At 38.2% G+C, this 57,671-nt stretch carries 46 protein-coding genes, 1 tRNA gene and 1 pseudogene (2 of these 48 running past the window's edge); 35 read left to right on the top strand and 13 right to left on the bottom strand.

Annotated elements, in window-relative coordinates; translation table 11 throughout:
- Positions 1-952 carry the end of a DNA translocase FtsK gene (locus tag J7R12_RS04160; protein WP_126602691.1) on the top strand. It extends 1,571 nt beyond the left edge of the window, so 952 of the gene's 2,523 nt are visible here — the last part of the coding sequence; its start codon lies off the left edge, out of view; the stop codon is at positions 950-952.
- Between the two features lie 214 nt (positions 953-1,166).
- Positions 1,167-3,440 (top strand): PAS domain-containing sensor histidine kinase, encoded by a 2,274-nt coding sequence (locus J7R12_RS04155; RefSeq protein ID WP_126602693.1) that lies wholly within the window; start codon positions 1,167-1,169, stop codon positions 3,438-3,440.
- A gap of 18 nt (positions 3,441-3,458) precedes the next feature.
- On the opposite strand, the gene mscL is transcribed toward J7R12_RS04155, so the two are convergent.
- A complete protein-coding gene (mscL, locus tag J7R12_RS04150; RefSeq protein WP_126602695.1) occupies positions 3,459-3,872 on the bottom strand; it encodes a large conductance mechanosensitive channel protein MscL in 414 nt (137 codons plus the stop codon).
- A gap of 548 nt (positions 3,873-4,420) precedes the next feature.
- On the opposite strand from mscL, the gene J7R12_RS04145 reads away from it, so the two are divergent.
- From J7R12_RS04145 to edd, 9 genes are all read left to right on the top strand, one after another.
- Entirely contained in the window at positions 4,421-5,509 is a 1,089-nt protein-coding gene (locus J7R12_RS04145; protein ID WP_126602697.1) for a quinone-dependent dihydroorotate dehydrogenase, read from the top strand.
- Between the two features lie 136 nt (positions 5,510-5,645).
- Positions 5,646-5,722: transfer RNA gene (locus J7R12_RS04140), tRNA-His, on the top strand.
- A 158-nt stretch (positions 5,723-5,880) separates the two neighbouring features.
- On the top strand, positions 5,881-6,279 hold the full coding sequence (locus J7R12_RS04135) for a hypothetical protein (protein ID WP_126602698.1): 399 nt from the start codon (positions 5,881-5,883) through the stop codon (positions 6,277-6,279).
- A 100-nt stretch (positions 6,280-6,379) separates the two neighbouring features.
- Positions 6,380-6,784 (top strand): hypothetical protein, encoded by a 405-nt coding sequence (locus J7R12_RS04130; protein ID WP_234924831.1) that lies wholly within the window; start codon positions 6,380-6,382, stop codon positions 6,782-6,784.
- Positions 6,785-7,646: 862 nt separating this feature from the next.
- Entirely contained in the window at positions 7,647-9,074 is a 1,428-nt protein-coding gene (locus J7R12_RS04125) for a glutamine synthetase family protein (protein WP_126602700.1), read from the top strand.
- 11 nt (positions 9,075-9,085) lie between these two features.
- Positions 9,086-10,369 carry an NAD(P)/FAD-dependent oxidoreductase gene (locus tag J7R12_RS04120; RefSeq protein ID WP_126602701.1) on the top strand — a complete coding sequence of 428 codons (1,284 nt, stop codon included), beginning with the start codon at positions 9,086-9,088 and terminating at the stop codon, positions 10,367-10,369.
- 119 nt (positions 10,370-10,488) lie between these two features.
- Positions 10,489-11,964 (top strand): glucose-6-phosphate dehydrogenase, encoded by a 1,476-nt coding sequence (zwf, locus tag J7R12_RS04115; protein WP_126602702.1) that lies wholly within the window; start codon positions 10,489-10,491, stop codon positions 11,962-11,964.
- A gap of 10 nt (positions 11,965-11,974) precedes the next feature.
- Entirely contained in the window at positions 11,975-12,712 is a 738-nt protein-coding gene (gene pgl / locus J7R12_RS04110) for a 6-phosphogluconolactonase (protein ID WP_126602703.1), read from the top strand.
- A 67-nt stretch (positions 12,713-12,779) separates the two neighbouring features.
- Positions 12,780-14,603, top strand: coding sequence for a phosphogluconate dehydratase (edd, locus tag J7R12_RS04105; protein ID WP_126602704.1), 1,824 nt, complete (start codon positions 12,780-12,782; stop codon positions 14,601-14,603).
- Between the two features lie 49 nt (positions 14,604-14,652).
- Here edd and folD read toward each other — a convergent pair whose 3' ends face one another.
- Complete coding sequence (gene folD, locus J7R12_RS04100; protein ID WP_126602706.1) at positions 14,653-15,552, bottom strand: bifunctional methylenetetrahydrofolate dehydrogenase/methenyltetrahydrofolate cyclohydrolase FolD; 900 nt, start codon at positions 15,550-15,552, stop codon at positions 14,653-14,655.
- Positions 15,553-15,874: 322 nt separating this feature from the next.
- On the opposite strand from folD, the pseudogene J7R12_RS04095 reads away from it, so the two are divergent.
- A pseudogene (locus J7R12_RS04095) lies at positions 15,875-17,757 on the top strand (AsmA family protein).
- A 98-nt stretch (positions 17,758-17,855) separates the two neighbouring features.
- Here J7R12_RS04095 and J7R12_RS04090 read toward each other — a convergent pair.
- Positions 17,856-17,999, bottom strand: a complete 144-nt coding sequence (locus J7R12_RS04090) for a hypothetical protein (RefSeq protein WP_164713722.1) — start codon at positions 17,997-17,999, stop codon at positions 17,856-17,858.
- 233 nt (positions 18,000-18,232) lie between these two features.
- Here J7R12_RS04090 and J7R12_RS04085 point away from each other — a divergent pair, with 233 nt between their 5' ends.
- The 3 genes from J7R12_RS04085 to J7R12_RS04075 all read left to right on the top strand — a co-directional run bounded on the left by J7R12_RS04085 (position 18,233) and on the right by J7R12_RS04075 (position 22,489).
- Positions 18,233-18,976: a 16S rRNA (uracil(1498)-N(3))-methyltransferase gene (locus tag J7R12_RS04085; protein ID WP_126602709.1), complete on the top strand. Its 744-nt coding sequence runs from the start codon at positions 18,233-18,235 to the stop codon at positions 18,974-18,976.
- A gap of 68 nt (positions 18,977-19,044) precedes the next feature.
- Positions 19,045-20,418 carry a glutamate--cysteine ligase gene (locus J7R12_RS04080; protein ID WP_126602711.1) on the top strand — a complete coding sequence of 458 codons (1,374 nt, stop codon included), beginning with the start codon at positions 19,045-19,047 and terminating at the stop codon, positions 20,416-20,418.
- Between the two features lie 715 nt (positions 20,419-21,133).
- Positions 21,134-22,489 (top strand): L-cystine transporter, encoded by a 1,356-nt coding sequence (locus tag J7R12_RS04075; protein WP_126602713.1) that lies wholly within the window; start codon positions 21,134-21,136, stop codon positions 22,487-22,489.
- Positions 22,490-22,504: 15 nt separating this feature from the next.
- Here the strand turns inward: J7R12_RS04075 and J7R12_RS04070 are convergent, their stop codons facing one another.
- Positions 22,505-23,389: a methyltransferase domain-containing protein gene (locus J7R12_RS04070; RefSeq protein ID WP_126602715.1), complete on the bottom strand. Its 885-nt coding sequence runs from the start codon at positions 23,387-23,389 to the stop codon at positions 22,505-22,507.
- A gap of 188 nt (positions 23,390-23,577) precedes the next feature.
- Between J7R12_RS04070 and J7R12_RS04065 the strand changes: the two genes are divergently transcribed.
- Positions 23,578-24,363 (top strand): ComF family protein, encoded by a 786-nt coding sequence (locus J7R12_RS04065; protein ID WP_126604016.1) that lies wholly within the window; start codon positions 23,578-23,580, stop codon positions 24,361-24,363.
- A gap of 46 nt (positions 24,364-24,409) precedes the next feature.
- Positions 24,410-24,664, top strand: a complete 255-nt coding sequence (gene grxC, locus J7R12_RS04060) for a glutaredoxin 3 (protein WP_126602717.1) — start codon at positions 24,410-24,412, stop codon at positions 24,662-24,664.
- A 20-nt stretch (positions 24,665-24,684) separates the two neighbouring features.
- On the opposite strand, the gene ubiG is transcribed toward grxC, so the two are convergent.
- Positions 24,685-25,428, bottom strand: coding sequence for a bifunctional 2-polyprenyl-6-hydroxyphenol methylase/3-demethylubiquinol 3-O-methyltransferase UbiG (gene ubiG / locus J7R12_RS04055; protein ID WP_126602719.1), 744 nt, complete (start codon positions 25,426-25,428; stop codon positions 24,685-24,687).
- 194 nt (positions 25,429-25,622) lie between these two features.
- Between ubiG and J7R12_RS04050 the strand changes: the two genes are divergently transcribed.
- A complete protein-coding gene (locus tag J7R12_RS04050) occupies positions 25,623-26,879 on the top strand; it encodes an aspartate kinase (RefSeq protein ID WP_126602721.1) in 1,257 nt (418 codons plus the stop codon).
- Between the two features lie 910 nt (positions 26,880-27,789).
- On the opposite strand, the gene nhaA is transcribed toward J7R12_RS04050, so the two are convergent.
- Positions 27,790-29,151, bottom strand: a complete 1,362-nt coding sequence (gene nhaA / locus J7R12_RS04045) for a Na+/H+ antiporter NhaA (protein WP_126602723.1) — start codon at positions 29,149-29,151, stop codon at positions 27,790-27,792.
- Between the two features lie 152 nt (positions 29,152-29,303).
- On the bottom strand, positions 29,304-30,995 hold the full coding sequence (locus J7R12_RS08945; RefSeq protein ID WP_234924830.1) for a hypothetical protein: 1,692 nt from the start codon (positions 30,993-30,995) through the stop codon (positions 29,304-29,306).
- A gap of 334 nt (positions 30,996-31,329) precedes the next feature.
- Here J7R12_RS08945 and J7R12_RS04030 point away from each other — a divergent pair, with 334 nt between their 5' ends.
- The 8 genes from J7R12_RS04030 to J7R12_RS03995 all read left to right on the top strand — a co-directional run bounded on the left by J7R12_RS04030 (position 31,330) and on the right by J7R12_RS03995 (position 39,424).
- Positions 31,330-33,102, top strand: a complete 1,773-nt coding sequence (locus tag J7R12_RS04030; protein ID WP_126602729.1) for an SLC13 family permease — start codon at positions 31,330-31,332, stop codon at positions 33,100-33,102.
- 616 nt (positions 33,103-33,718) lie between these two features.
- A complete protein-coding gene (locus J7R12_RS04025) occupies positions 33,719-34,390 on the top strand; it encodes a DUF2659 family protein (protein WP_126602731.1) in 672 nt (223 codons plus the stop codon).
- 4 nt (positions 34,391-34,394) lie between these two features.
- Positions 34,395-35,819 carry a ribosome biogenesis GTPase Der gene (der, locus tag J7R12_RS04020; protein WP_126602733.1) on the top strand — a complete coding sequence of 475 codons (1,425 nt, stop codon included), beginning with the start codon at positions 34,395-34,397 and terminating at the stop codon, positions 35,817-35,819.
- Between the two features lie 922 nt (positions 35,820-36,741).
- Positions 36,742-37,173, top strand: a complete 432-nt coding sequence (locus tag J7R12_RS04015; RefSeq protein WP_126602735.1) for an AtpZ/AtpI family protein — start codon at positions 36,742-36,744, stop codon at positions 37,171-37,173.
- Between the two features lie 7 nt (positions 37,174-37,180).
- Positions 37,181-37,939 carry a F0F1 ATP synthase subunit A gene (locus tag J7R12_RS04010; RefSeq protein ID WP_126602737.1) on the top strand — a complete coding sequence of 253 codons (759 nt, stop codon included), beginning with the start codon at positions 37,181-37,183 and terminating at the stop codon, positions 37,937-37,939.
- 54 nt (positions 37,940-37,993) lie between these two features.
- A complete protein-coding gene (locus J7R12_RS04005; RefSeq protein ID WP_004860748.1) occupies positions 37,994-38,224 on the top strand; it encodes a F0F1 ATP synthase subunit C in 231 nt (76 codons plus the stop codon).
- Between the two features lie 127 nt (positions 38,225-38,351).
- Positions 38,352-38,918 carry a F0F1 ATP synthase subunit B gene (locus J7R12_RS04000; RefSeq protein WP_126602739.1) on the top strand — a complete coding sequence of 189 codons (567 nt, stop codon included), beginning with the start codon at positions 38,352-38,354 and terminating at the stop codon, positions 38,916-38,918.
- An 11-nt stretch (positions 38,919-38,929) separates the two neighbouring features.
- Positions 38,930-39,424, top strand: coding sequence for a F0F1 ATP synthase subunit B (locus tag J7R12_RS03995; protein ID WP_126602741.1), 495 nt, complete (start codon positions 38,930-38,932; stop codon positions 39,422-39,424).
- A gap of 625 nt (positions 39,425-40,049) precedes the next feature.
- Here the strand turns inward: J7R12_RS03995 and glyS are convergent.
- The 4 genes from glyS to J7R12_RS03975 all read right to left on the bottom strand — a co-directional run bounded on the left by glyS (position 40,050) and on the right by J7R12_RS03975 (position 46,123).
- Positions 40,050-42,272, bottom strand: a complete 2,223-nt coding sequence (glyS, locus tag J7R12_RS03990) for a glycine--tRNA ligase subunit beta (RefSeq protein ID WP_126602742.1) — start codon at positions 42,270-42,272, stop codon at positions 40,050-40,052.
- Complete coding sequence (locus J7R12_RS03985) at positions 42,265-43,215, bottom strand: glycine--tRNA ligase subunit alpha (RefSeq protein ID WP_126602744.1); 951 nt, start codon at positions 43,213-43,215, stop codon at positions 42,265-42,267. Before J7R12_RS03985 ends, glyS begins: the two co-directional genes overlap by 8 nt.
- 102 nt (positions 43,216-43,317) lie before the next feature.
- Positions 43,318-45,012, bottom strand: a complete 1,695-nt coding sequence (locus J7R12_RS03980; RefSeq protein ID WP_126602746.1) for a tetratricopeptide repeat protein — start codon at positions 45,010-45,012, stop codon at positions 43,318-43,320.
- A 94-nt stretch (positions 45,013-45,106) separates the two neighbouring features.
- Entirely contained in the window at positions 45,107-46,123 is a 1,017-nt protein-coding gene (locus tag J7R12_RS03975) for a polyprenyl synthetase family protein (protein ID WP_126602748.1), read from the bottom strand.
- Positions 46,124-46,381: 258 nt separating this feature from the next.
- Here J7R12_RS03975 and J7R12_RS03970 point away from each other — a divergent pair, with 258 nt between their 5' ends.
- The 7 genes from J7R12_RS03970 (at position 46,382) to J7R12_RS03940 (ending at position 53,349) form a co-directional block, all read left to right on the top strand.
- On the top strand, positions 46,382-47,173 hold the full coding sequence (locus J7R12_RS03970) for a tRNA1(Val) (adenine(37)-N6)-methyltransferase (protein WP_126602750.1): 792 nt from the start codon (positions 46,382-46,384) through the stop codon (positions 47,171-47,173).
- 193 nt (positions 47,174-47,366) lie between these two features.
- On the top strand, positions 47,367-48,218 hold the full coding sequence (locus tag J7R12_RS03965) for a S49 family peptidase (protein ID WP_126602752.1): 852 nt from the start codon (positions 47,367-47,369) through the stop codon (positions 48,216-48,218).
- Positions 48,219-48,459: 241 nt separating this feature from the next.
- Complete coding sequence (locus J7R12_RS03960) at positions 48,460-49,368, top strand: 4-(cytidine 5'-diphospho)-2-C-methyl-D-erythritol kinase (protein ID WP_126602755.1); 909 nt, start codon at positions 48,460-48,462, stop codon at positions 49,366-49,368.
- A gap of 290 nt (positions 49,369-49,658) precedes the next feature.
- Positions 49,659-50,300, top strand: coding sequence for a ribonuclease HII (locus tag J7R12_RS03955; RefSeq protein WP_126602757.1), 642 nt, complete (start codon positions 49,659-49,661; stop codon positions 50,298-50,300).
- Positions 50,297-51,259, top strand: coding sequence for an L-threonylcarbamoyladenylate synthase (locus J7R12_RS03950; RefSeq protein ID WP_126602759.1), 963 nt, complete (start codon positions 50,297-50,299; stop codon positions 51,257-51,259). Before J7R12_RS03955 ends, J7R12_RS03950 begins: the two co-directional genes overlap by 4 nt.
- A gap of 2 nt (positions 51,260-51,261) precedes the next feature.
- Positions 51,262-52,671 carry an FAD-binding oxidoreductase gene (locus J7R12_RS03945; protein ID WP_126602761.1) on the top strand — a complete coding sequence of 470 codons (1,410 nt, stop codon included), beginning with the start codon at positions 51,262-51,264 and terminating at the stop codon, positions 52,669-52,671.
- A 150-nt stretch (positions 52,672-52,821) separates the two neighbouring features.
- Positions 52,822-53,349, top strand: a complete 528-nt coding sequence (locus J7R12_RS03940; protein ID WP_126602763.1) for a DUF6101 family protein — start codon at positions 52,822-52,824, stop codon at positions 53,347-53,349.
- A 606-nt stretch (positions 53,350-53,955) separates the two neighbouring features.
- Here J7R12_RS03940 and purD read toward each other — a convergent pair.
- Positions 53,956-55,230, bottom strand: coding sequence for a phosphoribosylamine--glycine ligase (gene purD / locus J7R12_RS03935; protein ID WP_126602765.1), 1,275 nt, complete (start codon positions 55,228-55,230; stop codon positions 53,956-53,958).
- A gap of 91 nt (positions 55,231-55,321) precedes the next feature.
- Here purD and ubiA point away from each other — a divergent pair, with 91 nt between their 5' ends.
- Complete coding sequence (gene ubiA / locus J7R12_RS03930; RefSeq protein ID WP_126602767.1) at positions 55,322-56,326, top strand: 4-hydroxybenzoate octaprenyltransferase; 1,005 nt, start codon at positions 55,322-55,324, stop codon at positions 56,324-56,326.
- A gap of 284 nt (positions 56,327-56,610) precedes the next feature.
- Here ubiA and pdxH read toward each other — a convergent pair whose 3' ends face one another.
- A complete protein-coding gene (gene pdxH, locus J7R12_RS03925; RefSeq protein WP_126602769.1) occupies positions 56,611-57,234 on the bottom strand; it encodes a pyridoxamine 5'-phosphate oxidase in 624 nt (207 codons plus the stop codon).
- A 317-nt stretch (positions 57,235-57,551) separates the two neighbouring features.
- Between pdxH and J7R12_RS03920 the strand changes: the two genes are divergently transcribed.
- Positions 57,552-57,671: the 5' portion of a DnaJ C-terminal domain-containing protein gene (locus tag J7R12_RS03920; protein WP_126602771.1), read on the top strand. Its footprint extends 783 nt past the window's final position; 120 of the gene's 903 nt are visible here — the first part of the coding sequence; its start codon is at positions 57,552-57,554; its stop codon lies off the right edge, out of view.

Raw genomic sequence — 57,671 nt, 5'->3', positions numbered from 1 at the left:
AGAACTCTCTGTTTATGATGGTATTCCTCATCTTTTAACGCCTGTTGTGACGGATCCGCAAAAAGCTGTCACAGCTTTAAAATGGGCGGTTCGTGAAATGGAAGAGCGTTACCGAAAAATGGCTAAGTTAGGTGTGCGTAATATTGATGGTTTTAATGCCCGTGTTGCCCTTGCAGCACAAAAAGGCGAAACGATTATGTGTACTGTACAATCGGGTTTTGATAAGGAAAGTGGGGAAATACTGTATCATGAAGAAGCTATGGATTTAACGCAGCTTCCTTATATTGTTGTGATTGTTGATGAGATGGCTGATCTCATGATGGTAGCAGGGAAAGAAATTGAAAATGCCATTCAGCGCTTGGCACAAATGGCGCGTGCAGCGGGAATCCATCTTATTATGGCCACACAACGTCCTTCTGTTGATGTCATCACTGGTACGATTAAAGCAAATTTTCCGACTCGTATTTCTTTTCAGGTTACATCGAAAATAGATAGCCGTACAATTTTGGGAGAACAAGGAGCTGAAACACTATTGGGGCAAGGAGATATGCTTCATATGGCAGGTGGTGGACGTATTGTACGCGTTCATGGGCCTTTTGTTTCTGACGAAGAAGTTGAATCCGTTGTGGCACATCTTAAAATGCAAGGAAAGCCTGATTATTTAGCAACGGTAACGGATAGTGAAGACGAGAACAAAGAAGATGAGTTGGCCGCTTCAGTTTCTGGAGTTTCAAAGGAAGAAAAACTTAATGAAGATGGTGAAGAACTTTATATGCAAGCTGTAAAGATTGTTATGCGTGATAAAAAATGTTCAACATCTTATATTCAACGCAGGCTTGCAATCGGTTATAATAAGGCAGCTTCTCTCGTTGAGCTCATGGAAGAAAGAGGCGTTGTTGGAGCTGCTAATCATGTAGGGAAACGTGAAATTTTACTCAATGAGTACACGTAGTAAGCAAGACAATTTTGAGAATATATGGCTTTAAAAATGCCTCACGATCGTTATTTTAATGGTTAATGCTTGCTTTATGTTATGAGAGCGGGGGGGCTGTATTTGTTTTTAAACTGTGGAATATTGAAAATATTGAATGGGGAGAGCCAAAATAGAAGCGATATTTTGTATTAAGGTTATTGGTAGGTAGCATAAATACAAAGAAGGGTTGGAGATGTCTTTTACATTTTTAGATTATCTGGAATGTGAAGAAATTAAACAAGCCTTCATGCGAGGACAGAGAGCTTTTGTTCTTTCCTCTGATTGCAACAATCTTCTTTGGTCCAATGGAGCCGCGGCGTATTTTTTTGGTTTTTCTTCTATAGTGGATATGATGAAAGACCGGTCTTTTTTAGACAAAGTGGAGCATCATAAAATATTGAAGAGTGCTCAATGTGCACGTTCTGTTGCATTAGATGGTTTAAAGCATACTGCTGAATTTTCTGTAGTCTCTGTTGATATTATTGGTTTAGGCGAGGCATTTTTATTAGAAGCTTCTCTGGAAGAGGAAGAGATTTCTCTTATCGCTGGCTTGGATGATGCAACAATATCCGTCGCAATAATTGATGAACATGCAACAATATTAGAGGCTTCCTCTCATTTTTCTTTTGTTGATGAAACAATCCAAATTCTACTACAGACAATTGATCATGAAAAGCCAGTCAAAACCATTTTATCCATAGCGGGTGTTTATACACAAGTTGGTATTATTCGTTTAGAAATAAGACCAGCAAGTTTTTTGGTTTTATGCATGCCATTAAAAGCGGAAGAGTTGAAGAGTAAACAGGAGCTTTTTCATTTTAGGGCGGAACTTTTACCACAACGGTTTACTTGGAGAATGGATAAAAATGGACGATTTTGTGATGTTTCAAAAGAGTTAGCTGAAATTGTTGGACCTCTATCGTCTTCTATTTTAAGGTCTGATTTTTGTGAACTTACCAAGAGATTTAGTGATGAGCGGTATCAACTCTTAAGCGGCTTTATTGAAGCGGCTGTACCTTGGAGTAAATGGACTGTTCAATGGCCTATTGATAATTATCCAGATTGGCTTGATGTTGAATTATCTGCTGTGCCAATTTTTGATAACAAACAACGGCTTGAGGGATTTTATGGCTTTGGTATTTTGAAAAAGCAAGAAAAGGGACAAGAGAAAAAGGATGAGAATCTGGAGAAAAAACCACCAAGTCTTTCAGAGATAGAGCGTTCAGCATTTCGTGAAATTGCACAACGGTTGCGTGGAGAATTGGATTCATCGGTAGGATGTGATCATTTGGTTAAGGAGACAGCTGTTTTGTTGCCAAGCACACAGACATTCCCAGAAAATATTATAGAACAAACTCTCATAAAAGAACCAGCAGTTGTTTTATCATTATTGGATACAGCAACGGATGGCATTTTTTGGTTGGATGGACAGGGGGATATTCGAGCGGCAAGCAGTGCTGCTTTGACATTAACTGGCTATGAAATCAACGAATTACTGGCACAGCCATTATCATCATTATTGACTTTGCAAAGTCGATTTTTATTTGAAAAATATTTTAAGTTGATCCGTGTGAAAGAAAAAAATCAGGTTTTTCATTGCGGTAAGAGAGCAAAACTCGTGACGAAAAGTCATAAAAATATAACGGTTTCTATGACGATTGTACCTTTGGCACGACAAGATAATTATGCTGTTATATTGCATAATATGACAGGGGTAATTCTACCAGTAGATAAAAAAGTAAAAGAGAATCAAATGGTTGGAGTGATTCATGAAATACGAACACCTTTAAATGCTCTCATTGGTTTTGCAGAAATTATGAAAGATGGCCGTTTTGGTCTGATAGACAATGAGCGGTATCGTGGATACTTACGCGATATTATCTCATCTGGAAAACATATATTATCGCTGGTTAATCAATTACTAGAATGCTCGAAAGTAAATTATTCTAGCTCAAATAACAAGATTAATATGTCCGCGGAAGCGTTTGATGTGATATCTTGTTTACGTGCCAGTATGGCTTTTCTTGAAACACAGGCTAATCATAATGGCATTATGATGCGTATTGCTGCTCCATCTCATGTGCCATTTATTCGTGTGTCGCAACAGATATTTCGGCAAATTATATGGAATCTTCTTTCCAATGCCATCCGTTTTACACCATCAGGCGGACAAATTATTGTTCACGTTTCTTATGGAAAAAAAGAGCGCGTAAAGATTTCAGTAAGTGATAACGGTGTTGGGATGAGTGATGAAGAGATTATACAAGCACTGCAACCCTATGGACAGGTAGAGCGCAAAGATGGACGTTCTGGCGACAGCGCTTTTGTTGGAACAGGTTTAGGTCTCCCGATGTGTAAGGCAATGGTAGAAGAAAGTGGTGGTCAATTTTTGTTATTTTCAAAACCGAATCATGGAACAACTGTGGAAATGTTTTTTCCAGTGTCCCATGAGTCAAATGTTCCATGAGTCAAATCACGCATAAGTTTATTTTTTCTTGGCTAAAAGATCTCTAATTTCTGACAGAAGTTGTTCTTCTAGAGACATTTTTTTTAAACTTTCCTCTTCTTCTTGTTTTCGACGGAGCTTATTCATAGCTTTAACAAATAGAAAAAGGACCCAAGCAATAATGAGGAAATTAATAAGTAAAGTTATAAAGTTGCCGTAGCTAATGGTTGCTCCCACTGCTTTAGCGGCACTCAATGTAGCTTGTTTCTCACCAGCAAGCTGAAGAAACATATTAGAAAAGTCAATTCCACCGGTAATAAGCCCAATAATTGGCATAAAAATATCGTTGACAATTGAATTGACCAAACCACCAAAAGCCCCTCCTATAATCACACCGATGGCGAGATCAATCATATTACCTTTTAAAGCAAATTCTTTGAATTCTTTAAGCATTGCGTCTTCCCCTTTATGTATGCGACAGATGCTCATTTTAATTATCGCTTTTGATCAAAAAGAAAAGGGCAGTTTTTATTTTCTTGGTAGGTATTATATTATAATACGAAAATTCTTTTTTGAAAATATTATGAGATATTTAAAAATTAACAAAGGTCATTGTTTGACTTCATATAAAAGAATATCGCATAGAGTGCAGAATGATAAAACGCTTTTTTAAAGCTGTATTGACTCTCCTTTTAAGCTAGAAATGAAAAATTGTGGTTGAGTTATAATATCGTTTCAAGCTTTTTATAATAAAATTTAAGAAAAGTGCTTCACTGCACAATATGAACAATTGTAAAAAAAAGAACATTTTTTTAAAGCAGAAGAATCTTTTTTGATCAATATTCATAAAGAGTATGAGCGATAATGTTATAAACTCTTTTGCCAGTGGGATTTGCATTCTTGTTTGAATAGCATGCCATCTCTTATGAAAGGTTATGTATGTCAAAAAGAAAGTTTGTGCGAGATGTAAGGGGGCGTTTTTATGTTGTGGAGAAAAATAAATGAATTTTTTTCGTTGTATTGGTCGTTCTGCTTTATTTATGTTGGATCCAGAACATGCACACCGTTTAGCCATTATTGGTCTGAAAAGTGGATTGAACAGGTATAAAAAGATCGTTGATAAGCGTTTAGGTGTGACTGTTGCGGGGCTTGAGTTTGAAAATTTTGTTGGTCTTGCTGCGGGTTTTGATAAAAATGCAGAAGTTGTTGATGCTGTTTTTCAATTAGGATTTGGTTTTACTGAAATTGGTACAGTAACGCCGAAGCCTCAGGAAGGAAACCCTAAACCACGGCTTTTTCGCTTAAAAGAAGATGAAGCGATTATTAATAGAATGGGATTCAATAATGATGGGCATCACGTTGTTTACAGCAGACTTTGTGCATGTAAACACCTTGGTATTGTAGGAATCAATATTGGTGCCAATAAGGATACAGTTGATAAGATTAACGATTATACTGCTGGTATTGCTCATTTTTATGATGTTTCGGATTATTTTACGATTAATATTTCTTCACCTAATACGCCGGGGTTACGCGCTTTACAAGCGCGTGACAGTTTGCATCTTTTGATGAATGCAATTTCGCAGGCGCGCAATGAGCAAAAGAAAAAACATGGATTTTCCGTTCCCATTTTTTTAAAAATTGCCCCTGATTTATCAGAAAAAGAATTGGATGATATTGCTGAAGAAATGAAGTCTTCTGATTTTGATGGGCTCATTGTTTCTAATACCACTCTTTCACGCCAAGGAGTTAACAATAGTTTTCTCAGTAGTGAGGAAGGGGGGCTTTCTGGACATCCACTCTTTGAGCGCTCTACCATTGTGCTTGCAAAAATGCGTCAAAAATTAGGTAAGGAGATAGCAATTATTGGCGTTGGTGGTGTAAGGGATGCACAAACGGCTTTGGAAAAAGTTAAAGCTGGTGCAGATTTGATTCAATTATATAGTGGGATGGTTTATGAGGGACCAGACCTTGCTGTCACTATTCTGAAAGAGATTTTGCAGTGTATGCAGCAAGATGGGGTTGAGAGCATAAAAGCTTATCGTGATCATAGTGTTGAGTATTGGGCAAAGCGTGCGCTTCCTTTATAAAAAACTCTTTTTTTTGATAAAAAATGCGGGATTTTTTTAAAGGGGCTTGCAAACTCTTTTGATCTTCCTTATGTCACACAGAAAGAGAATGAGTATTTACGAAATAGTAAACACTTGTGATGCATTAAGTTTTTATGCGGTTGTAGCTCAGTTGGTTAGAGCGCTGGTTTGTGGCACCAGAGGTCGTAGGTTCAAATCCCACCAACCGTACCATGTTTAACATAATAGTCTCTTTTATTCCGTGGAGTATTTACTCTTGGGTTATCAATGGAAACGTTTTAACTCTGGTCGAACGCTCTCTCATCTTAACTGTGACTTTATTGTCCATTATTGCTGTGAATATTAAAATTGTCCGACAGGGGGAACCAGTGATGATTACTAACATTCTGACAGTTATTGTCCTGTTTGTTAATTATTTCGCTGGATGGTCTACATTTTTACTGAACTACCCCACAGTTTTTTGCTATCTGTCACTTGCTCTGGTTTCATTGATTAGCTTGCTGGTAAAGAAACCCTTTACCATTTTTTATGCCAGTGCTGGTGTTTCTGAAGAAAAACGCAAACATATCCTATTTTATCTCATCAATAAATATATTACATGGATTTGGGTAATCATCTTTTTTGCCAATGGTCTTCTAGTGGCTTTTTTTGCATGGACCCCCCAGCTTTTGTGGGGCACTATGGGTTTAATTTGTGTTGGTATTCTTTTTTCTAAATATTTTCCTAACATCATACAATATTTTTATCGTGTCAAACATCATGGAGCATAATATGTCATTGTTTAACATTCTGACTGGAACTCCTTTATGGGCCTAGATTTTGCTTATTTTTCTCATCGCGAGGGGAATAATCGCATTGAAAGATAGGGAAATGAAGGTTAACCGCCTTTTTCTATTGCCGTTAGTCTTTCTTTTTTTGGGCGCAAGCGATGTGATTAAAGAGCTGGCGTTCCCGCGCTGGGGAGCAATCTCAATGTTGGCAGGGCTGATGATCGGCGTTGGCGTTGGCTGGTTGCTCTGGCGTGCCACTCCGCGTTTAAAAATCAAAGAGGGAACGGATTTAATTATTCTGCCTAGTACGCGGTTGACGCTGACATTTATTCTTATCGCTTTTGTCATCAAATTCACATTGATTGTTTTTCTCAAGATTGAACCTGATTTGAAATATGCATTTGATTTTAACCTTCTTTTTGGTCTTTTAAGTGGGTTCACTGGTGGTGTGTTGTGGGGCGGCACATTAAATTTATATACAACATTTCGAAAGAATTCAAATTAATCCCTATACCATTAGCTGTGGGTGCTTCCCATTAGAACTATCTCAATAGAAGCTTATACCTAACAACAACGCTGCATACAAATGCAGCGTTGCCTCGTAGTTTCAGATTTTTTTATCCCAGCGCGTGAATACGTGACGGAAGTGATATATCTGACTATGCCCCCTTTGGGGGCAGAGCGAGCCTAAAGGTTTAGAATGCTATGAGTTTAAGCTAGCTGGACTTTGAGAAGATGGTTTATCGCTAATGATAAATCATTTTGTTTTACGATTCAAAAAGAGGATAGTGATGGTCTCATTGGCGTAGGTGGGCAAGAAAACTCTTAGCTTAGCAATGCGTCAACAATTTGTAGAACTATGTTGTGGAATCCATACGCAAAGCGGTTGCTATGATGGCATGATGCTTTTGTCAAGCATTATGATATGGTAGGAACCAGTGTTTAAGGGGGCAACTGCGGTCACTGTACGATCCAGTAGCATTACGTCTGAGTATTTAGGAGCGGCAGACTCCGTAAAGGCTATGCGTACAATATGTGAAGCACGCTTGTGGGAATCAGTGTGCCATTATTGCGTTGTGCACGCAACCCTCTAGCTAGTACTTCATTGGTAAGGCTGTTTTTTGAAGCTGGTTGTAATTATCTGTGTGTTTTTAAAGAGAACGTTAGCACCGATGTATCGCGTGCAGTATCATTTTTTTCTCTATTTGATAGTGTAAGCAGCTTATAATGATGGTAAGGTCTCTTTTACCTTGATGGAAGTTATGGCATTCTTTAAAAATTACATTGATAAAGTTTTTTCGTGACGTTCATAGATGGGGTGATACCATAAGGGCGGGATGTGGTTATTTTTTTTGAGTTAGGGTGTCATGGCTGTGAAAAATGGTAAACAAATAAAAAATAAGGGTTCTAAACCTGTTTCTGGCTTTCTCAAAAATTTACGTGGTGTAAACAATTGGGAGCAAGTTTCTCAGTGGCTTGCTTTCCGTAATGTAGAAGATATTGAGTGTATTACGCCTGATCAAGCAGGTGTACCGCGTGGCAAGATGATGCTTTCTAAAAAATTTACATCAGAAACATCCTTGGCATTGCCTTCAGCCGTTTTTGTGGCAACAATTTCAGGCGATTATCCTGAAGATGGACATGGTTTTGAATATCCCAAAACAGATGGAGATTTACGCCTTGAGCCTGATCTTTCTACGTTAAGCATTGTGCCATGGGAAGATGCGCCTACCGCACAAGTGATTTGTGATCTTGTGTATCAAAACGGGCAGATTGTGGATTATACACCACGCAATGTTTTGCGAACAGTGATTGATTTTTACACAGAAATGGGTCTAAAGCCGGTTGTTTCACCAGAAATCGAGTTTTATTTAGTAGAGAAAAATCCTGATCCTGATTATCCTTTAGTACCTCCAGTTGGTCGTTCTGGACGTTCAATTGGTGGGGGACAGGGCTATTCGATTGCCGGTGTAAATGAATTTGATGAGTTCATTGATGATATTTATCATTTTTCAGAAGCACAAGGGTTGGAAATTGATACGCTCATTCATGAGGAGGGGGCCGGCCAGTTTGAAATCAATTTACGCCATGGTGATCCAATTGAATTAGCTGATCAAGTGTTTATGTTTAAACGCACAATTCGTGAAGCGGCACTTAAGCATAATATGTATGCGACTTTTATGGCCAAGCCCATTCAAGGACAGCCGGGTTCTGCTATGCATATTCACCAATCGATTGTTGATCAGAAGACGGGTATGAACATTTTTACACGAGAAGATGGTGAGGAAAGTGTCTTTTTTCGCCATTTTATTGGTGGATTACAAAGACATATGGCGGGGGGGCTGGTCATGCTGGCTCCTTATGTAAATTCTTATCGACGTCTCATGCCTGATATTTCAGCACCTGTTAATTTGCGATGGGGATATGATAATCGTACCACGGCTTTTCGTGTACCTCGCTCTGCTCCACAAGGACGGCGTGTTGAGAATAGACTCCCTTCGTCAGATGCTAATCCCTATTTAGCTCTTGCAGCTTCTTTGGCTTGCGGTCTCATTGGATTACAGCAAAAGCTTGAACCCGATGAGCCAACAACAAATAATGTCAATACTGATAATATTGAATTACCACGTGGACTCATTGAAGCAGTCAACTTATTCGAACAAGATACAGCGATACGTGCAATTCTAGGAGATGTATTTGTCAGTACTTATGCTGCAATCAAACGACAAGAGTTTGAAACTTTTATGGAAGTGATTAGTCCGTGGGAGCGCGAGTATCTCTTGCTTAATGTTTGAGGTTTATCACGATGATGAATGACAATCCGATTTCTCCGGGAATTTCTTGGTATGAAGATAGTTTAGAAGAACGCCCTTCTTATCCGTTTTTGGATGAACACATACAGTGCGATGTGGTTATTATCGGCGGTGGATTTACAGGGCTTTCAGCAGCGTATCATTTAGCTAAGGCTGGAGTCCATGTTGTTTTGTTTGAAGCTTCACGGTTTGGTGATGGTGCTTCAGGGCGTAATGGTGGGCAATTAGGTACGGGGCAAAGACAATGGGTAGAAACACTGGAAAAAAAATATGGTTTTGAGCGAAGTAAAGTCCTGTTTGATCTCGCTGAAGAAGCCAAAAGAGATATTCTATCTTGGTGTGCGATGTCCGATTGTCAGTGTGACTTTATGGAAGGACATCTTTCCGTTACCCATAAAAAACGTAAACTCACATCTTATCAACGGCATGTAGAAACGATGCAGCGTTATGGCTATCATGGTCTTACTTTTATGGATAAGGATGAAATAGCTAAGCGACTTGGCTCTTCTTTTTATCATGGTGGTATTTATGATGCGAATACGGGTCATATAAATCCTCTAAAGCTTGTTGTTGAGTTAGCAAAAAACGCAAAAAACGCTGGCGCTAAGCTTTATGAGAAGACACAAGTAACTGCAGTAAAACGCGATGGTAGCCATTATAGCGTGCTAACAGAACGGAGCAAAATAAAGGCTGAGCATGTTTTATTGGCGACCAATGGTTATAAACTTGGACTTCAACATTTTATTGAAAAAAATATTTTTTCTATCCGCTCCTATATTGGAGCAACGGAACCATTATCAAAAGACAGTTCGATTCTTCAGGGAGGAGAATCGGTAGATGATTCCCGTTTTATGGTACGCTATTTTCGTAAAAGCATTGATAATCGCCTATTATTTGGTGGAGTAGAAAGTTATGATAATCAGTATCCTGTAAATTTAGATGAACGTATACGACGGCAGATTATTGAAATTTATCCTCATCTACACTCTATAAAGCTGACACATCATTGGGGAGGAACGGTTGCAATCACAGTTGAACGTATGCCTTATGTTCGCCAACTTCTTTCGGGTATAACTTATTGTGGCGGTTATTCAGGACATGGGGTTATACTTGCTCCTTTTATAGGGAAATTATATTCTGAGTGGCTTACAGGGAAACATGAGCGTTTTGCGTTTTTTCAGGATTTAAAGATTTCGTCTTTTCCAGGTGGGAAAGTTCTGCGTTATCCGCTCGTGTTTTTGGCAATGCGCTGGTTTTCTTTAATGGATCATTTGTAACTGGATATTGTTTAAAACGAAGAAAATTAATGGCTTGTTTAAGATCTGTCTGCTTTAATGATTGGAGCTTCTATAAAGTGTTTAAGCTTTTATAATTAAATAGGAAGAGAGACAAGTTCATGGTGAGTCAAATTATTCCAGTCTCTTCCTTTGATTGTATTGTTTTTGGTGGCAATGGCGATTTAACGTCACGCAAACTTATTCCAGCTCTCTATCATTGCCAGTGTGTTGGACAATTGAGTGAGCCAACACGTATTATTGGGGTTTCACGCTCTTCACTGAGTAGTGAAGAATATCAAAATTTTGTTCGTGCTTCTCTAGAAAAACATGTTCATTCAAAAGATCTCAACCAAATTGAACTGAACCGTTTTCTTTCGCGTTTAACCTACATTTCTGTTGATATTACATCAGATCGGGGATGGCAGGATCTTGCTCGAGTTTTGTCAAAAAATCCAGCTGATATTCGGGCTTTTTATTTAGCGATTGGTTCGCACCTTTTTGATGATATCGCGATGAGATTAGGACAAAATGGCTTGGTAACGCCGCAAACACGGATTATTATTGAAAAACCTATTGGCCGTGATGTAAGAACAGCAATTGCACTCAATGATATATTTGCAAGAGTGTTTGAGGAAGATCAAATCTTTCGCATTGATCATTATCTTGGCAAGGAAACAGTTCAAAACTTAATGGCATTGCGGTTTGTCAATACACTCTATGAGCCGTTATGGAATTCCAATTATATTGATCATGTTCAGATAACGGTTGCTGAATCTTTAGGATTGGAAGGGCGTGCAGAATATTATGAAAGTGCGGGTGCACTACGCGATATGGTACAAAACCATATGCTGCAATTGCTCTGTTTGGTTGCTATGGAAATACCATTTACCAATAGAGCAAATGCTGTGCGTGATGAAAAACTGAAAGTCTTACATTCTTTAACACCTCTTGATGTACATAATGTGGAGCAATACACTGTACGTGGGCAGTATCTTTCTGGTATCTTGAATGGTGTTTCTGTAGGCTCTTATCTTGATGATTTAGGGAAAAAAGTCAGTAAGAGCGAAACATTTGTCGCACTTAAGGTTAAGATTAACAATTGGCGTTGGGCAAATACACCTTTTTATTTACGAACCGGTAAACGTATGTCTACACGGATGTCTGAAATTGTTGTCGTTTTTAAACCTATTCCTCATAATATTTTTACTACGAATTTGGATGAAATTTTTTCTAATCGGCTCGTTATTCGTCTCCAGCCTAATGAAGGGGTAAAACAATGGTTGATGATTAAGGATCCAGGTCCTGGTGGTATGCGATTTCGTCATATTCCATTGGACATGAGTTTTGCATCTGCGTTTTCTGAACGTAATCCTGATGCTTATGAACGCCTCTTGATGGATGTTATTCGTGGAGATCAAACACTATTTATGCGTCGAGATGAAGTTGAGGCTGCTTGGTGTTGGATTGATCCTATTCTTGAGGGGTGGCAAGCAATAAAGCAGCCTGTTCATGGATATAATGCTGGTTCGTGGGGGCCATCTGCTTCGACACTTTTGATGGAACGTGATGGGCGTATATGGAACAACTTAGTTTAGAGCAATAAGTGTGTATGGAATGAATATTGACCGTTTAAATTTTGAAACACCGACGACCCTAGCTTTAGCATTAGCTGATCGTGTTGCAGCAGAGCTTAGTGTGGCTGTCCTTGAGCGTAAGCGTGCGATTTTGGCAGTTTCTGGTGGTAAAACACCAGAATTGTTTTTTCATTATTTGTCAAAGGCTGATATTGATTGGCAAAATATTGTCATCACTTTGGTTGATGAACGCTTTGTACCTACTCAGCATGAGCGTTCAAATGAACATAAGGTGCGGCGTCATTTGTTACAAAATTTTGCAGCTAAAGCACATTTTGTAGGACTTTATCATAAAGCAATCACTGTTGAGCTTGCTGCTTTTTCGGCTGCTAGTCGTATCAACACTTTGCCTAAACCATTTGATGTTATTGTTCTAGGAATGGGGGAGGATGGACATACTGCTTCTTTTTTTCCTGATGCTAATCGTTTGAAACAAGCACTTGATCTTCAAACGCAAGCACTTGTTTTACCACTTCATACAAAGAGTGCTCTTGAATCAAGGCTTACGCTTACTTTGCCAGTTATTATACAATCTCGTTGTATTATTCTCCATTTTGAAGGTTTTCAGAAACGCGATTGTTTTGAAGAGGTTTGTCAGGATGGGGATGAAATAGAAATGCCTGTTCGTGCGGTTTTACGCAATGCCCATCATCTTGTTCAGGTTTATTGGTCACCGAATGAAAATGAAATAAGTGAAGTGAAAATGTGATACAGATGTAGAGGATACGCAATCTCTCGTTCATAATGGAAAGCGTAAATAAGGGGGGCATAAAACTATGGCACTTTCTAAGACAATTGCTACGGTTACACGAAAGATTTATGAGCGTTCTCTACCAACACGAGAAATTTATTTAGATCGCATTGCGAAAGCGCAGGAAAATCGCCCCAAGAGAAGTTTTTTAGGATGTGCCAATCAGGCTCACGGGTTTGCAGCCTGTGGTCAAATAGACAAAGAGCGGCTAAAGCGTAATATTGTTAGAAATATTGGTATTATTACCGCGTATAATGATATCCTTTCATCACATCAACCTTTTTCGTCTTTTCCTCACCTCATTAAAGAGGCTGCCCGTATGGTTGGCGGTGTTGCACAAGTGGCAGGCGGTGTACCTGCGATGTGTGATGGTGTAACACAAGGAAATGCGGGAATGGAGCTTTCTCTTTTTTCGCGTGAAGTGATTGCAATGGCGACAGCTATAGGCTTATCACACGAACTGTTTGATGCTGCATTGTATCTTGGGGTTTGTGACAAAATTGTACCTGGTTTAGTAATTGGGGCGCTCACATTTGGTCACTTGCCAGGAATTTTTGTTCCAGCTGGGCCCATGACAAGTGGGCAAGGCAATGATGAAAAAGCCAAGATACGCCAGCTTTACGCAGAAAATAAGATAGATCGCCAAACATTGCTGGAATCAGAAGCACGTTCTTACCATGGACCAGGAACATGTACATTTTATGGGACTGCTAACTCAAATCAAGTAATACTGGAGATGATGGGGCTACATATGCCGGGAAGTTCTTTCATCAATGCGAATACTCCGTTGCGTGATGCTTTAACAAAGGAAGCCACTCAGCGTGTACTTGAAATGACAGCTCTTGGCGATGATTATAGTCCCCTTGGTATGATAATTGATGAACGGTCTTTCGTGAATGCTATTGTAGGATTAAATGCGACAGGAGGATCGACCAACCATGCGATTCATTTGATTGCTATGGCTGCTTCTTGCGGTATTCAATTGACATGGCATGATATTGCAGAAATTTCATCAGTTGTTCCTCTTTTAGCACGGATTTATCCTAATGGTTTAGCTGATATTAATCATTTTCATGCCGCTGGTGGTATGGGATTTGTTATTCGCGAGCTCATTGAGGCAGGGCTTGTGTATGAAGATGTCTGTACAGTTTTTGGTAAAGGCCTCAATGCTTATGCAATTGAAGTAAAGCTTTCCGCTGATGGTAGCGTGATGCGTGTACCTGCTCTCAAGGAAAGTGGTGATCAGAAGGTATTAGTAGGGTGGAAAAAACCCTTTCAACCTGATGGTGGTATTCGTGTTTTATCAGGAGATTTAGGGACAGCTATTATTAAAATTTCCTCTGTTAAATCTGAACATTGGCGAATTGAAGCACCAGTTCTTGTCTTTAATGATCAAGAGGGGTTGCAAAAGGCTTTTAAATCTGGAGCATTGAATGACAAAGACTTTATCGCTGTCATTCGTTATCAAGGGCCAAAAGCCAATGGCATGCCAGAACTTCATAAATTAACGACAATTTTAGGTCTTTTACAAGATCGTGGTCAAAAGGTAGCGTTGATAACGGACGGTCGTATGTCAGGTGCATCAGGGAAAATTCCTGCCGCAATCCATGTGACACCAGAAGCTTTGGAGAGTGGTCCCCTTGCGCGTTTGCAAGATGGTGATATCGTTCGTCTTGATGCGCATGTGGGAGAATTGGCTCTTTTGGAAGATTTGTCAAAATTTAATGCACGAACGATCATACTTCCTGATCTTTCAAAGAATGAATATGGTGTTGGACGTGAACTTTTTCGTGTTTTTCGCCAATCCGTTAATCGTGCAGATCAAGGAGCATCTGTTTTGATAGCATGAGTAAAGGAATATTCATTGCAATAAATATGAAAAATATGCGTAAAATTTCTTAGAATTTGGGTACAGGTAGATTGTGTGCTCGAGCAGCTGCTTTGAGCGTATTAACCATGAGCATGGCAATTGTCATAGGTCCAACTCCTCCTGGAACAGGGGTAATTGCAGCAGCTTTTCCTTTTATTTCTTCAAAATCGACATCACCAACAAGACGTGTCTTTTCTACACCTTTTTCTGGAGCTGCAATGCGGTTAATGCCAACATCAATAATAATGGCACCATTTTTAACCCAGTCTTTTTTAATCATTTTTGGGCGACCTATAGCTGCTACTAAAATATCCGCGCTACGACATACATCATCAAGGTCACGGGTACGACTATGGGCAATTGTTACGGTAGCATTTGCTGCTGTTAAAAGAGCAGCCATAGGTTTTCCTACAATATTAGAGCGTCCAATAACAACGGCATCAAGACCGGATAAATCTCGTCCGCATTGTTGTTCAATCATCATCATAGCGCCTGCTGGTGTACAAGGAATGATAGCGTCCTCAAGGTTATTGGTTGCGAGTTTTCCTACATTGATATAATGGAAGCCATCAACATCTTTTTGGAAAGCAATGGCTTGTGTTATGCGGTTTGTATTAATATGGGCAGGCAGGGGAAGTTGCACTAAAATGCCATGGATTTTAGGGTCAGAATTTAATGCGGCAATGCATTGAAGAAGTTCGTGTTCTTGTGTTTCTTTGGAAATCATATGTTTAATCGAAAGAAAACCACATTCTTCGGCTTTTTTGCTCTTCGATGAGACATAAACCTGACTTGCAGGGTCATCTCCGACAATAATGACAGCAATACCAGGTTGTATATTATAGTGATTGCGGAGTTTTGTTGTTTCAGCCTTAACTTTTACAATAATCTCTTCAGCAAGCTTTTTCCCGTCGATAATATTATTCATTGAGAGAGATCCTTTCAATAGGGCTGTTTATTTTTTTGTAAAGCATTTGTTGACAATACAATAGCGTTTTATAGCAATATTCCTATGAAAACAGTAAGAATGGTACGATAATATTATGTATTTTATAATTTTTGACAGCTTTTCAAATAATCACTTTGTAAAGAAGCAGCAACATTGCTGTTCTCATAAACTTTGGATAAGAACAAGAATAATGAAGTTGTTAAATGAGATAAGATGAAATTTAGGATTATAGGAAGTTTTTTAATGATCATTTAAGTTTGCTTTTAATCTTGTTATAGGAGTGAGAGTGTAGAAGAAGGTTGTGTGCATCAGAATAATAAAATTTTTGAACGGAATTTTTATTACAATTATTTTTTTGTTTGGAATTGGTCTTTTTGTTTTACCTTATCTTGTTTCTACTGATACGATTCATATTCATGTTAGCACAAGATTTGAGTGCGTGGACAGGTTATAATGTGCAATTGCGTGATCCACCACAATTGAATCTTTTTCCTTCCCCTAAAGCACTTCTTTTTGGTGTTATTTTAACATCAAAGATGAATCATGTTGTGCCGTTGATGGAAGCTAAAATCAATTGAAGTCGGTCTTTCTTTGATAGATCTTCTTTCCGGACATGTTTCTTTTCAGAAACACGAATTGTGCGCCCTCAGTTTGTTATGGAAAAGCCCGTTAAAACAGCCGCAGATTTTTTTGATAGGTTTTCACGATCACAAGGTGCATTAGGATTAGCAATACGCAGTGCTCGTGAAATATTGAAGCATAATCCTGACCATCCAGATATAGAGTGTCTTTTAAAGCAACTGTTTGGGCGGATTGTGGTCGAAAATGGTGTTCTTGTGTATCATGATCGTATTTCCAGAGTAGCAGAAAAAATAATGGGTCTAAATGCGACCTTAGATTGGCCTGAATCGACACAGGAAGTAAAATTTCGTGCCGATGCTCGTTGGCGCGGAGAGTTGACAAAATTATCAATTGATGCCGATCAAGCGTTGCTGCTTTTAGCAGGAGGGAAAAGCCAGATTAAGGCAAGTCTCAATTCTGTGCGTGGTGGTGTAACCTTTATAGGGCAGGCACGATTATCTGAATATTATCGTTTTGATGGAAAGGTATCGATGCGTTCTCCTGGTTGGGATCAGACATTGTCTTGGATTGGAGGTAATCAGTTTTGGGGGCATAGATTAAAAGCACCTATTGTATGGGAGTCTGGTTTTTTAGCACAGCCAATGCATATCCAAATGAATAATGTTATATTTACGATGGGTACAGCAAATGCGCGTGGAGCTTTAGAAGTCGATTTTCAGGACTATGTACCAATTGTAATGGGGTCTTTAGCATTTGATAACCTAGATTTTAATGTTTTGGAATCAATGTTTCCTTCGGTTAAAAAACAGGATTCATATCCTTGATAGGGAAATTTTTGATCGTATTGGGGTGGATATACGGCTTTCTTCGTCACAGGCAAAAGTAGGGAAATTCGCACTTACGAATTTAGCTGCTGCGATACAAATAAAAAATGGGCTTGGTATTTTTGATCTTGGACATGCAAATGTTTTTGGTGGTTCATTTCAAAGCAATATTGAAGTTATACCAGCTGAGAAGAAAATGCGTATTAAAGGACGCGTTTCAGGGACTTCTGTTGATATACAAACTGCTACAAAGGCTCTGGGAATGACTCCATTTGTACAGAGCAAAGCAAACTTTACTATGACGGCAGAAACGCTTGGTAGTTCTTGGTCAGAAATCTTTTCGAAGATACAGGGTAAATTAACATTAAATATGTCTTCTGGTCGATTATTAGGATATGATTTGAATGATTTACAGATGAGACTTTCAAAAAATGAGCAATTTCTCTTAATTGGGAACGAAGCCCTTTCAACAGCTTTTGATCTCTGGGATATTCAAACAAGTTTTTCAGACGGTACAATGAAGGGAACAGAATCACTGATGGGGACGGCAGATTGGAGCTTATCCATTTGGGGGACAATTTCATTTGCTGTTATGCAAGATCTCCAAAACGAGTTTAGATTGCTAGCACGGTTGCGAAAAACACATAGCTCAGAAACACTCTGCCAAGATGTCCAATGCCTTGCTAACAGTCTCGTATGTCCTTTTACTTTTTCTCTTAATTCTAAAGAACAAGAACGCGGAATTTTTTTGGTCAAAAAAGGCGTCTATGCAAATTGATCGCTATTTTTCATATTGGGATTGGTGAACATTTTAGAAAAACTGTTAGTCTTATGTCATTATAAAATTTTAGAGATAAGCTGGCTGGAGCTTAGAGCTTATTGAATCTCTGAAGAAATACCATAGCCATCTTCAGTGACGGTAAACTTTCCATCTGCTCCTACAGAGCCTATTCCTACAGTGATAACAACAAAAGCCAGAAGGCTAATAATAGTGATAATTGTGGCTTTTTTAGCAGACATATTTTTCCTCAAACCATGTTGACCTATGACTGAATGCAATGGTGAATAATGTATTTTTATAAAATTTCAGATAAGCAGAATCACTTAGTGACCCATTTGTTCCCACTATTATCTCATAAAGCGAAAAAACTCTATAATTCTTAAATATATTACAGTTCTATAGATATAATTCTCTCTTTTTGTTATATGTTTTTTATCTGCTCGATGATTATAGTTAATTTTGGCACAATTCTATGCGCGTAAATTATAAACTTAAAAGGTTATTTATCCGACAACCACTTGCTTTGAATGAAGTAATCAAGATAGAGGGGGCGCAAGCTTTTTATCTTATACATGTTTTGCGGATGCAAGAAGGCGCTGAAATTTTACTTTTTAATGGACAGGATGGTGAATGGCTTGCTAAATTCATTGACATTAAGAAAAAATTTGTTGTGCTTCAGCTTATTCATCAAGAAAGATTACAAACGACGCATTCGAATCTCATTTACTGCTTTGCTCCACTGAAAAACGCGCGTTTAGATTATATGGTGCAGAAAGCTGTTGAAATGGGGGTATCGATTTTGCAGCCTGTTATAACGCATCACACACAGGTTACGCGTATCAATATGGCGCGTATGAAAGCGAATGTTATTGAAGCTTCCGAGCAGTGTGGTATTTTATCTGTACCTGAATGTGTATCTGCTGTCTCGTTAGCGGAGCTCTTGGCACATTGGGATGAGGTACGACCTTTGTTCTTTTGTGATGAAGCGCACAAACCGCATAATCCATTACATCTTTTAAAAAAGTATGACATGACAACATCTGGTGTTCTCATTGGTCCAGAAGGTGGATTTAGTGAGGAAGAGCGGAACTTATTAAAAAAACATCCATTTGTGATTCCTATATCTTTGGGGCCGCGTGTTTTACGTGCTGACACTGCAGCTGTTGCTGCTTTGGCTCTTCTTAATGTTACCGTGGGGGATTGGTCAATTAGTTGAGAAGTTCGTAGAATCATTCTAAATGATTCATTTAAAATAATGGAACTGATGATAGGATATAATAAGTTATGGCGCTTGATATAACGGATGAAAGTGAAATTTATAACTTAGATTCCTTGGTTAGCTATTTCCAAGGGGGGTGTAAAGCAGAGCATGATTGGCGTATTGGTACGGAACATGAAAAATTTCCGTTTTATATAGATGGTTTTCGGCCTGTTCCCTATGAAGGTTCTAAAGGGATTCGCGCACTTCTAGAGGGAATGCAAGAAGCTTTAGGATGGCAGCCTGTTGTGGATGAGGGAAATATTATTGGGCTGATAGGATCAGTTGGTCAAGGCGCCATTTCTTTAGAACCTGGGGGACAATTTGAATTATCTGGTGCACCACTGAAAACCATTGGTCACACTTATTGCGAGGTGACGGAGCATTTAGCTCTTCTCAAAAAAATTTCAGGACCATTGGGAATTGGTTTTCTTGGTATGGGGGCTAGTCCAAAGTGGACTTTAGCTGAAACGCCGCGAATGCCTAAGTCACGTTATCAGATTATGACAAATTATATGCCAAAAGTTGGTCATAGTGGACTTGATATGATGTATCGCACATCAACGGTTCAAGTGAATCTTGATTTTTCATCTGAAATTGATATGCGGCGAAAAATGCAAGTATCAATGAAACTACAGTCTATTGCGACAGCCTTATTTGCTAGTTCACCTTTTACAGAGGGAAAACCTAACGGCTTTTTGTCTTGGCGCTCTGAAATTTGGCGTGATACTGATAATCAGAGGTCTGGAGTCCTTCCTTTTGTATTTTCTGAGCGTTTTGGTTTTGCGGATTATGTGGAATGGGCACTTGATGTTCCCATGTATTTTGTCGTGCGCGACGGTCGTTATTATGATTGTACACATATAACTTTTCGTCAGTTTATGAAGGGAGCATTAAGAGGGGAAGTTACGAATTCAATCCCCAATATGGGAGATTGGATTAATCATCTCTCAACTTTGTTTCCCGAAGTGCGCTTAAAACGATTTTTAGAAATGAGAGGTGCTGATTGCGGTTCTTGGAAGCATATCTGTGCGTTGTCGGCTTTTTGGGTTGGACTTCTTTATGACAGTGAAGCATTGAATGAAGCAGAGGCTTTGACAAAAGATTGGTGTTTTGAAGAAGTTCTGGATATGCGCAGACGTGTTCCTAAAGAAGGATTAAGAACACCTTTTCGTCAGACCATAATTTTAGAAATAGCTCGTCAGACTGTTGCTATTTCACGCAAGGGTTTAAAAAATCGCAGACAGTATGATGCGGATGGTTTAGATGAGACAAATTTTTTGGTTCCTTTAGAAGAGGTGATTGCAATGGGCCAAACAAATGCCGATAGGTTTTTGTCTCTTTATCATTCTATTTGGAATGAGACTGTGGAACCTATATTTTTAGAATGCGCCTATTAATTTTTTTAACAAAAACTCTCTTTTATTATATTGAATAATATATACAGTACATAACGTCTTGTGTTTCAAGATGATGTCATGAATTCAAAAATTTTTGCGTTTATATTTTTTGTTATTGAAAAGAGCTATTTTATAACAACAGAGAATTCATCATAGAGATTTCAATAACAGAAAACAGAATTCTACCAAGAATTGGAAAAAGAGAGGCTATTTCAAATGAGATAGGACGTATTAAAAGAGATCATAATCAAAGCAGTTAAGGGGATATTGGTAATAAAATTAGCAAAACCTCCTTGGTATTGTCTTTTAGAAAAACAAGTCATGAGATTGTTTAGCAGTCTATTTATGATTGATAGAAAAGATTTTATTGCTTTAAAGAGAGAGAATGGTGAAATATCATTCAAATGATAAGGTCTATTGAAAATACTCTTTTAGTGTTAAAGTGTAAAAGAGAGCCGTCGTTATTTTATTTCCGATAACAAATATTTTATTTGCAAAGAGAATTTTATAAAAATGGATAAGTAAGTTTATTTGATTTTTTATCTCCTTTAAAGAGTTATTAATAGAAAAAAAATTCTCTTCTAACCTATAAATTAAAAAAATAATGATTTTGTAAAAGCGTTGCAAGCTTTATATTCCATTTTCGAATATCAGGCATTGATTTTGAGCTATACAGATTATTCAATATCAAGCATAACAATAGTGGACATAAACAATGGCATTTAATTTTTTCATCAATTTATTTCTATTTGTTATTTTTTTGTTATGGCTTACTCAAATTAATAGGATGAAATGGAGCCTTTCACTCCGTGTTATGCTGGGACTTGTCTTTGGCATGATTTTTGGCAGTGTTTTACAGATTGTTTATGGAGAAGGCGAAGCCACTTTATTGAAATCCGTTGAATGGTTTAACATTGTTGGTAATGGCTATATCTTATTACTACAAATGATTGTTATGCCATTGGTTTTTGTCTCTATCGTCTCAGCGGTTGCTCATTTACATTCTGTTTATGCTGTTGGTAAAATGAGCACAATGACCATTTCAATATTGCTTTTTACAACTGCTCTTTCAGCACTTGTCGGTATTTTTGTGGTTAATTTCTTTGGATTAACAGCGAATGGTTTGGTACATGAAGGGCAAAAAGTTTCAGCTCTTCTCGATGATCGTATTGCCCAACTTGGAGATATGAATGTTCCAAAGATGATTTTATCCTTGATTCCTAAAAATCCATTTGCTGAATTAAGTGGAGCCAAGCGTACCTCAATTATCAGTGTTGTTATTTTTGCATCCTTTTTAGGAGCTGCAGGTCTTCTTTTAAAGAAAGATGATCCAGAAAAGGGAGAAAAAGCGCTTTTATTCATTCAAGTGGCACAAGCTTGGATTTCGCGGTTAGTCCGTATTGTAATTGCTTTGACACCTTATGGTATTTTTGCCCTTATGACGAAGGTTGGAGCAACCTCACATATTGCAGATATTTTAGATTTATTTGTTTTTATCATCGCTTCCTATGTTGGAATTCTCCTTATGTTTGGAATTCATGCTGTGTTGCTTAGTATATCAGGAATTAATCCTTTTCGTTTTTTCAAAAAGGTTTTGCCTGTTTTGACATTTGCTTTTAGTAGTCGTTCCAGTGCGGCAAGTATTCCTTTGAATATTGAGGCTCAAACGCAATGGATTGGTGTACCGCAGTCAATTGCGAGTTTTGCAGCCTCTTTTGGGGCAACAATTGGACAAAATGGTTGTGCAGGCCTTTATCCAGCGATGCTTGCGACTATGATAGCACCTTCTGTGGGTATTAACCCCCTTGATCCTATTTGGATTGCTACTCTTGTTGGTGTTGTAACACTGAGTTCTATTGGTGTTGCTGGTGTTGGTGGTGGAGCTATTTTTGCTGCATTGATCGTGTTGCCAGTTATGGGGCTTCCTGTTTCTTTGGTTGCTGTTCTTATGTCTATCGAACCCTTAATTGATATGGGGCGTACAGCTCTCAATGTCAGTGATTCAATGTTGGCAGGAACTATAACCAGTCAAATGTTACGGACAACGGATAGAAGCATTTTTGAAAAATAATTTTCCATATTGAGGCTATGGTTTTTGGGGGTGTTTTACTAAAGCATCTGCAAGAGATATTTGTGCCGAGCCAGGTTGGAGAGGTTTTTGCTGATTTGGGTGAGGTGACCAACCAGAGAGCCAGATGAAAGAAAAATGCGCGCGAATGCGTCCATCAGAATCACTAAATCGTTGTGCATAGATTTCAGCTGCGCGGAGAAAGAAGCGCTTGGATACAGGGCGTCGTGAGCGATTGATAAGCGCATTTTGCATTCCCATAGCTTTAAGATCATCTATAAGGTCAAACATTGTATTGTAACGTATTGTGATATTTTCAATGTCTGCTACAGGGAGAGCAAAACCAACACGTTGTAAAAGAGTTCCTACATCACGAATATCAGCAAAAGGATAAATTCTAGGGCTTGCACCACCATAGATTTCCATTTCAGCTTGTAATAAGCATTCACGTAATTCTACAAGTGTACCCGCTCCCGCCATAACAGCCAGAAATAAACCATCTGGTTTAAGGGTGTTTTTTATCTGACGAAGAACACCAGGGGTATCATTGGTCAATTGTAATGAAAGAAGTGAAACGATAAGGTCACAATAATTTTGAGGAAAGTCGAGAAATTCTCGAGGGCGTAAATGAAATTTTTTATCATGGCTTTGATAAAGAATGTCCGTTTCAACGCGTTCTATGGAATGGACTTTTCCCGATTGCAAGAGAGCTTGCGCTGCAAGATCTGTATGACTGTGTAAATCAAGAGCTAATGTAAAGAGACGATCAACGGTACTGAGACGTTTACAAAGATCCTCAGCTATGTAGGACAATAAAAAGTCACACCCTTTTTTTGCTTTTTTAAAAGCGCGTTTGCGGAATTGTTCAATCCGGTCATGATCAAAAATTAAAGGATATGGCATATAGGTAAGGTCTTTCGATCTATGATTAAAAGTCTATTTTGCAAAGGTTCATTTTTGTGCAAGCCCTGTCAAGCTTATGATGTAAAAGAACAACAAATTTATAAAAAGTAAGGGTTTTTAAAGGAATTAAAATTAAAAAATATAAAAGATTTTTTTGTGCAGGGAAGCTGTAAAAGCTTCAATTAATGATGTTATGCTTTCAAGGAATAGCTTTAAATAGCGGAAATATATTAAGCAAGTTTATTGAGCGTTTTCTAACAATTTTGTATCCGCCGATTTGTTTTGGATGTAAGCAAAGCGTTTCTGCTTATGGTACGATTTGCTCTGTGTGTTGGAAAGATCTTCAATTTATTACAAAACCTTATTGTCCTGTTATGGGGATCCCTTTTGTTTGTGATATGGGGGATGGTTTTCTCAGTGGTGAAGCTCTTCAAAATTCTCTTCCTTTTTCGCGTGTTCGCTCGGCTATTGTTCATAAGGGGGTGGCGCAAACTTTGGTAACGCGATTGAAATATGGTGATCATATAGAACTCGCATCTTTTATGGCGAATTGGATGGCGTTTGCTGGGCGTGAGATTATTAATGATTGTGATGTTATTATTTCCGTTCCTTTGCATTTCCGTCGTTTTTTGAAGCGGCGTTATAATCAATCTGCTGAGCTTGCTCGTTATATTGCACGCACACAGAAAAAAATTTTTAAGCCCGGCTGGCTTGTGCGTTGTCGACATACTTGTCCACAAGTTAGTTTATCTGCTAGGGAACGAAAATTAAATGTACTGAATGCTTTTGAGGTGCCGCGTAAAGTTAAAAAATATCTAAAGGGGCGTTCTATTTTGTTGATTGATGATGTTTTCACAACCGGTGCGACAGTTACAGCTGCGGCTGCGACATTAAAACGTGCAGGTGCGCGACAGGTTGATGTGTTAACATTTTCGCGTGTGCTAAAAGAGGCTTCTATGTTTCCGAGCTCTTGAGAGAAACTTAAAGTTGATACTATTTTGAAATGATTGGAGAATAACTATGAAAGAGATAATACTTTATACACGTCCTAACTGTCCTTACTGTACGAAAGCACGTGATTTGCTTGATAAAAAAGGAGTAAAATATACAGATATTGATGCATCAACTTCTCTTCGCCAAGAAATGGTGCAGCGAGCAAATGGGCGTAATACATTTCCACAGATTTTCATAGGTGATTATCATGTTGGTGGTTGTGATGATCTTTACGCTTTAGAAAATGAAGGGAAGCTCAATTCTTTGTTGCAAGACGTATAATTATTGTAGATTATATTCGCTTAAGACTTTTTTGCGAGAAGCATATAGTTGACGCCCATATCTTTTGAGCGATTCCAGCTGTCGTTTAATGGATTATAAGTAATACCGACTTGATCAATGACAGTCAGAGCGTTTTTTGATAAAAGCTTTTTAAGTTCCTGAGGTTTTAAAAACTTTTTATAGTCATGGGTTCCTTTTGGAAGCCAGCGTAAAATATATTCAGCACCTACAATAGCGAATCCCCATGCTTTCCATGTACGGTTGAGTGTTGAGACAAACATCAATCCTTGTGGTTTGAGGAGTTTTGCTGTGGCTCCCATGAAGAAGTTAACATCAGCCACATGCTCAACAACTTCCATATTGAGGATGATATCAAATTGCTCTTCTTCATTGGCCAGTGCTTCTGCAGTCGTTGTGCGGTAATCAATAGAAAGGCCATTTTGGGCGGCATGGGTTTTTGCGACTTCAATATTCGTTTGTGCAGCATCAGCTCCTACAACCGTAGCGCCAAGACGTGCCATTGGTTCACATAACAAACCACCTCCACAGCCAATATCAAGAATTTTTAAATTTTCGAAGGGTGTCAGTGAGACAGGATCGCGATTAAATTCTAAACAGATTTTTTCTCTAATGTAAGCAAGACGTGTTGGATTAAACTGATGAAGTGGGCGAAATTTTCCTTGCGGGTCCCACCATTCAGAAGCAATATGTGAGAAGTGATCAATTTCATTCTGATCAATTGTGGTACGTGTTTCATCTATCATATCGCTTCCCTTGTATTTTAAATTCTCAAGTCAGATAGGTTTTATCTAAAGTCAAGAGAAAATAATATAAATATAACTAAACTTGCACAAATGGTAGATATTCTATATGTGAAAAAATGGTTTGTTGATATGGGAGTAAGTTCTTATTCTCATTGTCACTTGAGATAAGAAATGTAAAGGTAAGAGTGTTATTGATGGCGCGCATTGTCATGAAATTTGGCGGAACATCTGTGGCAGACATTGAATGTATTCAGAATGTTGCACGGCATGTTAAAAGAGAGGTGGATGCAGGCAATGAGGTTGCGGTTATAGTATCCGCGATGGCTGGAAAAACCAATGAGCTTATTCAGTGGACATGTGATGCTTCACCAATACAGAGAGATGCTTATGAATATGATGTTGTTGTTGCTTCTGGTGAGCAGGTAACAGCAGGTTTGTTGGCTCTTACACTCCAAGCAATGGGAGTCAATGCACGTTCATGGCTTGGTTGGCAAATACCTATTCACACGGATAGTGCGCATAGTCGTGCGCGTATTACAGATATTGATGGATCTTTTTTGATACAGCGTTTTCAGGAAGGTCAAGTAGCAGTTATTGCTGGTTTTCAGGGGTTAGCTCCGGATAATCGGATTTCCACCTTAGGGCGTGGGGGATCAGATACGAGTGCTGTTGCTATAGCGGCGGCGATACAAGCTGATCGCTGCGATATTTATACAGATGTGGATGGTGTTTATACAACGGATCCGCGTATAGAACCTAAGGCACGTCGTTTACCAAAAGTTGCTTTTGAAGAAATGTTGGAAATGGCTTCTCTTGGGGCGAAAGTTTTACAGGTGCGTTCTGTTGAATTGGCAATGGTTCACAAAGTTCGTACCTTCGTGCGCTCAAGTTTTGAAGATCCCGATGCGTTAGGCATGGGTGATCTCATGAATTCTTCTGGAACACTTATTTGCGATGAGGATGAAATTGTGGAACAACAAAATGTTACTGGTATTGCTTTTGCTAAGGATGAAGCGCAAATTTCTCTTCGTAGACTTGCTGATCGTCCAGGGATCTCCGCAGCAATTTTTGGTCCTTTAGCTGAAGAACAAATTAATGTCGATATGATTGTGCAAAATATTTCTGAAGACGGCTCAAAAACTGATATGACTTTTACTGTACCGTCAGGGGATGTAGAGAAGGCCGTTGCACTTCTTGAGAAAAATCGCAAAGAGATTGGATTTGATGTTATCCAATTTGAAAGCGATCTTGCCAAGGTATCGGTTATTGGGATTGGAATGCGCAGTCATGCAGGTGTTGCGGCTACAGCATTTCAGGCTTTGGCTGAAAAAGGTATTAATATTCAAGCAATCACGACTTCCGAGATTAAGATTTCTATTTTGATTGATAGTGCTTATACTGAACTTGCAGTCAGAACATTACATGCTGTTTATGGGCTTGATAAAGTTTAAGTATGTTCTAACAAGCTTTCCAAGTAATATGAAGTACTCATATATAGAGAGAGGGGAAATGAAGGACTCCTTATATGAGTGTTTGTGAGAGAAAAGTACGCTATTTGTTCAGATATGTCTGTTAGAGAAATCTTTGTGAAAGCTGAGTTAGATTATAGAGTTCATAGATTTTATTATTCACGCAATGGTAATATAGATTCGATGAAATATATTCCATCTATGTTTGCTTTTCTCAAATGATTGTTGAGAATTTTCCGTATTTCTTGCAGATTTAATCTTATTCTTATTTGAGGGGAAATAAATATCTCAAGGGTTTGTGCCGCAATTGCTCATAGAGAAATACTTCAATTGAGGGAATACGCCAAGCTTTTTTGCATACAGAATTTATCGCTCTTAATTTGTCTTCTCTTGCCCTTGGATAAGAGATTATTGACATCAAGCGTAGTAAAAAAATCCTCTTATTCTTCAATAAACAAAATAATATGTGTTATATTGTTGGAGATCAGAAGTTTGCACAGTTATAGTAAGAGTAAATTGAGACACTTGAAATTTCCATCTACGATTTTAATACAAACAGTTACAGGGAACAATTTGTTCTATATTTTCTGCCTGTTCATTATCTGGCAACACATTATGCATGTACATTGATCGGTCAAGATTTCAATGTTTCAATCATGTGAAGACATATTTTAACATGCAAAATCACGCGTTCGTTTTGTTTAAGTTTCTTTCATAAAATTTATCAGTGGAATGAAATAGGTTTTAGGGAGTGAGCTTTTTTCACTTATTTATCAATAAAGAGATAAAGTATTTCCATTAATTTGTCTCTATAATTATAAATGAACGGTGCACAACAAATAAACTAAATCATTTTTCTTAAAGTTCGCATAAAAACGTATTGTTACTTGGTTTATTGCGAACTATGGGGATTTTTTTTGCTGCGTTTGATGTAAATCACTCCATATCCAAGACCGACAAGAGCAGATAAACCTGATCCACAAAGGACACCAATTTTTGCAGAATCAAGTAGGATAATATCTTTAAAAGCAAGCATTGAAACAAAGATAGACATCGTAAAGCCAATTCCCGCTAAAAATCCAATGAGCAAAATACCTGTCCATGTCATATGAGGAGGCAGGCGGCATAACCCTGATTTTACAGCTAGATAGCTAGCAGCAATAATTCCCAAAGGTTTTCCAACAAAGAGACCAATGACAACACCAAGCACGATTAAGAATGATTCATAAGAAGAAAGATCGAAGCTTGCAAAACTAACACCAGCATTTGCAAAAGCAAAAATTGGCATCACACCGTAGGCAACCCACGGATGCAATGCTTTCTGAACACGCGTTACTGGCGCAATCATATCACGTTGTCCTTTGCGCATCTTTTTTAATGCAGTTGAGATATGATGTAGATCTGTTTTTGTATCTTTTTCTTGGAGAACTTGCATTGCGTTGCTTAACATGGTGAGCGGAGCTACCAGAGTACGGGTAGGAAAAACGGGAGTCATCATGCCTAAAATCACACCAGCAAGTGATGGATGAACACCTGTTGCCATTAAGCCCCACCAGATGATTGCGCCAGGTAGAATGTAAAGCCATGCCGAAGCGAGCCCAATCCATTGAAAAAATAACACTAAAGCAATACCTGCTGCTGCAATAAAGAGACCACTCGGATCAATATCCGTTGAGTAGAAGAAAGCAATAATAAGAACAGCAATAATATCATCAATAATTGCTAAAGATAAAAGAATGATATGCAGATTAGAAGGAATTTTTTTTCCAAGAAGAGCCAGAATTCCGAGCGCAAAGGCAATATCTGTAGCTGTTGGTACCGCCCAACCATGCGTATGTCCCCCCTTAAAGTTAAAACTGAGATAAATAATTGCAGGAAGACAAACTCCACCTATTGCCGCAACAATTGGCAAAACTGCTTGTTTAAAATCGGCAAGAGCACCTTCATGAATTTCGCGTCGGATTTCCATTCCCGCAACAAGAAAGAAAATAGTCATGAGAGCATCATTAACCCAGAAATGTAAATCCCAGGAGAGGGTAAAATGACCAAAGTTAAAGCCAAAGGGTGTATGCCAGAAGGATTCATAGAGAGAAGCATATTGAGAATTGGCAAAAATGAGTGCGGCGGCGGCGGCTAATAAAAGGACAATACCGCTGAGAGCTTCAATATGAAGAAAGCGCTCAATAGCGGAAAGCGCTTGATTTGTGACACGAGACGCGCGATTAGGCAAACGATTTGAAGATAAATCAGACATGAACAACTCCAAGTGTCGACGATTTTACCAATGATATTTTTTATATAAACTACTCTGTATGATGTTTTTTATATCATACAAAAGAAAAAAGGGGAATAAAGCTCTTAATTTACAAACAAGATCATCATGTTCAAAGCTGAACGCTATTTTTTTTAAGGTGATGCTTCATTCTTGACAGTGAGATGCACTTTATCCAAAACTGTGGACAAATCGTTTTGCAGAGCAGTTTCGAGATCAGCTATTGTAAGTCCTTTGTTATCTTTTGCTTTGATTTGAATGACCAATGTTTTTGGATTTTTAGCAAAGTCACCAAAAGCTTTTGAAATATTTTCAGCTTTTTCATGGTCTTTTAGCAAAATTTTGGGAGTTTGTGTCATCATCAGATAGAAATTGTCATAGAGTTCTTTTTTGAGATCATGTTTTGTGTCACCAAGATTTTGTGCGAGATAAGAAAAAAACTTATTAATGAAACCAGCATCTGTATAGCGTATGTCAATTTCATTGATGCCAAGGTCCTGAGAGGCTGCAATCATCACGTCTTTCTGACCAGAAAAGAGTTTTTCATCAGCATCAATAATTTTAGCAGATATTTTTCCAGAACCAACACCTTTTATGTTGAAAGACATACCATTAAGAGAGAGCGTACGTTTCCCTTCATCATAAGCAATATCGAGTTTTCCTGAAATATCAAAACGCTCAAGGTTCATTTTTTTGAAGAGATCTAAGTCTTTCTCTTCTATTTTTTTAGGTACAATCGAAAAGTTATCAAGAGAAAGAAGCATTTTTTTGGGTATGGGATGTTTCCACAGACTTGGTTTAAATTGGAAGGATTGGAGCGTTGTTTTCAACCGCGGTATATCAACGACAACATTATCAATTTTCGCATCAGCTGAGGTAATAGCGAGCAGTGTGTTTAAGAGGATACCATTTCGTGCTGTTTTTTCAGCAACCGGATTATTTTCTTTTCTTGCATCAAGATAAGCTTGAATCAATTTCTCTGGTGTTTGTTCGAGCGGTTTCATCTTTAGACCAGACGTTTTAAATTGACCGAGAGAAAAAGAAGCATTTTGTTCTGTTTCTTTGAAAATATTGACACTTATGTTATTCAGAGAAATGGGACCGGTAACGGTTTTTCCTTGATTGAGCGCGTTGTTTTTTCCAAAAATGATAGAATAAGCGTAATTGATGTCAATATCATGCATTTTCATTGTATCACTTTTGGCGATAAGATACATCTGTTCAGCATCATTTGCAGCGATCGTTGTAAGATCGATATTTTTAACGCTAACAGAACGAATACGACCGTTTCTAAAACCAGAAAGCTGAAAATTCTTTACTTCAACTTTTTCTGTTTCCTTATTTTTATCTTTTACAGAAAGCTGTATATTAGGAGCAAAGATTGATGCAAGTTCAATACGCATAATTGTTTGCAAAAGGTGTGATGTAATTGCTGTATCCTTCTCTTTTAATGACACGCTTTTAAGAGAAATCTGGGGAATGTGTACATGAATATTCTTATGCTTTAAATCAACATTATAAAGTGTAAACGTCCCTGGAATAAAAGAAAGTGGAGGACGAGCAGAAATAGCCCCAATTTTAAGTGATATATTGGCAGGAACTGGCAGTGTAACATTCGTCAAATTGACTTTTCCTATGATGCTAACTTCGGCTGTTTCTGCTTTTATAGAACGGCGGGCTATTTCTCGTCTCACAAAACTGTCAAGATAGGGTTTTGCCATATAAAAAGCACCGACAACTATAATTGCCAAGATAGCGACAAATCCAATAATACAAGTCAACCAGTATTTTAGATTACCTCTATACCCATTATTAAGATTGTCCATCATTTCTTCTTTCGTCTTTATCGCTCCCTCGTGAGAGTGGAGATAAATTCCTTTAAGCAACAACAAAAGTTAAGATAGAGTGTGCATCAGGTTCAACAGTTATCTACTCTCTTTTACATGTAGAGTCATTTCTGTTTTTTTTGCAATACGCTTTTATTAACTGTTATCAATTTTCTTTAATTTCAACAAAACACTTAAAGAATAAGCAGAGAGAAGTATATACCATTTATCACTTTAAAGTGTGCTAACGTTTGCTTTTATCTTGCCGCTTTTTATAGGAACAGTTAAAACAATATATGTGTTTATTGTAATCTAATGGGGAGAGATGGGTATCATGACAGGAAATCAAATAATGGCTTTTTCTATCATTGGTCTCATGATGGTTGTTTTTATTTGGGATCGATTCCGTTATGATCTTGTCGCTCTTTGTACATTATTGGTTGCTTGCATTGTGGGACTTGTTAGCCCAAAGGAGGCGTTTAGCGGCTTCAGTAATGATATTGTTATTATTGTGGGGAGTGTGTTTGTTGTCAGTACAGCTGTATCACGTTCTGGTATAATGGAATTTATTATTCAACGGATATGGCCAGATGTAAAATCAGTGCGTCTTCAATTGGCTTTTTTGGTTATTTCTGTAGTGTTTTTATCAATGTTTGTTAAAAACATTGGTGCTTTGGCTATCATGCTTCCTATTGCTTTTCAATTTGCTCGTCGCTCTCAGATTTCCCCTTCTATCTTTTTGATGCCCATGGCATTTGGTTCTTTGTTGGGTGGTCTTATGACACAGATAGGGACTTCTCCTAACGTTGTTATTTCAGCTATGCAAGAACGTTTAACGGGGGCTTCTTTTACCATGTTTGATTTTACGCCGGTTGGTGCCGCTGTTGCTACTGCTGGTGTACTATATCTGGTCTTTTTTTCTTGGCGTTTACCTGTACGTGTACGTTCAGGTGTATCGTTTGATGATGCTATTGATATTCGTAACTATGTTTCGGAAGTGTATATTCCAACAAATTCACCGATTGTGGGAAAAACTATAGTGGACCTTGTTAAACCATCAGGTGGTGATATCATGGTGGTTCAAGTTATCAGAAATAAAGTCTCTATTTCGCCATTGCCAGATTTTGTTTTGTCTGAAAACGATATTATTTTGTTGGAGGGTTCACACACAGGGCTAGATAGTGTGATGAATTCTGCTCGTTTAGAGTTTCTCTCTGATCGAACTATTTCCACGGGAGACAAGGACAGCGACGTCGATATTATTGAGGCAGTTGTCACACATAATTCACCCCTCATTGGCATCAGTGCGAAAGAGTTTTCGTTCTTTGATCGCTATGATGTGAATTTTCTTGCGTTAAGTCGACAACATGAAAGAGTACGGGGGAGGCTTGAGGATATTGTTTTCCATCTTGGAGATGTGATTGTCTTGCAGGGACAAGAGAGGGTTATTCCAAATTTATTACGGGAACTGAAATGTTTACCCTTAGCAAAACGCAATATTGTGTTCGGCAATTTACGTCATGGTTTTGTATCTTTAGCTATTCTCTTTATAGCGATCATTTGCACGGCTTTTCATATTGTTCCCGTTTCCCTTTCTTTTTTCTCTGCTGCTACTGCTATGGTTATCTTTCGAGTTTTGCCAGCGCGTGACTTATATCAAGCATTAGATGGCCAAATATTAGTTTTATTAGCGACTCTTATTCCAGTGAGTGAAGCACTAGAGAAGACAGGATGTACGGATCTCATAGGTCAATGGCTGAGCCAATTGGCGGTGTTTTTCCCACCCTCTGGCGCATTGGCGCTGATGTTGGTTACAGCCATGTTGGTAACGCCATTTTTGAATAATGCAGCGACAGTTATGATGGTCGCACCAATCGCATCAAGCTTTGCTCATTCTCTTCATTATAAGCCTGAAGCTTTTCTGATGGCTGTTGCAATTGGTGCGGGATGTGAGTTCCTCACGCCTATTGGACACCAAAGTAATATGCTCGTGATGGCACCAGGGGGATATCGTTTTAGTGATTATCCACGCTTTGGTGCTCCGTTGGCGGTATTGATAGTCATTGTTGCAGTTCCAATGCTCATGTGGATTTGGCCATTACAATAAAACATTTTTAGACACGGTAAGTGACAGCCTCAAAAGGTTATCAATCGAGTAACAATAAGTTAAAGAGAAATATTTTGTACACAGAGTTTTACTTGAAGTTTGAATTTTAAATTGATTTTTCTCATGGAGTTTTGGCATTTCTTCCGTTCTGGATAACAAAATTTGTTTATTTGGTTAAAAATATTTTCAATCATGGAAATTAAGTAATATCTCTTTGTAAAAGTTTTTTTAATGAATTGTTTTCTCACTGAAATTCTACGATTAAGGGCTTTAAAAAATGCAATAGGATTGTTGCTTTTAAGATTTGAAAAGGTAATTCTCGTATATATAACGAGAAGGAGGGGATACAAATAGCTCTTGAGATTATAGAGAGGCTTGTATAATGGGCATGAGGGGTGTGGTAACAGTTTAAAAAGGGATGTAAAACTATATTATGAACCAAAATGCGGTTCTATCGTTTTTGATTGATGGAGTTGCAAAAGTCCAAGTGGTTTGGATACACATTGATTTGCAATAAATAAGTTAGAAATTTTAAGGTTTTTAGTTTATGAGAGCTACCATCTTTATACATTTATGCGTAAAAGCACAGAAAGTAATTTTTTCCAAGGTATGATATATGTCGTATGATAGTTTTATTGCTGAAGTTAATGCAGAGGTTCGTCAGGAAAAAGCTCTTGCTTTTTGGAGACGTTATGGTTTTGCGGTTATTTTTGCAATTGTTGTTTTCATTTTGATGGTAGTGACTTATCAAATTTACCATCATGAACAAATAAAGAAAGCTGGTCATATTGGTGATGCATTTGTAAAAAGCCTTGATTTTGCGGATACACGTCATTTTGATGAAGCGATGAAGCAATTGGAAAATGTTAAAGTCTCTAACTTTGGAGGATATCCTTTTCTTGCTCGTTTGCGTGAAGCTTCTTTATTCATGGAACAAGGTGATACTGTTAAATCAGTAGAAGCCTTTGATTCTGTTGCGGCTGATGAAAAGGCACCACAAATTTTGCGGAAAGTTGCAAAAATTCGTGCAGCTTATATTTTGGTTGATACAGGGACTTTGGATGAGATTAAAAAGCGCGTTGAAGATATGGCAAATGATATTGATCCTATGCGTATGTCTGCAAGAGAGGCTTTGGGCTTAGCTGCGTATAAAGCCGATAAGGTAAAAGAAGCGGTTGATTATTTTAGGAAAATTACTGAAGAAGGTGCTTTAGGATCAAAAGTAGCAGATCGGGCTCGTATGATGCTTGAGCTTATACAAGCAGAGGGCAAGGTAAGTAAGGAATGAATTTATGAGCCTTACCATTGCTATAGTTGGTCGCCCCAATGTTGGGAAGTCAACGCTCTTTAATCGTTTGGTTGGGCAAAAATTGGCTTTGGTTGATGATAAGCCAGGCGTTACACGTGATCGGCGTATTCATGCAGGAAAACTTCAAGATCTGCGTTTTGATGTGATTGATACAGCTGGGTTAGAAGAAGCGGGTGATCATACACTTGAAGGTCGTATGCGTTCTCATACAAAAGCTGCTATTGAAGAATCCGATCTTATTTTATTTGTGTTTGATGCTAAAAGTGGAATAACGCCGAGTGATTTAAGTTTCGCTTCATTGGTTCGCAAGTCAGGCAAACCGATAGTGCTTGTTGCCAATAAGTCTGAGTCAAAAGCAGCTACAGGGGGAGAGTATGAAGCGTGGTCATTAGGTTTGGGGGAGCCTTGTCCCATATCTGCTGAACATGGTCTAGGGCTTACGGATCTTCGTGATGCAATTGTAGATGCTGTTGGTATGCAACGTGCTTTTGAACATAAAAACGAAGAAGAATATACTGCTGTACAACCTGCATCCGTTGGTGATGATGTGGATGATTTGGAAGAGGGATTTATTTACGATGAAAATAAGCCCATTCGGATCGCAATTGCAGGGCGTCCAAATACAGGGAAGTCAACGCTCATCAATAGTATGTTGAAACAAGATCGGTTGTTAACAGGACCAGAGGCAGGTCTTACACGTGATTCTATTTCTGTAGATTGGGAATGGAGGGGCCGTCATATTAAACTTTTTGATACTGCAGGTTTACGCCGAAAATCAAAAATTCAAGAAAAATTAGAAAAACTTTCTGTTGCAGATACTTTACGTGCAATTCGTTTTGCAGAGGTGGTAGTGATCGTTTTTGATGCAACGGCACCGTTTGAAAAGCAGGATTTGCAAATCACTGACCTTGTGATTCGTGAAGGGCGAGTTCCTCTTATTGCTTTTAATAAGTGGGATCTTGTTGAAAATAGTCAGGAGACATTGATTGATTTGCATGAGAAATGTAGCCGCCTTCTTCCTCAGGTTCGTGGTTTGAGAGCTGTTCCTTTATCGGGCCAATATGGTCAAGGGATTGATAAACTGATGGAAAATATCATGATGATGCACCGTGTGTGGAATCGCCGTATTTCCACGGGAAAACTGAATCGATGGCTTGAAACTGTTGTTGCACATCATCCACCACCTGCAGTTTCTGGGCGTCGACTTAAGATTAAATATATAACACAGATTAAGACGCGTCCTCCTGGATTTGTGATTTCTTGTTCGCGACCACAGGTAATGCCTCAATCGTATTTACGTTACCTTTCCAATGGATTACGTGATGCGTTCGATATGCCTGGTATACCAATTCGCATATCATTACGCGCATCTGATAATCCTTTTGCGCCACGTTCCAAAAAGAAATGATTCTTCTCTGTTTTTTTAGTGAATGAAGTCTATATTTAAGAACCAGTTTAAGAAAATAGACTTTTTCATAAATGATTATGTTTTAATATCGAAAATGAACTGCGTATTATCACCAAATAATGATATTATTTTCCATAAAAGAAGAAACATTTTTTATTGAGCAATATATTGATTTATAAAAATAATTTTATCATTCTCTCTATTGGATGAAGAGGTCTCATATGGCGCTATTTTCTCGTTGCAATTTCTCTTAATCTTAAAACAAAAAATCCTGTATTGATGCGTTATTGAAAGGAATAAATGTATGAATCAGAATTGTTTGAAGCAGAAGTCTCTTTAATAAAGCATTTTAATCAAGAGGAGTTGCATAACTGAGGATCAGAGAGTGTATTATAGTGCTGGGTAAAAGAAGTTCTCATATCTGTAATTATTAAGGAGAAAGCCGATTTGCGGCGGTTGTTCTCACAAAAAGTAGAAATATTTACCATATCTAAAACATTCGAAGTGGTGTAGTGCTAGTATCTAAGATTTTGTTTTACATAGTCTTTTTTACATAACATAATTCATTACAGTTCTATGTCGTACATTAAAAGATATGGAAGAATCATAGATATCACCCTTTATTTGTGAACAGGGATAAACACTGTAAAAGAGGGTATTTTCTCACTATGTTTCTTGATGTCTTGACATGAAGGCTGGTATGTTTTGCTAAAGCTGAACAGCGACGTATTCTCTGTAGGTTGGGGTGATTATTTAAGAATACATAAGGGGTGAGGATTCATAAAATTAAAAGACATGTTATTTATGGGATAAATTGTGATAGATTTCTTTTAGCGTCTTGACGAATAAATGCGAGAACAATATGATGCGCACGGTTTTGTAGATTAACCTTTTACTTTGCTTTTTGATTAAGGAGCCAATGATGGCAAAGGGGAGTGAACCCATTGTGCCACTGCAGGGAACTGAAGCGGAAGAAGAAGGGCAAAAAGACTGTCTTCATTCAGAGGATTTGGAATGTCGAAGTAAGAAGTTAGGTAGAGCTTTAATGCATAAGAAAGCATTAAAGAAGCAGGGGTATGGAAATGAGGGGGGAGTGTCACAAGGAAAGATGGCACATGCAATTAAGCTTTCGAGTGAGTTTCTTGCAAGTATCATTGTCGGTGTGGTTTTGGGGGTGGGGTTTGATAAGTTAGCAGGTTCATGGCCATGGGGGTTGGTATTTTTTCTTTTTCTTGGATTTGCTGCTGGTGTATTGAGTATTCTTCGGTCTGTGGGATATATTTCCTCCAGTCCATTAAGGCAAAGAGGCGTATTGCGCCAAGATAAAAGGTCCGATAAAGGGCTTGATAAATGAGGTTGAAGTGACATCACACACTCCAGATCCTATCCATCAGTTTGAGATTTCACGACTGATTAAGATTTCCATAGGGAATATGGATTTGTCCTTTACGAATGTATCATTTTTTATAGTAGCTACAGTTGTTGTAACTTCGGTTTTTCTCTTTATTTCGTCATCAAGTCGTGGGTTAGTTCCAACACGGATGCAGTCTCTTTCAGAAATGGCCTATGAGTTTGTAGCAACGACTTTGCGGGAATCCGCTGGTGTGCAGGGGATGCAATTTTTCCCCTTAGTTTTTTCCCTATTTACTTTTATTTTGGTTGCAAATTTTATTGGTCTTTTTCCCTATTTTTATACGATCACCTCTCAGATTATGATTACGTTTTCATTGGCTATGGTAGTAATTTTGACAGTCATTGGTTATGGTTTTTATAAGCATGGGATCAATTTTTTGAAACTTTTTGTTCCCAGTGGTGTGCCTGTTGTGGTTTTGCCTCTGGTTACGATGATTGAGGTTATTTCTTTTCTTTCTCGTCCTATCAGTCTTTCACTTCGTCTTTTTGCTAATATGCTTGCTGGTCATATTACCCTCAAAGTATTTTCTGGTTTCGTTGTCTCAATGATTGGAGTAGGGGTTGTAGGTGTTGGTGGTTCAATTTTGCCACTTATCATGACCGTAGCGATTACTGCTCTTGAATTTTTGGTAGCATTTCTTCAGGCATACGTCTTTACGGTTTTAACTTGTATGTATCTTAATGATGCAGTTCATCCAGGACATTAATAAAACTGGCGGTTTTCCGTCGAATAGTGTAATTTTGCTTTAAAGGAGAATAATATGGAATTAGTGCTTGCAGCAAAATATATTGGTGCTGGTCTTGCTTGCTTTGGAATGGCAGGGACAGCTTTAGGCCTTGGAAATATTTTTGGTAGCTATCTTTCTGGTGCATTACGCAATCCATCAGCAGCAGATAGTCAGTTTGGCCGTCTTGTCTTTGGTTTTGCTGTGACAGAAGCTTTGGGCATTTTTTCATTGCTTATTGCTTTATTGCTTCTTTTCGGAGTTTAATCATCATCAAAAAGGGATACCTGTTTTCTGTGTGAGAGGTAGGTATGCCTTTTGTTTCTTAATGAGAAGAATGTTAGTCCATTACCATCGGTTTTAGGGGGAGTGAGTTGTTGAAGGATGAAAGAAGATGTTTGTTTCCAGCGCTTATGCACAAACCACTGACAAGCCGATAGAACATGTACAAAACGTGGCAGGGCATGCAGATCGTGTGTTTCCGCCTTTTGATTTTGTGCATTTTGCTTCACATTTTTTTTGGTTAGCAATTTCTTTTGGGCTTTTTTATCTCTTTATTTCTCGTGTGATTGTGCCTCGTATTGGTGGTGTTATTGAAACACGCCGAGATCGAATCGCATCTGATTTAGATCAGGCGATGCGTATGAAGCAGGAAGCAGATACTGTAGTTGAAACTTACGAGCGGAAATTGGCAGAAGCGCGTTTGCAGGCTCATGTTATAGCACAAGCAGCTGGTGAAGAGTTAAAAGAGAAGGCTGAGCTTGAACGAAAGGAAGTTGAAGAAAGTTTAGAAAAAAAGCTAGCAGATGCTGAAAAACAGATCACAAAAATTCGGGATAAAGCTATGCAAAATGTTGGCTCTATCGCTGAAGAAGTAGCTCTTGAAATCGTAAAAAAGTTGACTGATGTTCATGTCAGCAAAGAGTCTGTTCGTTCAGTTATTAAAGTTGCGGATTACTGAAGGATACGAGAATGACAGATACTTTTTGGGCGTTTGTTGGATTAATTCTTTTTTTGGCTCTTTTGGTTTATTTCAAAATTCCGCAGAGAGCTGTGCGTCATCTTGATGCGCGTGCAAAGCGTATTAAAGATGAGCTTGATGAAGCCCTTCGTCTTCGTGAAGAAGCGCAGGAAGTGCTTGCTGAATATCAGCGCAAACATGCGGAAGCAGAGAAGGATGCACAAGAGATTATTGCAGCGGCTAAGCATGAAGTTGCATCTATTATCGCCGAAGCTCGTACAAAAGCAGAGGAATATGTAAAAAACCGCAATAAATTAGCAGAGCAAAAAATTGCTCAAGCGGAAGCTGATGCGGTACGTATGGTTTCTTCATCTGCTATTGAATTGGCCGTTTCTACTGCTCGTACGCTTATCGCAAAAGAATTAGATTCTCATAAAGCGAATGAACTTATTAAGGAGTCTCTTTGTGAAGAATCTCTTAATAAAATGAAAGCATATCTTAATTAATAGCAGTTAAAGTGCTTAAAGAATCAGTTTTTTAGGGGAGTAGTTCCTTTTTAGAATTGAGTATTTCTTTCAACTTTTTCTTGCATGAGTAATTATTTACTTATTTTGGAAAGACATCTCTCAAACTTTTTTATACTGTCTGTGAAGGGTATTGTACAAGATATCATGGGATACCCTATCCTGTGCTTATGAAAGCATAAATCACCATTATTATCATCTCAAAATATTGCCATTTCTTTTGTCTTGAGACAGTTCAAAACGTATTTTTCTCAAATAGGTTTTATCCATATGTTAATCCCAGTTTGAATGTACAAGCAGACGATTTTTGTTATATAATCTTACGAGAGAGTTTGAGATAAAAGATTTGTATTGCTTTCGCTTTTCTCATTTAATATGTAAATGGATAAACTATTATTATAAATAAAATGGTTGTATTATAATAATTGACTCGATTTTTTTATCAGTTACTATAAAGTATCATTTACGCTACAAACTCTACAACTCCTACAAATTGTCTCGAACTTCATGTAAGAAATTATAATGTCTTTTTAGGTTTGATAACAAAGATACTCAAAAATAGAAAAATTGTCTTTTTATTATTTTTCAATTTATAGAGTGTTTATTTTTAGACTACAAGTTTTGAAAAATCTGCGACTGTTTCTGTAATGTTATGGATCTGTTTCAGAAGAGCGAGACGATTAGTGCGAATATCGGGATTTTTATCGTTCACTAATACTTTTTCGAAAAATATATCGATAAATTTTCCGAGTGGCGCTAGCGTATTGAGTGTGTATGAAAAATCTGTTGCATTGATGTGCTCACGAACTTTGCTTTCTATCTTCATAATTTCTTGATAAAGTTGTTTTTCTTCTACTTCAATAAAGAGTTCAGGGTTAATTTTGTTTGTTATGATTGTCCCTTTTTGAACTTCATTCTCAAGAATGTTTACGGTCCGTTTTACAGCGGCTAAAAAGCTGTTCCCATCGCTTGTATTGATAAAGGCAATAAGTGCTTCAACACGACGGGCGATTAATAAAAGATCACCAGTATCTTTGTTTAAGATTGCGTCAAGAGCGTCATGACGGGCTCCTTGTTCTTTTAGATAGATTTTCAGACGTTCATGAAAGAAAAGTAACAGATCTGATAAAATATATTCTGTTTTTTCTAGAAATAAATTTTGTGATTGCGTATCTTCTCTTTGAGATGTTTCATATTGCGTTTTTTGTTGCGAAAAAAGATTTGTTGCCAATTTAAACAATGGCATAAGATTAATTTTCCAGTCACGCGAAAGCACAAGCCTAATAATCCCCAATGCGGCTCGTCTTAATGCGTAAGGATCTTTGGAGCCGGTAGGTTTTTCATTAATGAGCCAAAAACCGACGAGCATGTCAATTTTATCAGCCAGCGCAATTGTGATAGCAACAGGTTCTTGCGGAATACGATCTGTTGGTCCTAGGGGTTTATAGTGGTCTTCAATTGCTTCAGCTACGCGAGGATCTTCTCCCTGAAGGAGGGCATATTTTCGTCCCATAAGTCCTTGCAGTTCAGGAAACTCTCCGACAACTTCTGTTTGCAGGTCAGCTTTTGCAAGTATTGCAGCACGTTTAGCTAAGAGAGGGTCTGCTTGCACTAAGGGAGCAATTTTTTGTGCTAGGGCAGCGACGCGTTCTACTCTTGCACCTTGTGTTCCTAATTTTGCATGGAAAGTTACATTTAAATGATCCAATCGCGCCATTCTCTGATCGAGAGGTTTTGTTAAATCAAGATCAATTTTTTTTGCAGAAGATTCTAAATCTTTGATATCAGGCAAATTATGCTGGTCCGTTTGCCAAAAATAAAGCGCATCAGAAAGACGAGCACAGACAACTTTACTATTTCCTTTAGAAATTTCCTTGCCTTCATCGCTTGCAAGGATATTAGAGACAAGAATAAAATGATGAGAGAGTGTGATCTTTTCGCCTTGTTTGCGGGTTACAAAACATTTTTGATTAGCTCGAATGGTCAAACGAATAATTTCTGGAGGAATCTCGAGGAAAGATTTGTCAAAATTGCTCATAAGAACAACAGGCCATTCAACGAGTCCTGCTACTTCTTCTAAGAGGGCATTGTCTTGAACCAGTTCTAAACCGTTTGCAAAGCAAAGATTTTGAGCATCAGCCAAAATAATATTTTTTCGCCTTTCTGCATCGAGAATAACTTTATGGGCTTCAAGTTTGGTGATATAATCATCAAAGCGGCGGATTTGGATAGGGTTTCCATCACTTAAAAAACGATGACCATAAGTTAGATTGTTACTTTTGAGAGAACCGACAGTAAACGGGATAACATGCGTTTCACCGATTTCTGGTCCGAAGATGCAAAGAATATTTTGTAAAGATCGAATCCATTTCAGTGCTCCGCTTTTTGCTGAATCTTCGCCCCAACGCATGGACTTCGGCCATGGAAAATTACGGATAATATCTGGTAAAATATCAGCTATAATTTCTTCTGCCTTTCGGCCTTTTTTGATGATTTTAGCGATATAAAAATCGCCTTTTTTACTATCATGTGCAATATCTGCTTCAGAAATATCGCTTAGCCCCGTTGTGCGCAGAAAACCATCAATCACATGTTGTGGTGATTTTGTACTGGGACCTTTACGTTCTTCATGAATATCTTTTGAGCATAGAGATAAACCTCGTATGTCTAATGTTAATCGACGGGGGGTCCAATATTCCTGAGCAGCTTTATAGGTTAAGCCTGCTTTCACAAGTTGATCTGTGAGACATTTTTTGAGATCAGCCGCAGCTTTTCGTTGCATACGCGCAGGGATTTCTTCGCTGAAAAGTTCAAGAAGAAGATCAGACATGAGATTTTTCCTTTAGTGCGATTTGTCCAGCTTCTGTACGTAAGAAAGCTTCTCCACAACGGCGTGCAAGATCGCGAACGCGAAGAATATAACTTTGTCGTTCAGTGACAGAAATAACGCCACGTGCTTGCAAAAGATTGAAGAGGTGGCTCGCTTTAATACACTGGTCATAAGCTGGGAACACACACAGATGTAAGACATTTTCTTTCTTTGGTTTTCCAGCTTCAAGGAGTGCAATGCATTCACATTCTGCATCAATAAAATGTTGGTGTAATAGTTTAGTGTCGGCAAATTCAAAATTATAGTATGAATATTCTTGCTCTGCTTGTAAAAAAATATCTCCGTAACTTATTTTATTTTCGTCATCTAAACCATTAAAGTTCAGATCATAGACGTTATCCACACCTTGTATATACATTGCTAAGCGTTCAAGTCCGTAGGTGAGTTCTCCTGAAACTGGAGCGCATTCAATGCCACAAACTTGCTGAAAATAAGTAAATTGAGAAATTTCCATTCCATCACACCAACATTCCCATCCAAGTCCCCAAGCACCAAGCGTTGGACTTTCCCAATCATCCTCGACAAAGCGAATATCATGAAGCTTTGTATCAAGACCGATGGCCTGTAGCGACTTAATATAAAGCTCTTGTAAATTGGGAGGGGAAGGTTTGATAAGCACTTGGAATTGATAATAGTGCTGTAAACGATTTGGATTTTTACCATATCGTCCATCTGTTGGACGTCTGGAAGGTTGGACGTAAGCGACTTTCCAAGGGCGCGGTCCTAGTGAACGCAATGTTGTGGACGGATGAAAAGTTCCAGCCCCAACTTCCATATCATATGGCTGTAAAATTGCGCATCCATAATGAGCCCAATAATTTTGCAAAGTTAAGATAAGTCCTTGAAAAGAACGTTTTGGATTGAGATGTTCAGGCAGTTTCACGCTTTATACTCTTTTAATATTTAACTTATAGATAGCGACCAAAAGGACTTCATCTTCTATACTTGTCTATTGTCTCATAGGGTTATGGTCAAGCATCGTTATTTACTGTAAGCCATATTTTAGTTTTTTTTGGATTTTTAAGAAGTCTTTTGATTCCCCATCAATTGCATGATTCCACTGAAATATTGCTTCACGTTTACGCCCAACTTGCCAATAAGCATCGCCTAAATGATCATTCAATGTGGGATCTTCAGGTTGCAATTTGACAGCGGTTTCCAATATTTGAACAGCTTGATTATATTGCTTAAGCTTATAATAAGCCCATCCTAGAGAATCTAAGATATGACTATTTTGAGTTTGTAATGCAGAAGCTTTTTGCAGCATATGCAGCGATTCTTCAAGTTTTTGATCACGTTCAACAAGTGAATAACCCAAATAGTTAAGGACTTGTGGTTGATCAGGGAAAAATTCAAGTGCTTTTCGCAAATCAATTTCAGCTTTTTGCCATTGCTGTAAACGCTCGAAAGCGATACCGCGCTGATAAAAAAGTTTCCAATCATCGTGTTGAAAATTTGTTATTTGCGCAATAGCGCGATCCATAGTTTTTGCAGCTTCAGCAAATTTATTTTCCTGCATATAAAGAGCAGCTAACGTTATCACAATATGGTGATCGTGAGGGAATTTTTTCTTTAATGCGTGAAGTAATTTAATGGCTTCGTTATGCTTGTTGTTATTTGCAAGAATGAAGGCAAGCCGTAGCTGCCCACCTTTATAATAAGGAGAGCTCGGTGATAAAGCTTGGTAAAGCTTAATGGCTTGATTAAGATCATTCAGTTTTGCAGAAATATTTGCTAGTTGAAACAGTGTTGCCTCATTTTGAGGAAATAAGGCAAAAGATAATTGTTTAAAAATACGTGCAATTTGTCCTGAATTTTTGTGGTTTAAGGCTGTTCCAAAGTTATATAATACTTCACCTGCTCCTTGTTGGGGTGTTTTAACCAATCTTTCTAAGGAGGCCCCTTTTTCAACTTTTTCTCGGATATTTTTAAGTATTTCTCGACCTGGCAACATCTTTTCGCCATGCTTGAGAGTCTGAAGAGCTTGATTGCGCATTTTATGACGCAATTGGAATGAAGCATAAGCTATGACAATACGTTCATAAGTATTGGGAGCTATGAGAATAGCTTGTCGGTTATTAAGTGCTTGAGTGAAATATTTTTCTGCATCCTGTGTGTGTCTTGCTAGATCACTCATGAGTGCAAGATGGTAGCGTATAAAAAGACCATACCAAGCAGGCCCTTGGATTTTTTCAAGATCAGCGATTGCTTGAGATTGTTGTCCAGCCCCGAATGTAGCCCAAGCGCCGATGAGTTCAGGTATTGGATTGTTTGCAGCAGGAGGTGCTTTCAATTGTAGAAAAAGTCTGGCATCTTGGTAGTTTTTTTTGATGAGATTGTCTATCGACAATGTTAAGGAAACAAAGGGAGTTATAATACCTTGCTCTTTAAGTTTTTTTGCTTGTTGAACAGCTTCTTTGAAGATTCCCACGGAGAGCATAGATTCAAGGAGTTCTTTTTGTGTTTCGATGTTATCAGGTTTATAAACAAGTGCTTGTTTAAAATAATTGATGGCAAGATCTGTTTTGTTTTCATAACTCGCAATTCTTCCAGCTAGATAAGCGCCTGTAAATGAGGTTGTATTAATTGTGGCGTTTATTTTGCCGTAGGTCGCTGATGGCATCAGTATGATACCCGCGATAAAGAGAGTAAAAAAGCGGGATACTTTTGCACTGCACATAGAGTTAATCCTTTTCAAGATAATCAATCGATTGTATGGGTTATAGATCATATCCGATTACTTTATTGAAAAATACTGTGATTCTTGCAAACAATCAGTTTACGCGCGCAATACAAAAATCAACAGTTTCAATGAGAGCATGGTAAGCAGGGTTTTTGTTTATTGAAGCAAGTGCATTGGTTGCACGCTTACCATAGATGCGTGCTTGCTCTATTGTATCTGTGAGGCTATCATATTTTTCTATTAAGTGTTGTGCATGTGTGAAAGCTTTATCATCGTTATTACCGTTTTCAAGAGCTTGTTTCCAAAACGCTTTTTCTACCGTATTACTCCGTGCATATGCGAGGATAACAGGCATTGTAATTTTGCCTTCTCTAAAATCATCTCCTATATTTTTTCCCAAATGTTGTGTAGCACCACCATAGTCTAGTGCATCATCAATCAATTGAAAAGCAAGACCTAGCAATGTTCCATACTCACGCAATGCAGAACGCTCTTTCTCTTTATAGCCAGCGATAATTGGTCCCACTTCAGCAGCAGCTGAAAAAAGTGCTGCTGTTTTTGCGTTGATAACTTTGAGGTAGTCTGAAGCACTTGTTTCTACATTTTTTGCGGCAGAAAGTTGCATCACTTCTCCTTCAGCGATGATTGCAGCAGCATTTGCTAGGACAGAGAGCGCTTCTATAGAACCAACATCAACCATCATTTTAAAAGCTTGTCCTAAAAGAAAATCTCCAACAAGGACGCTTGCTTGATTTCCCCAGATCATACGTGCGGTAGATTTTCCGCGTCGTAAATTACTTTCATCAATCACGTCGTCATGTAACAAAGTTGCCGTATGCATAAATTCAACAGCTGTTGCGAGTTTTATATGTCCATCACTCTGATAACCAAACATATGAGCGGAAGCTAATGTAATCATTGGGCGTAACCGCTTTCCACCTGATGAAATCAGATGGTTAGAAATTTCAGGGATCATTTCAACCTCTGATTTTGCCATAGAGAGAATAAATTGATTCACACGCTCCATATCATGTTGGGTAAGGTTGATAAGGGATTGGAGAGATATTTGATTATTGCTTGTCTGATTTAATTTTGTGGCGACACTCAATGTGTTTGCTCCTAGAAGTATTGCAATGGACAGATATGAATTCTATTTTTATTTGCTAGCATAAAGGGGGTTTTGTTTTGACTCAAGCTTTTGATGCCATTTTTAGGAGCAGAAGTTTTGAATGATATTGGCAAGGAATATTTTAAAAGCTGGTGTGAGGTGATTGTTATGAAGTTGTGGGAAAAATTTAAAACAGCTTTTTAAACAACAGTTGATAGGAAAAAGTGCAATTCATAAAGATGAACATTAGGCTTGTAAATGAATGATATAACGAATCAGTGTGATGACACAATTGACAGTTTTCATCATGGAAAGTTTTATTTGGTGCAACCACGTAAATATGGCCATCGTTCTGGTATGGATGCTATGTTATTAGCCAGTTTAGTTCCCAATGATTTAAAGGGGAAGGTTGTTGATTTAGGTGCTGGTGCTGGTGCAGCAGGGTTGGCAGTTGCTTCGCGTTGTTTAGAGGTTCATGTTACATTGGTTGAGCGATCAGCTTTTATGGCATCTTACGCGCAAAAAACGCTTATGCTAAAACAAAATGAAAAACTTTCTGAGCGAATTTGTTTATTAGAAGCAGATGTTACTTTGAAAGGTAAGAATCGCTTAAAAGCAGGATTGGCAGATAATTCTTTTGATTTTGCAATTATGAATCCACCTTTTAACAGTCCCACGGATCGCCAGACGCCTGATAAACAAAAGTCTGAGGCACATGTTATGTCTGAAGAGATGTTTGATCATTGGTTGCGCAGTGCAGCAGCAATTGTGAAACCAAGTGGATATTTAGGGTTAATTGCCCGTCCACAATCACTGACTGATATTTTGCGTGCTTTAGAAGGGCGCTTTGGTGGTGTTTGTATAATTCCCGTTCATGCACGCGCGAAAACAGCAGCAATTCGTCTTTTATTTTATGCAAAGCGGGGAAGCAAAGCAGCTTTATCCATATTGCCGGCGTTGGTTATACACGAGGGTGATGATCATGCTTTTTCACCGCGGGTGGATGCAATTAATAATGGCTGTATAAGTTTGTGGGAACTTTTGAAATGATCTCTTGTGTTTTCCGGTTTATTGCTTAAATTCAAATTAAAGCTTCGTTTTTTAGGAGACTTTAAACTTTGTATGAAGTTTTATTTCTAGTTGTGATGTGGGGGGTGGTTATTGCTTTTGGAGGTTACGGCGTTCTTCCTTTCTGTTGTCCTTACTTATTTGGTTTGTCTTAATTCATTGAGGAGATTTTGTTTTGTTAGACGTTATTAAAAATCTTGTTCCACGTCGTTTTTGTTCTAGTAAACTTGAAATTCCTGTGGTGCGCCTTCATGGGGCAATTATGGATTCAACGTCACCGATAGCACGGTCGCTTTCATTAGGCAGGTGTGCGAGTCTTTTGGAGAAGGCTTTTGCACATAAAAAAGCACCGGTTGTTGCACTTATTATCAACTCTCCTGGAGGGTCACCTGTGCAATCGCGTTTTATTTACAAGCGTATCCGTGATTTGGCAGAGGAAAAAAATAAACAAGTTCTTGTATTTGTTGAAGATATAGCGGCGTCAGGTGGTTATATGATTGCTTGTGCAGGGGATGAGATTTTTGCTGATCCTTCTTCGATTATTGGTTCTATCGGCGTTGTTTCAGCATCCTTCGGTTTTCCTGAGCTTTTGAAGAAAATTGGTGTTGAACGACGTGTTTACACAGCAGGAAAGAACAAGGTTACCTTAGATCCTTTTCAGCCTGAAAAGAAGGCAGATATTGAGCATTTGAAATCTCTACAACTCGAAGTTCACCAAACTTTTATTGATGTGGTTAAAGAACGGCGTGCAGCGAAGTTATCAAATGATCCGAACATTTTTACAGGAATGTTTTGGAGCGGAAAGAAAAGCATTGAACTTGGACTTATTGATGGATTGAATGATGTGCGTTCCGTTATTAAGGAGCGGTTTGGGAATGATACCAAGCTTCGATTAATCACACCTCCAAAAAGCCTTTTAGGACCTAAAATTCCTTCAGGAGTTGCTGCTCATGCGGTTTATACAGCGGTTGATAGTGCTTTGATGCTAGCGGAAGAGCGAGCACTTTGGCAACGTTATGGTTTGTGATGAAATGCTTAAAGAGAGTTGATAATTTTGCTTCAAAAGCGATTATGAGAAAGAGAAAGCATGAAATGATGTGGATGATTGCATTCAGTCTATTATGTATAACAGCTTTTTATGTTTATCGTTTGTTTAAAAAACGAGTACAGGAGATGTTACAGGATATTTATTGTAGAGAATCTAAGCCAAATAGAGGGGAAAGGGGCACATTGGTAAAAGATCCCTGTACAGGTGAATATTACGTAAGATGATATCGGATGTGCAAGCTTCATTCAAAAGGCATTCCTATGTATTCACGCCTATTAAGTTGAATTTAGCTTTGCATGTTGTTGGGCAGCGCGCGGATGGTTATCATTTAATAGAAAGTTTGGTGTATTTTAGTCTCAGCGGAGATCGTCTAGACTATGCGCCTTATGAAAGGGATCACTTTGTTTTAACAGGTCCTTTTGCCAATAAGCTTGTTTCTCATTCAGATAATTTGGTTGTTCGCGCACGTGATTTTATGCAAAAGGCATTTCCCAAAAGTGCTCAACCGGTTTCTTTTCAACTTGTTAAAACCTTACCTGTTGCTTCAGGCATTGGTGGTGGGTCAGGGAATGCTGCCGGTGTTATAAGCATATTGCGTCAACAGTGGAATCTTGATTGTTCTTGTGAAAAATTAGCAGAAATGAGCTTAGTTCTTGGTGCTGATGTACCAATGTGTCTTTTTGCTTTGGAATATCAGCAGCCACTTTTGGTGCAAGGAATTGGCCAAGATATTATACGATTAAAAGAGGCTTGTCCTCTTGCAATGGTATTAGTGAATCATGGTCAACAGATTGAAACAAAAGCTGTTTTTGAGGCTTTGGAGAAGCATGATTATCCTTCCTTAAAAATTAATCCAGAAGCTCTTAAAACAGTTTATTCATTGGTTGAGGCTTTACAAGAAACGCGTAATGATCTTTTTGCTCCTGCATTAAAAATTGCACCTCAATTAAGGCAAGTGTTATCTCTCTTAGATGAGAGTGGCTCTCTTTTTTCTCGTATGTCAGGGACGGGAGCAACTTGCTTTGGTATTTTTAAAGATCAGAAAGCAGCTCGAAAGGCAGCTCTCTTTATCAAATCAACGCACCCAAGTTGGTTTGTAAAACCTATCGTGACTTTAGGAAAAATGTGAGAAATAAATTAAAAATAAAAGATTTTTTGGGGTAAAGATTCATCATATATAATAGAGAGATTAAGCAATGGCATATTTTTTTCCAGATCAAATTCTTACATGCTAAGATAATGTTTTAGGAGAAGGTTCGGATAGCAATGTGGAAGACTGCGTAATTGAGTTTTTTATTTCTGGTGCTTGTGCAAGAGTTTATGAAGATGTTTGCTGGTCTATTTTTATTGTAGAGTTTGTAGAAAAGAGGCTATACGCAAAAATAGCTGTCTGTTCCATTATATTTGTGTTTATCAAAAATGTTTAATTTACCACTTCAGCCAAATTTTTCGTATGAACTAGATTTGCAGAGACAGGGTTTTTTTTATATAGCAGGTGTTGATGAAGTAGGACGTGGACCTCTCGCTGGGCCGGTTGTAACAGCAGCAGTTGTTTTGGATAAAGATCATATTCCTGAAGGGCTGAATGATTCAAAAAAGCTTTCTATTTTACAACGCGAAAAACTGTACGATGACATTTTGCGAAATGCATTAGCGGTTTCACTTGCGAGTCTTTGTGCCCATACAATTGATCAGTCTAATATTAGAAAGGCAACTTTGGAAGCGATGCGTCGCAGTATTATAGGGCTAGCAGTTCCAGTTCACTATGCATTGGTTGATGGACGTGATATTCCCTCTGAACTACCATGTCCAGCAGCAGCTTTGATTAAAGGTGATCAACGTTCGGTTTCAATTGCAGCGGCATCTATTATTGCCAAAGTAACACGGGATAGGATGATGGAATGTGCGGGACAGGTTTATAAAGATTATGGTTTAGAAAAACACGTAGGTTATGCAACGTTAGCACATCGCGTAGCCCTTCATAAATACGGACCAGTTGTAGGATTACACCGATATAGTTTTTCACCAATCAAAGAGAACTATAGGGATGAGGTGTCATGACAATTTTGCCTCTCAATAGTGTTTCAATAAGGGAAGCAGTTACACTTCTTGAACAGGGAAGGTTAGTAGCGCTGCCGACAGAAACTGTCTACGGATTGGCGGGTGATGCAACCAATGGGAGGGCAGTTTCTTCTATTTTTTCTACAAAGAAGCGGCCACAATTTAATCCTCTGATTGCTCATGTAAGCGGCATCGAAATGGCGGAACACTACGTTGACATTGATGTTCTTTCACGTCGATTGATGGAGGTATTTTGGCCCGGCCCTTTGACATTTGTCTTACCTTTAAAAGTGCATCATGATATTCATCCTTTAACCACTTCTGGTTTGGATACATTGGCTGTTCGTTTTCCAGATAGTTGTTTTGCAGAAGTTGTGCAAAGTTTTGGTCGTCCTCTCGCTGCTCCCAGTGCAAATCAGTCTGGACGTCTTAGCCCGACTTCTGCTGAAGCTGTTTTAGAATCTTTAGGAAGATCTGTTCCTTTGATACTTGACGGAGGACCTTCTAAAATAGGACTTGAATCGACGATTATTAAGGTATGTGGTGAAAGACTTTATCTTTTGCGTCCAGGAGGACTTGCGGCTGAAGAGATTGAAAAAATTGCGGGAAAATCGCTACAACGAATAGATCAGCGGGCTGCAATTGAGGCACCAGGGATGTTAAAATCGCATTATGCACCCAATGCCGCAATTCGTTTGAATGCACAAAAGGTGGAAAGCGGTGAAGCCCTTTTAGCATTTGGTCCCAAACGTATTATGGATGTTGAAAATGCTGTTTCTATTTTAAATCTGAGTGAGAGTGGACAGTTGGAAGAAGCAGCCTCTCATTTATTTCAATATATGAAGCAATTAGATTCATGCAAAGTGAGATCTATTGCAGTAGAATCGATTCCATCATACGGATTGGGTGAGGCTATAAATGATCGTCTCATACGTGCTGCGGCTCCAAGGGGGAAATGAAGATGGAGCAGGAAGTAATTGAAAGATTTAGAAGCATTGTTGGTGCGGCGCACGCGATAACAGATCAAGCGCTGATTGCCCCCTATTTGCTTGAAGAACGCGGACGTTTTCATGGAAAAACACCATTACTTTTACGTCCGTCTTCTAATGCAGAGATATCGTCAATTATGCAATTAGCCAGTCAAACGCGCACACCAATTGTGCCTCAAGGAGGAAATACAGGTCTTGTGGGTGGTCAACAACCAGATGAGAGTGGGAAGGACGTTCTTTTATCCATGGAAAGATTGAACAAGATAAGATGTATAAATCTTGAAGGTAATTTTGCCGTGGTAGAGGCTGGTGTTATTTTACAGGATTTACAGAAAAAAGCAGATGAATTAGATCGTTTTTTTCCTCTCTCTTTGGCTTCAGAAGGTTCTTGCCAGATAGGGGGAAATCTTTCATCTAACGCTGGAGGGACAGCTGTTTTAGCTTATGGCAATATGCGTGAACTTTGTCTTGGCTTGGAAGTCGTTTTACCTGATGGCCGTATTTTGGATGATTTGCGTTTTGTAAAAAAAGACAATAGCGGTTATGATTTGAAAAACCTTTTTATTGGTGCAGAAGGTACTTTAGGCGTTATAACAGCTGCAGTTTTAAAGCTTTTTCCAAGACCAAAAGGAAAAGCAGTTGCTTTGGTGGGGTTAAGTAATCCAGCGAAAGCTCTCGAGTTTTTATCTCTTGCTCAATGTTATGGAGGAGAGATGTTGACAGGTTTTGAGCTTATGGGACAACTGAGCTTACAAATGGCTTTAGACTATAAGATGTGTGAGAGGTCTCCTCTTGAACATGAACATGAATGGTATGTATTAGTCAATATTTCGTCATTACAAGGTGAGGTTGAGGCACTATCAGTACTAAATATTATTTTAGAAGAGTCTTTTAAAAATGCTGTGATAGAGGATGCAGTTGTTGCACAATCATTAAAGCAGCAAGATTTTTTTTGGCAATTGCGTGAAAGTATATCCTCTGCACAAAAGTTAGCAGGAGGGTCTATTAAGCACGATATTGCGGTGCCTCTTGCTGCTATTCCTGATTTTATTGCCGAGGCAGCACATATCGTTGAAGAGATTGCTCCGGGGGCGCGGGTGGTTTGTTTTGGCCACATGGGAGATGGAAATTTGCATTATAATATAACCCAACCTGTGGGAGCTGATCCTGTAGTGTTTTTGCAGTTATGGTCACGAATGAATCATCATATTCATAATTTAGTGATGCACTATCAAGGTGCTTTTTCTGCTGAGCACGGAATTGGTCAACTGAAGCGCGAGGAACTTCGCACTTTCAAATCACCTGTTGCTTTAGATATTATGCAAGGGATTAAGAAAATGCTTGACCCTTTAGGGATTATGAATCCCAAAAAAATATTATAATTCAAAGAGAGATAAATTTTATCACGTGTTTTTGTTTAGATTTTAATAACCAAAAAAGAAACCAGTTGTTTTTTATTCAATCTTTTAATAATCCAATGGGGAAAAGCTGTTAAAGGGGGTATATTATTAGAATAAATTGGGACACTATATATGGCTAATCAATGCTTTAATCAGGCAAAAGCGGTGCTTGAATTTCGGTTAGATCCGTGCCATTTGCCACAAACAACGACATATTTCTCTTCAAAAACAGGCAATCAAATAGTTTGTTCGTTAAGTGAGCGCGGTGTTTTTTTTAAAACAGATACTCCCTCAAGCTTGTCACGTTTAATACCATCTTATCACTTCAAAGGAATTGCGGCACGTACTGTAAAAACGTGTTCAGGGGAGAGAGCCGTTGCATTAGAGTTATTTCATACAGATAAGGAATCTTGCATTCCGCTTCTCGTTTCTAGAGATTTAAATAATGTTCTTCTGGATTGGCGATTATGGGCGGATATTTATGATCTTCCTATGCTTATGATTAATGAAGATCATCGCATTATGGTTGTTAAAGATCGCTCTGATTTACGTCGTTTTTTGGGGACAACACTGCATTCTAAACAAAAGCGTTTTTTACTTCGTTATAGCAATCCATTGGGTTTGCGTTTGGTGATCGGGAATCGCGTTGCTCTACAGTAGTACTGATGTGCATTCATTTTTTACTATTGTGCTGTTCTATGCATTTATTTACGCTACATTCTGCATTTTATTGACTGTAAATTAAAAGTTTTTTGACAACCTAGGTTTGTAATAGGTGTTGAGTGTATGAGACTTCTTTCCTTTATGCTTAATAATACCAAACGCTTTTTTTCAAAGCATTTAAGTCATGGTTTTAAATACAGTGAGAACATGCTTCTTGACAATGGAGGTTTCGTTTTTGCGCTTATCATGAAAGTATTAGTAAGTAAAAACAGAAAATTGATGGCTTTCTCTATCAAAGGAAAATGACAGTATATAATATTTGTTTTCAAGCTTTTGTAAGCAAAAGATGCGTTGTAAAAACTGGCAAGCAAATGAATTTTAAATCAATATAACACAAGATAACTATGTGATTGCAATCATAACTTTATAATAAGTTTTTTGTTTTTCCTACTTTGCAATGGGTATGAATAGCCTATTTATGTGTTTTATTTTTCAAGTAAAATTCAATATTTTTAAATCGCAAAAAATATAAAACAGTAAACAGATTTACGCATTATATTATCACGGCCGGATTTAAATGATAAAAAAAACTTCTCGAAGGATTTAACTTTCTCGTGCAACGGCTCGCCATCCGATATCACGGCGGACAAATCCTTCTGGCCAATCAATACAATCGACAGCTTCATAGGCACGTTTTTGAGCTTGCGTAACGCTTTCTCCTGTTGCCGTTATATTTAAAACGCGCCCACCATGAGCAATGAGCTCTCCATTGTGTAATGTTGTGCCAGCTTGAAAAACCTTCACATCAGGGAGAGTATTTAGCTTATCAAGATTACGGATAACAGTACCTTTTTGAGGAGAGTCTGGATAACCCTTGGCAGCCATAACAACAGTTAAAGCAGTTTTTTCAGACCATTGAAGGGGGGTATGTTCAAGCTTTCCTTGAGCTGCGGCAAGAAGAAGCGGAAGAATATCCTCTTTGAGACGCATCATTAAAACTTGACATTCAGGATCACCGAAACGTACGTTAAATTCAATAAGTTCAGGTCCTTTTTTCGTTATCATCAATCCAACAAAGAGGATACCTTTAAAGGGAGCTCCCATTGCATTCATGCTGTAGAGAGTTGGTTCGACAATTTCTTTGAGAGTACGCTGAACCATTTCCTGTGTCATGATAGGAGCTGGTGAATAAGCTCCCATGCCACCAGTATTTGCTCCTGTATCACCATCACCCACACGTTTATGATCTTGTGCAGATCCAAAGGGAAGAGCAGTTTTACCATCACAAAGACAAAAGAAGCTTACTTCTTCACCTTCAAGAAAAGATTCTACAACAATTTTTTTTTCTACATTATCAAAGGCATTTTTGAAGCAGGAATCAACGGCGTTAAATGCTTCGTCTATAGTTGTTGCAACAACAACACCTTTACCAGCAGCTAAGGCATCGTCTTTGATAACAATAGGAACACCTTGTTGACGAATATAGGCTTTGGCTTTTACAGCATCATTAAAACATTGGTAGGATGCTGTAGGAATGTTATTTTTATGGCACAGATCTTTTGTAAAAGCTTTTGAACCTTCTAGCTGAGCAGCCTTTTGAGTCGGTCCAAAGACACATATATGCGCGTTATGAAGAGAGTCTGTTATACCAGAAACGAGAGGTGCTTCTGGTCCAACAACGACCAAGTCAATAGAATGGGTTTTACAAAAGTTAATAACGAGAGAGTGGTCATTAATGTTCAAATCAATATTTTCACCCAGTTCCATTGTTGCAGGATTTCCAGGAGCACAATATAATTTTGTTAGCAGTGGTGATGCTGCTATTTTCCATGCTAAAGCGTGTTCTCGTCCACCTGAGCCGATAAGAAGGATGTTCATTGTTTGCTCCTATCATAGAAGATGATTAAATACGTTTTCTTGTCATAAGAATGAAATACCTGTATCGCAAGACTAAAGGTAAAACTATTTGATGAAAAAAAATAAAAATATTGCACATATTCAATCTCCTGAGAAACAGGGACGTGTTATGGATGCATCCTCCAAACAATGGGTTTATTATTTTCTACCATCTTCTTTGTGGTTTTATGCTCAATTGGCACGTTGGGATAGACCTATTGGATGGCAATTGTTGATGTGGCCTTGTTTTTGGTCAACAACAATGGCTTTTGTCTCTTATGAAATGCATAAATTGCCTTTTTTAACCATGCTCTTTCATTGGTTCTGGTATCTTTTTCTTTTTTTCCTAGGATCTATAGCTATGCGGGGTGCAGGGTGTACTTGGAACGATCTTATAGATCATAAAATTGATTCTCAGGTAGAAAGAACACGTTCTCGACCATTGCCAACAGGGCATGTGAGTCGGTTTCAAGCAAAAGTTTTTATATTGATGCAATGTTTGGTTGGTTTAGGTGTTTTATCGCAATTTAATAGATACAGTTTTTTTCTAGGGATCTCATCACTTATAGCAGTTGCGGTATATCCTTTTATGAAACGTATAACCTATTGGCCGCAGTTTTTTTTAGGTATTGCATTTAATTGGGGGGCATTAATGGGGTGGGCAGTTGTGTGTGGAAGTTTGAGTTGGGCACCCATTTCACTTTATGTAGGATCTATCTTATGGACGATAGGATATGATACAATTTATGCACATCAAGATAAGGAGGATGATGCTACTGTTGGTGTAGGTTCCACGGCACTTCTTTTTGGTAAAGGCACTAAGCGCGCTTTGGTGTTTTTATATAGTGGTTTTGTAGTTTTTGTCAGCCTAGCATTTTATTTGGCACAGGTTCCTCTCCTTAGCTTTCTGGGAGTTATTGTTGCAAGTATTCATATGTTTATTCAAATTAAAACGCTTGATGTAGATGACAATTCACAATGCTTAAAGCTTTTCAAATCGAATTCGTTTATTGGTTTTGTGGTTTTCGTTGGTTTAGTATGCGGTGGTATATGGATGATCATTTACCCAGCCGTTTAACAACAAGCTAAAAGAAAAAACATATGTATGTGATTTTAAAGTGAAGGGAATGAAAGTCTAAAGATGCTTTTAGTGATTAAAAATCTCTTGTTTTTTTGCAATTTTTATAGTCAATTTGCACTCTATGTGATTTTTTGTTTTTGTTCTCAGAAAACTTTCCCGTGTAAATGGTGGCCTCGTCAAATTTTACTTATTTCTTAAAGGAACTGAAAACAGACTTTAATGGGGATACCAAAATCAATCACTCTCATTCAAATTCTATTCTGTTTTTAAAGTTTGAAGAATTAGGGATAAAGTTTTTGTTTTTGCCAATTGTCATGTTCTACAGAAGGGCGTGTAAAGAGCAGGCGTTCATGTAAACGAAAGGGGCGATCACGCCAGAATTCGATAAAGAGGGGTTGAACGCGAAATCCGGACCAATAAGGTGGGCGTGGGATATTTCCTACTGCATAACGCGTAGTATATTGAGCAATTGCTTTTTCGAGGACAAAACGGTTTTCTAATGGTCGAGATTGTTTAGAGGCCCATGCACCAATTCGACTCCCCCGTGGTCGTGATTGGAAATATGCATCTGCTTCTTGAGTACTGACTTTTTCAACAATTCCTCGAATTCTAACTTGACGACGCAGCGATTTCCAATGAAAACATAAGGATGCTTTCATTGATTTTAAAATTTCTTGTCCCTTGCAACTTTCATAGTTGGTATAAAAGACGAATCCTTGAAGACTGTAATCTTTGAGAAGAACCATACGAACATTAGGCAAGCCCGTTTCATCAACTGTTGCGAGTGCCATAGCATTGGGATCATTTATTTCACTCACTGTTGCTTCTTCAAGCCATTTTGTAAAAAGTGCAAAAGGGTTTTGCATTTGCATAAAACCGTCGTCTTTTTGTACTTTATCGTTCATAATAACTCCAAATGTCAGTGAGTATGAGTGGTGCACTCTTTAATTTACTTTGTTGCCAAGAAATAAAATGCTGTTTTTTCTTCTTAAAAAAACAATACCGCCATGTACTCTTGTGGTATCTTAATCATTCTTGTTTTTAGTATAAATGCAATAAGTTATAAAATAAAATATCTCTTTTATCTGGTATTTTGGTTTCTTTATAGACATATAAAGAGAGAAAAAATCATTCTTGAGAGTAGTTTGATAAGGCTGTGAAAAAGATTAACAACATACCAGTTTTGATATTTTCAAAACGAAAAAATTGAAAAGAGGGCAATATGCGTGATCCGTACGCAATTCTGGGTGTGGCACGTACCGCAAAACCGCAAGAGATTAAATCGGCATTCAGAAAATTAGCAAAGAAATATCATCCAGACCACAATAAGGATGATGTAAAA

Source organism: Bartonella vinsonii subsp. vinsonii (assembly GCF_902825235.1).
In the GTDB taxonomy this organism is placed as follows: Bacteria; Pseudomonadota; Alphaproteobacteria; order Rhizobiales; family Rhizobiaceae; genus Bartonella; species Bartonella vinsonii.
Note: the sequence above shows the minus strand (reverse complement) of the source record. Positions and strands in the feature narration are given on the sequence as shown.

Bases quoted from the DNA above. Each gene is read 5' to 3' on its own strand.
- J7R12_RS04155 (WP_126602693.1), top strand. From the start codon at position 1,167: ATGTCTTTTACATTTTTAGATTATCTGGAATGTGAAGAAATTAAACAA.
- mscL (WP_126602695.1), bottom strand. From the start codon at position 3,872: ATGCTTAAAGAATTCAAAGAATTTGCTTTAAAAGGTAATATGATTGAT.
- J7R12_RS04145 (WP_126602697.1), top strand. From the start codon at position 4,421: ATGAATTTTTTTCGTTGTATTGGTCGTTCTGCTTTATTTATGTTGGAT.
- J7R12_RS04135 (WP_126602698.1), top strand. From the start codon at position 5,881: ATGATTACTAACATTCTGACAGTTATTGTCCTGTTTGTTAATTATTTC.
- J7R12_RS04130 (WP_234924831.1), top strand. From the start codon at position 6,380: ATGAAGGTTAACCGCCTTTTTCTATTGCCGTTAGTCTTTCTTTTTTTG.
- J7R12_RS04125 (WP_126602700.1), top strand. From the start codon at position 7,647: ATGGCTGTGAAAAATGGTAAACAAATAAAAAATAAGGGTTCTAAACCT.
- J7R12_RS04120 (WP_126602701.1), top strand. From the start codon at position 9,086: ATGATGAATGACAATCCGATTTCTCCGGGAATTTCTTGGTATGAAGAT.
- zwf (WP_126602702.1), top strand. From the start codon at position 10,489: ATGGTGAGTCAAATTATTCCAGTCTCTTCCTTTGATTGTATTGTTTTT.
- edd (WP_126602704.1), top strand. From the start codon at position 12,780: ATGGCACTTTCTAAGACAATTGCTACGGTTACACGAAAGATTTATGAG.
- folD (WP_126602706.1), bottom strand. From the start codon at position 15,552: ATGAATAATATTATCGACGGGAAAAAGCTTGCTGAAGAGATTATTGTA.
- J7R12_RS04090 (WP_164713722.1), bottom strand. From the start codon at position 17,999: ATGTCTGCTAAAAAAGCCACAATTATCACTATTATTAGCCTTCTGGCT.
- J7R12_RS04085 (WP_126602709.1), top strand. From the start codon at position 18,233: ATGCGCGTAAATTATAAACTTAAAAGGTTATTTATCCGACAACCACTT.
- J7R12_RS04080 (WP_126602711.1), top strand. From the start codon at position 19,045: ATGGCGCTTGATATAACGGATGAAAGTGAAATTTATAACTTAGATTCC.
- J7R12_RS04075 (WP_126602713.1), top strand. From the start codon at position 21,134: ATGGCATTTAATTTTTTCATCAATTTATTTCTATTTGTTATTTTTTTG.
- J7R12_RS04070 (WP_126602715.1), bottom strand. From the start codon at position 23,389: ATGCCATATCCTTTAATTTTTGATCATGACCGGATTGAACAATTCCGC.
- J7R12_RS04065 (WP_126604016.1), top strand. From the start codon at position 23,578: ATGTTATGCTTTCAAGGAATAGCTTTAAATAGCGGAAATATATTAAGC.
- grxC (WP_126602717.1), top strand. From the start codon at position 24,410: ATGAAAGAGATAATACTTTATACACGTCCTAACTGTCCTTACTGTACG.
- ubiG (WP_126602719.1), bottom strand. From the start codon at position 25,428: ATGATAGATGAAACACGTACCACAATTGATCAGAATGAAATTGATCAC.
- J7R12_RS04050 (WP_126602721.1), top strand. From the start codon at position 25,623: ATGGCGCGCATTGTCATGAAATTTGGCGGAACATCTGTGGCAGACATT.
- nhaA (WP_126602723.1), bottom strand. From the start codon at position 29,151: ATGTCTGATTTATCTTCAAATCGTTTGCCTAATCGCGCGTCTCGTGTC.
- J7R12_RS08945 (WP_234924830.1), bottom strand. From the start codon at position 30,995: ATGGACAATCTTAATAATGGGTATAGAGGTAATCTAAAATACTGGTTG.
- J7R12_RS04030 (WP_126602729.1), top strand. From the start codon at position 31,330: ATGACAGGAAATCAAATAATGGCTTTTTCTATCATTGGTCTCATGATG.
- J7R12_RS04025 (WP_126602731.1), top strand. From the start codon at position 33,719: ATGTCGTATGATAGTTTTATTGCTGAAGTTAATGCAGAGGTTCGTCAG.
- der (WP_126602733.1), top strand. From the start codon at position 34,395: ATGAGCCTTACCATTGCTATAGTTGGTCGCCCCAATGTTGGGAAGTCA.
- J7R12_RS04015 (WP_126602735.1), top strand. From the start codon at position 36,742: ATGGCAAAGGGGAGTGAACCCATTGTGCCACTGCAGGGAACTGAAGCG.
- J7R12_RS04005 (WP_004860748.1), top strand. From the start codon at position 37,994: ATGGAATTAGTGCTTGCAGCAAAATATATTGGTGCTGGTCTTGCTTGC.
- J7R12_RS04000 (WP_126602739.1), top strand. From the start codon at position 38,352: ATGTTTGTTTCCAGCGCTTATGCACAAACCACTGACAAGCCGATAGAA.
- J7R12_RS03995 (WP_126602741.1), top strand. From the start codon at position 38,930: ATGACAGATACTTTTTGGGCGTTTGTTGGATTAATTCTTTTTTTGGCT.
- glyS (WP_126602742.1), bottom strand. From the start codon at position 42,272: ATGTCTGATCTTCTTCTTGAACTTTTCAGCGAAGAAATCCCTGCGCGT.
- J7R12_RS03980 (WP_126602746.1), bottom strand. From the start codon at position 45,012: ATGTGCAGTGCAAAAGTATCCCGCTTTTTTACTCTCTTTATCGCGGGT.
- J7R12_RS03970 (WP_126602750.1), top strand. From the start codon at position 46,382: ATGAATGATATAACGAATCAGTGTGATGACACAATTGACAGTTTTCAT.
- J7R12_RS03960 (WP_126602755.1), top strand. From the start codon at position 48,460: ATGATATCGGATGTGCAAGCTTCATTCAAAAGGCATTCCTATGTATTC.
- J7R12_RS03955 (WP_126602757.1), top strand. From the start codon at position 49,659: ATGTTTAATTTACCACTTCAGCCAAATTTTTCGTATGAACTAGATTTG.
- J7R12_RS03950 (WP_126602759.1), top strand. From the start codon at position 50,297: ATGACAATTTTGCCTCTCAATAGTGTTTCAATAAGGGAAGCAGTTACA.
- J7R12_RS03945 (WP_126602761.1), top strand. From the start codon at position 51,262: ATGGAGCAGGAAGTAATTGAAAGATTTAGAAGCATTGTTGGTGCGGCG.
- J7R12_RS03940 (WP_126602763.1), top strand. From the start codon at position 52,822: ATGGCTAATCAATGCTTTAATCAGGCAAAAGCGGTGCTTGAATTTCGG.
- purD (WP_126602765.1), bottom strand. From the start codon at position 55,230: ATGAACATCCTTCTTATCGGCTCAGGTGGACGAGAACACGCTTTAGCA.
- ubiA (WP_126602767.1), top strand. From the start codon at position 55,322: ATGAAAAAAAATAAAAATATTGCACATATTCAATCTCCTGAGAAACAG.
- pdxH (WP_126602769.1), bottom strand. From the start codon at position 57,234: ATGAACGATAAAGTACAAAAAGACGACGGTTTTATGCAAATGCAAAAC.